This window comes from Rheinheimera sp. UJ51 (assembly GCF_020819615.1).
Lineage (GTDB): Bacteria > Pseudomonadota > Gammaproteobacteria > Enterobacterales > Alteromonadaceae > Alishewanella > Alishewanella maricola.
This window is the reverse complement of record NZ_JAJHOG010000008.1, coordinates 1-57,671: the sequence shown is the minus strand read 5'-3', so window position 1 is coordinate 57,671 and position 57,671 is coordinate 1. Positions and strand designations below refer to the sequence as shown.

At 45.3% G+C, this 57,671-nt stretch carries 51 protein-coding genes (1 of these 51 running past the window's edge); 25 read left to right on the top strand and 26 right to left on the bottom strand.

The window, feature by feature from the left end; all coding sequences use genetic code 11:
- Positions 1-360, bottom strand: partial view of a TonB-dependent receptor gene (locus LMJ53_RS11445; RefSeq protein WP_229586178.1) — the 5' portion only. The gene continues 2,598 nt to the left of window position 1, outside the view; only the first 360 of its 2,958 coding nucleotides appear in the window; its start codon is at positions 358-360; its stop codon lies off the left edge, out of view.
- A gap of 577 nt (positions 361-937) precedes the next feature.
- On the opposite strand from LMJ53_RS11445, the gene LMJ53_RS11440 reads away from it, so the two are divergent.
- The 3 genes from LMJ53_RS11440 to LMJ53_RS11430 are packed head-to-tail and all read left to right on the top strand — an operon-like array spanning position 938 to position 3,458.
- Positions 938-1,750 (top strand): hypothetical protein, encoded by an 813-nt coding sequence (locus LMJ53_RS11440; RefSeq protein WP_229586177.1) that lies wholly within the window; start codon positions 938-940, stop codon positions 1,748-1,750.
- Positions 1,747-2,448, top strand: coding sequence for a phage tail protein (locus LMJ53_RS11435; protein WP_229586176.1), 702 nt, complete (start codon positions 1,747-1,749; stop codon positions 2,446-2,448). The genes LMJ53_RS11440 and LMJ53_RS11435 overlap by 4 nt, the downstream gene beginning before the upstream one ends.
- Before the next feature lie 5 nt (positions 2,449-2,453).
- Positions 2,454-3,458 (top strand): tetratricopeptide repeat protein, encoded by a 1,005-nt coding sequence (locus LMJ53_RS11430; protein ID WP_229586175.1) that lies wholly within the window; start codon positions 2,454-2,456, stop codon positions 3,456-3,458.
- A 444-nt stretch (positions 3,459-3,902) separates the two neighbouring features.
- Here LMJ53_RS11430 and glmS read toward each other — a convergent pair whose 3' ends face one another.
- From glmS to LMJ53_RS11415, 3 genes are all read right to left on the bottom strand, one after another.
- Positions 3,903-5,732, bottom strand: a complete 1,830-nt coding sequence (gene glmS, locus LMJ53_RS11425; RefSeq protein ID WP_229586174.1) for a glutamine--fructose-6-phosphate transaminase (isomerizing) — start codon at positions 5,730-5,732, stop codon at positions 3,903-3,905.
- 46 nt (positions 5,733-5,778) lie between these two features.
- The gene (locus LMJ53_RS11420) at positions 5,779-6,546 is read right to left on the bottom strand and encodes a DeoR/GlpR family DNA-binding transcription regulator (protein ID WP_229586173.1); all 768 of its coding nucleotides are present in this window, start codon (positions 6,544-6,546) and stop codon (positions 5,779-5,781) included.
- Between the two features lie 275 nt (positions 6,547-6,821).
- Positions 6,822-7,388 carry a DUF1439 domain-containing protein gene (locus LMJ53_RS11415; protein ID WP_229586172.1) on the bottom strand — a complete coding sequence of 189 codons (567 nt, stop codon included), beginning with the start codon at positions 7,386-7,388 and terminating at the stop codon, positions 6,822-6,824.
- A gap of 259 nt (positions 7,389-7,647) precedes the next feature.
- Here LMJ53_RS11415 and LMJ53_RS11410 point away from each other — a divergent pair, with 259 nt between their 5' ends.
- The 4 genes from LMJ53_RS11410 to LMJ53_RS11395 all read left to right on the top strand — a co-directional run bounded on the left by LMJ53_RS11410 (position 7,648) and on the right by LMJ53_RS11395 (position 13,555).
- The gene (locus tag LMJ53_RS11410; RefSeq protein WP_229586171.1) at positions 7,648-10,500 is read left to right on the top strand and encodes an EAL domain-containing protein; all 2,853 of its coding nucleotides are present in this window, start codon (positions 7,648-7,650) and stop codon (positions 10,498-10,500) included.
- An 87-nt stretch (positions 10,501-10,587) separates the two neighbouring features.
- Entirely contained in the window at positions 10,588-11,727 is a 1,140-nt protein-coding gene (locus LMJ53_RS11405; protein ID WP_229586170.1) for a dicarboxylate/amino acid:cation symporter, read from the top strand.
- Positions 11,728-11,802: 75 nt separating this feature from the next.
- Positions 11,803-12,051: a DUF1289 domain-containing protein gene (locus LMJ53_RS11400; protein ID WP_229586169.1), complete on the top strand. Its 249-nt coding sequence runs from the start codon at positions 11,803-11,805 to the stop codon at positions 12,049-12,051.
- 136 nt (positions 12,052-12,187) lie between these two features.
- Entirely contained in the window at positions 12,188-13,555 is a 1,368-nt protein-coding gene (locus tag LMJ53_RS11395; protein WP_229586168.1) for a M28 family metallopeptidase, read from the top strand.
- A 117-nt stretch (positions 13,556-13,672) separates the two neighbouring features.
- On the opposite strand, the gene glmU is transcribed toward LMJ53_RS11395, so the two are convergent.
- From glmU to mioC, 17 genes are all read right to left on the bottom strand, one after another.
- Positions 13,673-15,037, bottom strand: coding sequence for a bifunctional UDP-N-acetylglucosamine diphosphorylase/glucosamine-1-phosphate N-acetyltransferase GlmU (glmU, locus tag LMJ53_RS11390; RefSeq protein ID WP_229586167.1), 1,365 nt, complete (start codon positions 15,035-15,037; stop codon positions 13,673-13,675).
- A 299-nt stretch (positions 15,038-15,336) separates the two neighbouring features.
- Complete coding sequence (locus LMJ53_RS11385; RefSeq protein ID WP_229586166.1) at positions 15,337-17,280, bottom strand: alpha/beta hydrolase family protein; 1,944 nt, start codon at positions 17,278-17,280, stop codon at positions 15,337-15,339.
- 140 nt (positions 17,281-17,420) lie between these two features.
- Entirely contained in the window at positions 17,421-19,319 is a 1,899-nt protein-coding gene (locus tag LMJ53_RS17095) for an alpha/beta hydrolase family protein (RefSeq protein ID WP_229586165.1), read from the bottom strand.
- Positions 19,320-19,568: 249 nt separating this feature from the next.
- Positions 19,569-19,985, bottom strand: a complete 417-nt coding sequence (locus LMJ53_RS11375; protein ID WP_226750649.1) for a F0F1 ATP synthase subunit epsilon — start codon at positions 19,983-19,985, stop codon at positions 19,569-19,571.
- A 22-nt stretch (positions 19,986-20,007) separates the two neighbouring features.
- The gene (atpD, locus tag LMJ53_RS11370; protein WP_226750650.1) at positions 20,008-21,393 is read right to left on the bottom strand and encodes a F0F1 ATP synthase subunit beta; all 1,386 of its coding nucleotides are present in this window, start codon (positions 21,391-21,393) and stop codon (positions 20,008-20,010) included.
- Positions 21,394-21,425: 32 nt separating this feature from the next.
- The gene (gene atpG / locus LMJ53_RS11365; protein WP_226750651.1) at positions 21,426-22,289 is read right to left on the bottom strand and encodes a F0F1 ATP synthase subunit gamma; all 864 of its coding nucleotides are present in this window, start codon (positions 22,287-22,289) and stop codon (positions 21,426-21,428) included.
- A gap of 52 nt (positions 22,290-22,341) precedes the next feature.
- On the bottom strand, positions 22,342-23,883 hold the full coding sequence (gene atpA, locus LMJ53_RS11360) for a F0F1 ATP synthase subunit alpha (RefSeq protein ID WP_229586164.1): 1,542 nt from the start codon (positions 23,881-23,883) through the stop codon (positions 22,342-22,344).
- A 13-nt stretch (positions 23,884-23,896) separates the two neighbouring features.
- Positions 23,897-24,430 (bottom strand): F0F1 ATP synthase subunit delta, encoded by a 534-nt coding sequence (gene atpH / locus LMJ53_RS11355; RefSeq protein WP_226750653.1) that lies wholly within the window; start codon positions 24,428-24,430, stop codon positions 23,897-23,899.
- Between the two features lie 11 nt (positions 24,431-24,441).
- Positions 24,442-24,912, bottom strand: a complete 471-nt coding sequence (gene atpF / locus LMJ53_RS11350) for a F0F1 ATP synthase subunit B (protein WP_229586163.1) — start codon at positions 24,910-24,912, stop codon at positions 24,442-24,444.
- Positions 24,913-24,956: 44 nt separating this feature from the next.
- On the bottom strand, positions 24,957-25,190 hold the full coding sequence (gene atpE / locus LMJ53_RS11345) for a F0F1 ATP synthase subunit C (RefSeq protein WP_062483651.1): 234 nt from the start codon (positions 25,188-25,190) through the stop codon (positions 24,957-24,959).
- A gap of 44 nt (positions 25,191-25,234) precedes the next feature.
- Complete coding sequence (gene atpB, locus LMJ53_RS11340; RefSeq protein ID WP_229586162.1) at positions 25,235-26,095, bottom strand: F0F1 ATP synthase subunit A; 861 nt, start codon at positions 26,093-26,095, stop codon at positions 25,235-25,237.
- A 14-nt stretch (positions 26,096-26,109) separates the two neighbouring features.
- Complete coding sequence (locus LMJ53_RS11335; RefSeq protein ID WP_229586161.1) at positions 26,110-26,490, bottom strand: ATP synthase subunit I; 381 nt, start codon at positions 26,488-26,490, stop codon at positions 26,110-26,112.
- 129 nt (positions 26,491-26,619) lie between these two features.
- Complete coding sequence (locus LMJ53_RS11330) at positions 26,620-27,498, bottom strand: ParB/RepB/Spo0J family partition protein (protein ID WP_229586160.1); 879 nt, start codon at positions 27,496-27,498, stop codon at positions 26,620-26,622.
- Between the two features lie 26 nt (positions 27,499-27,524).
- On the bottom strand, positions 27,525-28,322 hold the full coding sequence (locus tag LMJ53_RS11325) for a ParA family protein (protein ID WP_229586159.1): 798 nt from the start codon (positions 28,320-28,322) through the stop codon (positions 27,525-27,527).
- A gap of 19 nt (positions 28,323-28,341) precedes the next feature.
- Complete coding sequence (rsmG, locus tag LMJ53_RS11320) at positions 28,342-28,968, bottom strand: 16S rRNA (guanine(527)-N(7))-methyltransferase RsmG (protein WP_229586158.1); 627 nt, start codon at positions 28,966-28,968, stop codon at positions 28,342-28,344.
- A 9-nt stretch (positions 28,969-28,977) separates the two neighbouring features.
- Positions 28,978-30,867: a tRNA uridine-5-carboxymethylaminomethyl(34) synthesis enzyme MnmG gene (gene mnmG, locus LMJ53_RS11315; protein ID WP_226750660.1), complete on the bottom strand. Its 1,890-nt coding sequence runs from the start codon at positions 30,865-30,867 to the stop codon at positions 28,978-28,980.
- A gap of 462 nt (positions 30,868-31,329) precedes the next feature.
- The gene (mioC, locus tag LMJ53_RS11310; protein ID WP_226750661.1) at positions 31,330-31,782 is read right to left on the bottom strand and encodes an FMN-binding protein MioC; all 453 of its coding nucleotides are present in this window, start codon (positions 31,780-31,782) and stop codon (positions 31,330-31,332) included.
- A gap of 161 nt (positions 31,783-31,943) precedes the next feature.
- Between mioC and LMJ53_RS11305 the strand changes: the two genes are divergently transcribed.
- The 12 genes from LMJ53_RS11305 to LMJ53_RS11250 all read left to right on the top strand — a co-directional run bounded on the left by LMJ53_RS11305 (position 31,944) and on the right by LMJ53_RS11250 (position 44,151).
- Positions 31,944-33,719 carry a DEAD/DEAH box helicase gene (locus LMJ53_RS11305; RefSeq protein WP_229586157.1) on the top strand — a complete coding sequence of 592 codons (1,776 nt, stop codon included), beginning with the start codon at positions 31,944-31,946 and terminating at the stop codon, positions 33,717-33,719.
- Between the two features lie 153 nt (positions 33,720-33,872).
- Complete coding sequence (locus LMJ53_RS11300; protein ID WP_229586156.1) at positions 33,873-36,353, top strand: M1 family metallopeptidase; 2,481 nt, start codon at positions 33,873-33,875, stop codon at positions 36,351-36,353.
- Positions 36,353-36,841 carry a DUF6702 family protein gene (locus LMJ53_RS11295; protein WP_229586155.1) on the top strand — a complete coding sequence of 163 codons (489 nt, stop codon included), beginning with the start codon at positions 36,353-36,355 and terminating at the stop codon, positions 36,839-36,841. Before LMJ53_RS11300 ends, LMJ53_RS11295 begins: the two co-directional genes overlap by 1 nt.
- A 39-nt stretch (positions 36,842-36,880) precedes the next feature.
- Positions 36,881-37,303, top strand: a complete 423-nt coding sequence (gene trxC, locus LMJ53_RS11290) for a thioredoxin TrxC (protein ID WP_229586154.1) — start codon at positions 36,881-36,883, stop codon at positions 37,301-37,303.
- A gap of 41 nt (positions 37,304-37,344) precedes the next feature.
- Positions 37,345-37,839: a YbhB/YbcL family Raf kinase inhibitor-like protein gene (locus LMJ53_RS11285; RefSeq protein ID WP_229586153.1), complete on the top strand. Its 495-nt coding sequence runs from the start codon at positions 37,345-37,347 to the stop codon at positions 37,837-37,839.
- 68 nt (positions 37,840-37,907) lie between these two features.
- Entirely contained in the window at positions 37,908-39,092 is a 1,185-nt protein-coding gene (locus LMJ53_RS11280; protein WP_229586152.1) for a YbfB/YjiJ family MFS transporter, read from the top strand.
- 143 nt (positions 39,093-39,235) lie between these two features.
- Positions 39,236-39,775: a sigma-70 family RNA polymerase sigma factor gene (locus tag LMJ53_RS11275; protein WP_229586151.1), complete on the top strand. Its 540-nt coding sequence runs from the start codon at positions 39,236-39,238 to the stop codon at positions 39,773-39,775.
- Positions 39,772-40,449, top strand: coding sequence for an anti-sigma factor (locus LMJ53_RS11270; RefSeq protein WP_229586150.1), 678 nt, complete (start codon positions 39,772-39,774; stop codon positions 40,447-40,449). Before LMJ53_RS11275 ends, LMJ53_RS11270 begins: the two co-directional genes overlap by 4 nt.
- Before the next feature lie 99 nt (positions 40,450-40,548).
- Positions 40,549-42,126, top strand: a complete 1,578-nt coding sequence (locus LMJ53_RS11265) for a DUF4331 domain-containing protein (protein ID WP_229586149.1) — start codon at positions 40,549-40,551, stop codon at positions 42,124-42,126.
- Positions 42,127-42,138: 12 nt separating this feature from the next.
- On the top strand, positions 42,139-42,663 hold the full coding sequence (locus LMJ53_RS11260; RefSeq protein ID WP_229586148.1) for an Ig-like domain-containing protein: 525 nt from the start codon (positions 42,139-42,141) through the stop codon (positions 42,661-42,663).
- Positions 42,656-43,645 carry a hypothetical protein gene (locus tag LMJ53_RS11255; protein WP_229586147.1) on the top strand — a complete coding sequence of 330 codons (990 nt, stop codon included), beginning with the start codon at positions 42,656-42,658 and terminating at the stop codon, positions 43,643-43,645. Before LMJ53_RS11260 ends, LMJ53_RS11255 begins: the two co-directional genes overlap by 8 nt.
- Positions 43,642-44,151, top strand: a complete 510-nt coding sequence (locus LMJ53_RS11250) for a hypothetical protein (RefSeq protein ID WP_229586146.1) — start codon at positions 43,642-43,644, stop codon at positions 44,149-44,151. Before LMJ53_RS11255 ends, LMJ53_RS11250 begins: the two co-directional genes overlap by 4 nt.
- A gap of 2 nt (positions 44,152-44,153) precedes the next feature.
- Here LMJ53_RS11250 and mnmE read toward each other — a convergent pair whose 3' ends face one another.
- The 5 genes from mnmE to rpmH all read right to left on the bottom strand — a co-directional run bounded on the left by mnmE (position 44,154) and on the right by rpmH (position 48,007).
- Complete coding sequence (gene mnmE, locus LMJ53_RS11245; protein ID WP_229586145.1) at positions 44,154-45,518, bottom strand: tRNA uridine-5-carboxymethylaminomethyl(34) synthesis GTPase MnmE; 1,365 nt, start codon at positions 45,516-45,518, stop codon at positions 44,154-44,156.
- Between the two features lie 89 nt (positions 45,519-45,607).
- Positions 45,608-47,260: a membrane protein insertase YidC gene (gene yidC, locus LMJ53_RS11240; RefSeq protein WP_229586144.1), complete on the bottom strand. Its 1,653-nt coding sequence runs from the start codon at positions 47,258-47,260 to the stop codon at positions 45,608-45,610.
- Between the two features lie 3 nt (positions 47,261-47,263).
- The gene (gene yidD / locus LMJ53_RS11235; protein WP_226750675.1) at positions 47,264-47,527 is read right to left on the bottom strand and encodes a membrane protein insertion efficiency factor YidD; all 264 of its coding nucleotides are present in this window, start codon (positions 47,525-47,527) and stop codon (positions 47,264-47,266) included.
- Positions 47,482-47,850, bottom strand: a complete 369-nt coding sequence (gene rnpA / locus LMJ53_RS11230) for a ribonuclease P protein component (protein ID WP_226750676.1) — start codon at positions 47,848-47,850, stop codon at positions 47,482-47,484. Before rnpA ends, yidD begins: the two co-directional genes overlap by 46 nt.
- Positions 47,851-47,869: 19 nt before the next feature.
- The gene (gene rpmH / locus LMJ53_RS11225; RefSeq protein ID WP_226750677.1) at positions 47,870-48,007 is read right to left on the bottom strand and encodes a 50S ribosomal protein L34; all 138 of its coding nucleotides are present in this window, start codon (positions 48,005-48,007) and stop codon (positions 47,870-47,872) included.
- A gap of 440 nt (positions 48,008-48,447) precedes the next feature.
- Between rpmH and dnaA the strand changes: the two genes are divergently transcribed.
- The 6 genes from dnaA to glyS are packed head-to-tail and all read left to right on the top strand — an operon-like array spanning position 48,448 to position 57,515.
- Positions 48,448-49,815: a chromosomal replication initiator protein DnaA gene (gene dnaA, locus LMJ53_RS11220; protein WP_229586143.1), complete on the top strand. Its 1,368-nt coding sequence runs from the start codon at positions 48,448-48,450 to the stop codon at positions 49,813-49,815.
- Positions 49,816-49,827: 12 nt separating this feature from the next.
- On the top strand, positions 49,828-50,931 hold the full coding sequence (gene dnaN / locus LMJ53_RS11215; protein ID WP_226750679.1) for a DNA polymerase III subunit beta: 1,104 nt from the start codon (positions 49,828-49,830) through the stop codon (positions 50,929-50,931).
- A 19-nt stretch (positions 50,932-50,950) separates the two neighbouring features.
- Positions 50,951-52,051 (top strand): DNA replication/repair protein RecF, encoded by a 1,101-nt coding sequence (recF, locus tag LMJ53_RS11210; RefSeq protein ID WP_229586142.1) that lies wholly within the window; start codon positions 50,951-50,953, stop codon positions 52,049-52,051.
- Between the two features lie 2 nt (positions 52,052-52,053).
- Positions 52,054-54,471, top strand: a complete 2,418-nt coding sequence (gyrB, locus tag LMJ53_RS11205; RefSeq protein WP_229586141.1) for a DNA topoisomerase (ATP-hydrolyzing) subunit B — start codon at positions 52,054-52,056, stop codon at positions 54,469-54,471.
- A 60-nt stretch (positions 54,472-54,531) separates the two neighbouring features.
- Positions 54,532-55,458 carry a glycine--tRNA ligase subunit alpha gene (glyQ, locus tag LMJ53_RS11200; protein WP_229586140.1) on the top strand — a complete coding sequence of 309 codons (927 nt, stop codon included), beginning with the start codon at positions 54,532-54,534 and terminating at the stop codon, positions 55,456-55,458.
- Positions 55,458-57,515, top strand: coding sequence for a glycine--tRNA ligase subunit beta (glyS, locus tag LMJ53_RS11195; protein WP_229586139.1), 2,058 nt, complete (start codon positions 55,458-55,460; stop codon positions 57,513-57,515). The genes glyQ and glyS overlap by 1 nt, the downstream gene beginning before the upstream one ends.
- Positions 57,516-57,671 lie beyond the last annotated feature (156 nt).

The window sequence follows — 57,671 nt, the reverse complement described above, 5'->3', positions numbered from 1 at the left end:
GCCGTTTAACATAACGAGGTTAAAGTCTGGCCCAAAACCGCGCACTGTAACACGGCTACCTTCACCGTTTGAACGGTCAATCGCCACACCGGTGATCCGTTGCAGTGATTCTGCAAGGTTAGTGTCTGGAAATTTACCAATATCTTCTGCAGAGATGGCATCAACCACGCCCACAGAGCTTCGTTTCACATCCATCGACTTAACTAAACTGCCACGAATGCCTGAAACTTGAATTATTTCTATATCACTGTTTTCGTCCGCAGCGGCTTCTTGCGCGAAACCAGGTGCCATCATGCCGGCGCCTGTGATCAGTGACAAACTCATCGCTATGCGCGACAGCTTGAAACGTGTTTGATTCATACCTTTCTCCCGTGTTTCCTGTATTTTTGCCATTTTATTATATGCTTCGCTTACATTTTAATGACATTTGCAGGCACAAAAATGTAAGCGCTTACACAACTTAGTTGATTAATATTTCTACGTCAAGACAGACCAGCAAAAAGATGCACAAAAGTGTGGCAACTAAAGTGCACTTAAGGTGCATTGAAAGGTGAGTATTGGCGTTGCTTTAGCGGAAAGTGGCGTACTTAGGCAGTATTGGTGCGCCATTATTGTGCAGTGTGTTGTTGGGGATCGCTTGGGCTTTAGCAGATCACGGTTAACTTTGCGGCAATGGCTGCATTGCAATAAAAAATTAGGCAATAGCTTTACGTATTTTATGTTTTCTTTGGCGAGATACGTTTTAAAGGCACGTTGAACTTGCTCGGTTTAGGCGTGTATTTAGTGTGTTTGTTGCTTTGATTGCGTCAGCTTTCTTTACAATCACTGATTATTTTTTAAGCGGAATTCTCCTATGCGCCTGATAAAAATACATTTTTATTAGTGGCTTAAAATATGCAAACTTTGTAGTCCTTCCCTCCAATATAAGGCACATCTGATGAATAGGTTACTTTTTATTCTATCTCTGTTTGTTTCTGTATGTTTTATACCTAAACTCACTGCTGCTCCCATCCCGCTAGATCTCTCTGTTACTGCTTCTAATAGCTTTGCCAGTGATTCCATTCCCGGTTTCGGAGCTGTAAATCACAATAGTACTTTATCTATCCTGCTGGGTGGCGTGTTAAGCCAGTCAACGGTTATTGATACTGCAGTTACTGGGGGTAATCCGCTAACAGGCCAGTTAACGACCCTAGATGATGGTATTGCTATCAACACGAATCTTTTAGCTGGGGCAGATAGTTTAGCTGAAGGCTATTTTTTTGATTTTAATTTTGCGTTGCAAAACAATTCACTAACCAATGCTTATTTACTGTCATTCGTGTTGTTGTTCGACAACTTAACCTCAGCGTCAGGTCTTGATGCTTTTGCTGAATCGAAAATCTTATTATTCGATGACAGTAACAATGAGTTTTTCTTCTCTGATCTAGCAACAGATACCCTATTCGGCGATCAAAAAAACGGTACTTTTACCGGCACTTCTGGTGTAACTCAAAGCGACAATGGCAGCTTTGGGTTTGATATCTTGCTGGGCGCCGGGGCAGCTAGCAGTTTTAGAGGAGAGCTACAGTTAGTTGGTCAGGAATTTATTAATTCAGGTAGCTTTGCTGCTAATAGCTTCGCTAACGTTTCACTTTCTGCTGTACGCTCTTTAAATACCCCTCCACAACAACTCCCATTGCCAGCAACAGGCTGGTTGTTTTTACTGGGTTTGTTTTTTCTTGCTCAACGTCAATTAAGGAAACTACCATGAAAATTCAATGTATCGCCTTAGCAGCAACCCTTGCTGTAAGCGCATCAGTAGTATCCACCAAGGCTAATGCTTGCGGTTATGAGCCAATGCTGGGATCAATGTGTGTATTTGCCGGCAACTTTGCCCCACGTGGCTTTGCGTTAGCTCAGGGCCAATTACTGGCTATAAGCCAAAACACAGCATTGTTCTCCCTGTTAGGCACGACATACGGCGGTGATGGACGGACGACTTTTGCTCTGCCAGATACCCGTGGCCGGGCGCTGATAGGGGCCGGCAATGGGCCAGGTTTAAGCAGTATGCAATTGGGGCAAAGAGGTGGACAAGAAACGGTTACTTTAACGCTTGGACATTTGCCGCAGCACAACCACACTGCGAGCACGACGGTGCAGTTGTTGAGTATGGATAGCTCTGCCAGCACCGCAGTATTAAAAGGCTTAGCGGCAACATCAAATTCGAACACGCCTACTGGCAAAGTGTTAGCAAATAGCCCTGGGCGCGATAATATTTATAATGATGGCGCACCCAATGTAGAGCTAAACCCTGAGTCGATTGCGCTTAACATAAACTTGGATATGCTATTTGAAAGTACCACTACAGTGGATGTTGCCGGTGGTAGTCAGCCGTTAAACGTACGCGACCCTTATCTGGCAATTAACTGGATTATCGCACTACAAGGTATATTTCCATCACGCAACTAATACCTATGCTGCTAAAAAACGCTTTACTACTTATATTTTTCACTTCAGTGAGTGTAACTGCAGCAACAGAAAAAGATTGGTCAGCGCCTTTGCATAGCGCGCAGTTATTGCTCGAAGCAGGTGACTACACTTCTGCGCGCCCGCTCTTTACAGAGCAGGCGCAGCGGGGCAATGGCCTAGCACAATTTACCCTTGGTCTATTTTATCAATTGGGTTGGGGCGTTAATGTATCACCAAAACAAAGCTGCGATTGGTTTAGACTGGCGGCCGAAAATCAGATCCCGGTGGCACAGGAGCAATTGGGTTATTGTTATTGGCATGACCATTTTGCCACAGCAGAGCAGCGCTTGGCGTTTCGCTGGTTTGAACAAGCTTATCAAGCAGGCGTTCTCTCTGCTGGCTGTGCAATGGGTAAACTGCTGGTTGAGGGAAAATACGTAGCGCCAGATCTCTATAAAGGCGTGCAGTTATGTCAACAGGCAGCAGTCGCTGGCGCAACAGCGGCTCAGTTGCAACTGGCAAAATGGCTACTTGAAGGCCAAGTGCTACAGCAAGATGCTACCCAGGCTATGTATTGGTTTGACCAAGCGGCAAATAACCACAATGCGGAAGCGGCTTATTATCTGGCACAATTTTATGATACAGGAACAGTTGCCCCGCAAGACACTCAGCAGGCATTGCAGTGGTATCATACTGCTGCCAAAGCCGGAGTAGTTGCAGCCTATCTGCCGACTGCAGCTTTATATTTTGCACAATATCAAACAGCAGCCGAGCAGCAACAAACTGAACAATTGGCCAAGCATAAAGCCACACTGTTGGCCCAAGCTTATGTATGGGCCTTTGCTGCGATACAACAGTTGCCACCTGCCCATCAAAATTATACTCAAGCGAATACCTTACTTAAGCACATCAGCTTATTTATTTCTCCTAGCGGGCAAGAGGTGCTGCAGCTAAAAACGCGAGAACAGTTAAAAAAAGTGCAGCCTATTACCTTGAATCTATCAGAGTAAACTACCTCCTAGCAGCGAGTGTAACCGCCAGACTATTGAAAGCATGCATGATAGGTTTGATAAGAAAGTACTTTGTAGTGGTACACTGAGTTTGGCCACACGATTAGAGATAATTTAATGGGTGCACGAAAAATCGAATGTCTGCAAAGAGGGCTAAGCAGAGTTTCGCTTTTTCGGGAGCCTCTGATCTGAACAGCTGCTATTCGCTCAAAGCATGCTCTGATATTTATTTATGATTTCAGCTTAACGCAGCTAAAAGGCTAGCCCGTTGATCTAATCGTCGTTTCATAAGATGAATACCGCTAATTTGGAGCGGGTTTATCAATAATGCTTAGCTTAAGCATCACATGAACTCATTCGATAATAATTAAAAAGGGGCTCATTGAGCCCCTTTCACTTTCCAACTATGTTTGCATCTGACAAAAAACTATATAAATCAATAATTTATTCAACAGTAACAGACTTTGCGAGGTTACGTGGCTGATCTACGTCGGTGCCTTTAATGATGGCAACGTAGTAACTCAGCAGCTGCAATGGCAGGGTATACACTACCGGCGCTAACCATTCATGTGTGTGTGGTACGTTAATTACTCGCATGGTGGCGTCTGACTTAAACTGCGCATCAGCATCAGCGAACACATACAAGATACCGCCACGGGCGCGCACTTCTTCCACGTTCGATTTCAGCTTTTCTAACAAGTCGTTGTTGGGTGCCACAACAATAATTGGCATATCGGCATCAATTAACGCTAAGGGGCCGTGCTTAAGCTCACCGGCGGCATAAGCTTCAGCATGAATGTAGGATATTTCTTTGAGCTTTAACGCCCCTTCCATCGCAATGGGGTACTGATCACCACGGCCTAAGAATAACGCATGGTGCTTGTCGGCAAACTCTTCGGCTAAAGCTTCAATTTGTGGCGCCAGCGCTAAGGTTTCTTCTAACTTAGCAGGTAAACTTTTCAGGGCATGAGTTAATTCACGCTGCTTTTCAAGGCTTAAGCCGTTGTATTTACCTACCGCCATGGTCAACATGGCTAAACCCACTAACTGCGTGGTAAATGCCTTAGTAGAGGCTACACCAATTTCTGCGCCAGCACGGGTCATAAAAGCTAAGTCAGATTCACGAACCAGTGAAGAACCCGCCACGTTACAAATGGTTAAACTGCCTAAGTAACCGGCTTCTTTCGCTAAGCGCAGCGCGGCCAGGGTATCGGCGGTTTCACCTGATTGCGAGATACTGACTAATAAGCTGTTGGGCTGCACAAAAGATTTGCGATAACGGAATTCTGAAGCGATTTCGACATTACAAGATACGCCGCCTAATGACTCCAACCAATAACGCGCCACCATACCAGAGTGATAACTGGTGCCACAGGCCACAATTTGAATATGCTTAACCTTTTTAAATAGCTCGGCTGCGCCATTACCAAAGGTTTCGTCGAGCACGCTGTCATTGCTTAAACGGCCTTCTAAGGTGTTATTGATGGCTTGTGGCTGCTCGTAAGTTTCTTTGAGCATAAAGTGGCGATACTGGCCTTTATCACCGGCATCGTAACTGACGTTCGACTCATGCACTTCACGCTCTACCGCGTTACCGTCTTTATCGAAAATACTGACACTTTGACGAGTAATTTCTGCTACATCGCCTTCTTCTAAAAACATAAAACGACGGGTTACCGGCAATAAGGCCAGCTGATCAGAGGCAATAAAGTTCTCACCGATACCTAAACCAATTACCAAGGGGCTACCTGAACGGGCCACCACTACACGGCTAGGATCGGTTTTATCTAATAACACGGTACCGTAAGCCCCATGCAGTTGTTTTACCGTTGCTTGCACGGCTGCTAACAGCGAGCTAGCTTGCTTTAATTCTTCTTCTACTAGGTGGGCGATAACTTCGGTATCGGTGTCTGAGGTAAACACATAACCTTTCGCTTTAAGCGCTTCGCGCAGCGGGTTATGATTTTCAATAATACCGTTGTGTACCACGATGATATTGCTAGAAATATGAGGGTGCGCATTGCGTTCACTTGGCTCACCATGCGTTGCCCAGCGCGTATGCGCAATACCAGTACCACCCAGTACCGGCTCTAAGGCCACCGCATCGGCCAGCTCTTTTACTTTACCTAAACGGCGTAAACGCTGTAACTCGCCTTGCTGGTTAACTACCGCCACGCCGGCCGAGTCATAACCGCGATATTCTAAACGGCGCAAACCTTCAACTAAAATATCAACCACATCACGCTGCGCTACTGCGCCAACAATGCCACACATATTCTTACTCCGTTAAATTAACTAAAAGGGTTCGCAAAAATGCTATTTAATACGCTGCGCGGATCACGCTAACGCCTTGCTGTTCTATTTCCGCGGCCTGAGCAGCGGATAAACCGGTGTCGGTCACCAATACTTTGATCATTGACCAGGGTAATTCTAAATTGTGTATTTTTCGCCCCAGCTTGTCTGATTCCAGCATCACGATGACTTCGCGCGAGACCTCAGCCATTACTCGGCTTAAGCTGTATAACTCATTGTAAGTAGTTGTGCCGCGAGCTAAATCGATGCCATCGGCGCCAATAAAAAGTTGGTCGAAGTCGTAATTACGTAACATTTGCTCGGCTAATTGGCCTTGAAATGCTTCAGACTGTGGATCCCAAGTACCACCGGTTAAAAGTAGCGTCGGCTCGTTTTCCAACTCACGCAAGGCATTGGCAATGGCTAATGAATTAGTCATGACCACAAGGCCACGTTTTTGCACTAGCTCTGGCAATAGTGCCGCCGTCGTACGGCCACTGTCGATAATAATTCGGTAATGATCTTTAATCAGCGTCGCAGCCGCTTTAGCAATTGCTAACTTTCGTTCTGAAACTTTCGCTAAGCTACTGTCAGAAATAAAATCTTGTGGTACTGGCACTGCACCACCGTATCGACGTAATAATAAGCCGGCCGCCTCTAGGGCAGTTAAGTCTTTGCGGATGGTCACTTCGGACGTGTTAAATTGCTCCGCCAGCTGCTCAACGGTCACTTCGCCCTGTTTTTGCAATTGGGCGACAATCAAATGCCGACGCTGTTGTGTATTACGTTTATTCATTTCTTTCACTTAGTTTCGAAACGAAAGGTATTCTAGCGATTTCTGCTGCTTTTGCAAGCAATAGTAAAAAACCAAACATATTAATGATAATTATTTGCATTTGCGTTTAGGTTGTTTTATAGTCTGCGCTATCAACGGATGGAGGTGAGCTCTTGCTCTGATATGGATGTTCTGGTCGTTGTTAATGTTGTCCTGCATTTATGGGGAGCTTAGGCTCCCCACTTTTTTACGACCATCTGCCACTTTGTTCTGTCTTAGCCGTGAAACGATGGCTGTTAACGACTTTTCCCCGCCGGTAAAAAGGCAATTCGCCCTTGTTGCACGGTCATATTTATCGGTAGTGCGGTTAATAATTTTACCGTTGGATCGCTGGTATCCAATTTATAAACTGGGTTAGTCGCCAAAAATTGATTCACTATCTGCAATAACTCATTGGTGACCGGCGTAAGGTTACCGCGGTAGCCTGCAGCTTCAATCGAAGAGTCGAGTAATTTTACTGAGCGCACAAATACGACTTTTTGTTCCGCGTCATAATAAGGAACCCCCTCAACCTGCAGTTGCATACTGGCAGGATACGTTAAACCGAACAGGCTTAAGGTCGCCGAAGCAGCTGTGTTAATTTGCACCAGATCGCTATTATCCGGGCCAATTTTAACGGCCATACTGTCGACCGCCAGCTTTAATGGGATACCGGCAACATTAGCTTGTCGCGTTAACTCAGGGATTTGCTGGCTAATCATCTGCTCTAATTGTGTTTCAGAAACAGAGTAAACCGGCATTTGGCCCAATTGACTGCAACCGACCAGCAAAATCGTTAAGATAAACAACCCTATTTTTCGCATTATTTTGTCCTGTTTATTGAGTTAAGTTGCAGCCTCGCTAATAGGCTTTGCTCTAATTAACCTTACCTTAGCTAAACTTAGTATAGGCTGAATATCAGCACCACTTAACTTTAAAGGCCTTTTTCTTTGCGTTAGCGCGGATAATCCACGGTAAACATTCATGATGTTTTAATTTTTTTTGCCTTTTTTCGGAAGTAGATCAAACGTATTTTGTTACCTTATGCTAGCCTTGAAGCTAAGCTATGAGAATTAGGTGGCTATGACTGCATTACTGCAAAAGGTGTTTAATCGCATTTCACATGCCAATATTTTCGCGATCCCCATAATAATCGCGTTGATTATTTTGGTTAGTTCACCTTTTGTCAGTCGGCTGATCCCTGGCATTAGCGACATAAATTACCTACCGCTGCACTCTATTTTAGAAATTATTTCGGTTAGTTTTGCCTTTATGATTTTTGCCGTCAGTGCTGAGCGCATTCTGATCAGCATGAATATCCGCACTGCCATCTTGGCTTGTGCTTTTTTGGCGGTAGTTTGTTTTGATTTATCGCATTTATTATCTTTTACTGGCATGCCTGACTATGTCACTCCCAGCGGCCCACAAAAAACCATTTATTTCTGGCTTGCTGCCCGCTTCACCGCCGCCGTAGCGTTATTCTTAGCGGTACTGCCACTGGCCAATCGGCCCATTAAACAAGCCGTCTTTGTAAGTATGCTGGTCGTAACCTTAGCGATAATTGCGTTAGTGCATATGGTTATTTTTTATTACACCAAAGCGTTACCCACGGTCTATGTGCCACAGCAAGGCCTAACCCTAACCAAAATTGCTGCGGAATATCTGTTTATTAGTTTGAATATTTTGACCATCTTGTGGATGCGCTTTGGCCATGCTCAAAACGCTCACTATCATGCGCCAGCTTTGTATACGGCAATGTGGTGCTTAGTGTGTAGCGGGTTTTACTTCACCTTATATCTTGATATGCACGACGCCTTTAATGCTGTAGGCCATGTTTTTAAAATTGCAGCTTATTTATTTTTGTACCGTGCGCTGCTGCATGAAGTGCTGAGTAAACCTTATTTAACGTTGATAGAACGCGAAGCCGATATCTCTGCCACTTTGGCGGCGATCCCCGATGTGTTATTTGAAGTGGATGATGAAGAGCGCTTTTGTCAGGTTAAAAATACCGATAAAGTCCCCATGTACCTGCCACCTGAGCATTTTTTAGGAAAAACTTTAGCGCAATGTATGCCGAAAGAGGCTTATATTGCGGGTCAAAAGGCTATTGCTCAAGCGCGCCAGTCAGGCCGCTCTGAGCCTTGTAGTTATCCTTTACTGATCGAAGGCAAAGTTTTCTGGTTTCAAGTGATTGCCGCACGCCGCCAAGCAAAGTCAAACAAGCCTCGCTTTGTCTTAGCGGTACGGGATATCACCCAGCAAATGTTAGCGGAAGCCGAACTGAAGGTAAACGCATTGGCGTTTTATACGCGTGAAGGCATTATGATTACCGATGCCAATAATCATATTATTAAAGTCAACCCGGCTTTTTCTTTTATTACCGGCTATGAAGCCCACGAAGTCGTTGGCAAATCACCGTCGATACTAAGCTCTGGGCAACATGATGCCGCCTTTTACAAAAAAATGTGGCTAGCGCTAAGTGAAAACGGTTTATGGCAAGGTGAGATTTACAATAAACGCAAAAACGGTGAGATATTTCCTGAGCAAGTCGTTATCAACGCTTTAACCGATCAGCAAGGCGCTGTTACTCATTATATCGCCAGCTTTAATGACATTAGTAAAGCAAAAGCGGATCAGCAATATATTCATCAATTGGCGTTTTATGACCCGCTGACCAAATTACCCAATCGTCGCCTCTTGATCGAGCGCACTGCGCAAGCACAAATGCATAGTGATTGCAGCGGTCATTACGCTGCCTTGTTTTTTATTGATCTCGACCACTTTAAACAACTGAATGATAGCCTTGGCCATTCATATGGTGATGAACTATTGCGGCAACTCAGCGAGCGTTTACAGCAGGCCATTCGGGAGCAAGATACCTTAGCGAGACCAGGCGGCGATGAGTTTATTTTGTTAGCGCAATTCACCAGCAATGAACTAACCAAAGCCACGGAAGATGCCCACCAGTTGGGCCATAAGTTATTAGACATTATCAACAAACCTTTTGAGTTGAAACAGCATCACTATCAAATTTCAGCCAGTATTGGGATAGCGTTGTTTAACGATAATAAGAAAAATATTGATGATTTAATGTCTTCAGCTGATCTTGCGATGTATCACTCGAAAGAAATGGGGCGCAATCAACTGTACTTTTTCGAACCGGGAATGCACAAAACGCTACGAAAAAAACAACTGATAGAACAATCATTAAAACAAGCGATCAGCAAACAACAACTAAAATTGTTTTATCAACCCAAGGTTAATAGTCAAGGTCAGATCGTCAGCTACGAAGCACTGATCCGCTGGTTTCATCCAGAATTTGGTTTGATTTCACCTAACGACTTTATCCCCTTAGCGGAAAACTCATATCTTATTAATGAAATAGGCGAATGGGTGTTAACAACGGCTTGTCAGCAAATACGCGTATTCCAACAACAAGGTACTCCTTTACCCATTGCCGTTAATGTCAGCGAGCGACAATTAGTGCAGAAAAACTTTGTTGAGATTGTCAGCAGTATTGTGCAAAACAGTGGTATTGATCCCCACCTTTTAGAGCTCGAAATTACCGAAAGCATGCTTAATGAAGATTTGGAAAACACACGTATAAAACTACTGGCGTTAAGCAAACTGGGTATCACTTTTTCGCTTGATGATTTTGGTACTGGTTATTCCTCGCTGATTTATTTAAAAAATCTACCGATCACCGTTCTTAAAATTGACCGATCTTTTGTGCATGAGTTTTTAACGCAAGAAACCGATTTAGCCATTGTTAAAACCATTATCGCCATGGCGAAGTCGTTGTCATTGCACGTGGTTGCAGAAGGCGTTGAGCAACAAGCACAATATGAAATGTTAATGAGCTTAGGTTGCGATTTGTTTCAAGGCTACTTATTTGGTAAACCCGAGCCACTTGTACCGCCAGAGCCGATAGAATAAGTCTGGTCGGCTCGCGAGCACATATTAAGTTATGTTATGCTCAGATCGCTACTCCAAGGGATACCTCATAACTAGAACGAGAATACTATGGCACTAATACTAAAACTGATTGCCGGCATTGTGCTGGGCATGTTGTGTGGTCTGTTTGCACCGCACTGGCTAACGCAACTGCTGCTAACCTTTAAAGGCCTATTTGGCCAACTGTTATTTTTCACCATCCCATTATTAATCTTATTTTTTATTACCAGTGGTATTGCTGCTCTACCTCGCAATTCAGGAAAGTTACTAGGCCGCACGCTGGGTATTGCCTATTTGTCGACGATTTGCGCAGGTACTTTAGCCTTTATCGTTGCGGCGTTAGTTGTGCCGATGCTGGCGCCTGCAGCTGCCGATTTAGCCAGTATTGATGGCGTTAATTTAACACCTTATATCGAGATGAATATTCCACCGGTGTTTAATGTAATGACTGCTCTCGCACTCGCCTTTGTATTTGGTTTAGGTATTGCTAGTACGCAAGCCACTTCGTTAAAGCAATTATCTGATCAAGGCCGCGATATTATTCAGCTGTTATTGAGCAAAATTATCATTCCTTTTTTACCGCTTTATATCGCAGGTGTTTTTGCACAAATGGCGGCGGCAGGTACGGTGTTTGTTACCTTAAAAACCTTTGGCATTGTGTTGGTTTTAGCCTTGGTTCTCCATTGGTTATGGATTGTATTGCTATTTACTGCTGCAGGTTTAAAAGCGGGTAAATCACCACTGAGCCTAATCAAAACCATGTTGCCCGCCTACTTTACTGCGTTGGGCACTATGTCGAGTGCGGCCACGATCCCGGTATCACTGCAGGCCACCAAAAATAATGGCGTGAAAGAAGACGTTGCCAATTTTGCAGTACCCTTATGTGCCACGGTGCATTTATCGGGCTCGACCATTACTATCGTCAGCTGCGCTGTGGCAGTGATCATGATGAAGAGTAATCTAGAGATCCCATCTTTATTTACCATGCTGCCATTTATCCTTACTTTAGGTGTGGTGATGTTGGCAGCGCCTGGTGTTCCTGGTGGCGCAGTGATGTCGGCCGTGGGCTTACTTGGTTCAATGCTCGGTTTTGGCGAAGGCGCTATTGCCCTGATGATTGCCCTGTATATGGCACAAGATAGCTTTGGTACCGCCTGTAATGTCACCGGCGACGGTGCTATTGCCGTGTTAGTAGACCAAGCCGACTAACCGTAAACCGGTATATCGCCAAGCGATGTGCCGGTATCAAACACACCCTAATATTTTTCAGTAAAAGAGCTGTTCATGACCATTTCTTCGCCCTGTGTGGCATGCTGCAAATTAGATGAGCACAAAGTGTGCGTTGGCTGTTACCGACATATCAATGAAATTGTCGACTGGAATCGGCAAAGTGAAGCCGACCTAGTATTAATTATGCAAAAAGTCGCCTTACGCCGCGAACACTATCAGCAACAAGATGCCAACAGCATCGCCACCTCACCGATCACCCAAGCTGAATGGCAAGCGGCAAAAGCGCAGCGTAAACAAGCGTAAAACACCGTGTTGTGTTGCCATCCGTGCAACCGCAAAAAAACCATCACAGATATACTGCAACTGACCGCAAGCATCACAACCAAGTATTGAGCTAAGCTGTATAGTAAACCTGAGTTGACTCAAACTAGGATCGATTATGTTTACTGCCCGTACTTATCTGGCTGCCTTGATACTCGCAGCCTTACCCGCACAAGCTCAACAAAATGATAATAAACAACAAATGTTGCATGCGATTGCCGAAGCCCCTTCTGCCGACAATATTAAACGCGATATTGAGAAGCTAGTGAGTTTTGGTACTCGCCATACTTTGTCTGAAACCGAATCGGATACGCGTGGTATTGGCGCAGCACGACGCTGGATCAAAGCTGAATTTGAAAAAATCTCCGCTGAATGTGGAGGCTGTTTAGAAGTATCTTATTCTACAGGGGTGATCAGCGGTGAAGCACGCATCCCCAATGCCACGGAAGTGGTCAGTGTTATTGCCATCCAACGCGGTAAAACCGACCCTAATCGTTTCGTCATTATGTCAGGTGATATTGATTCTCGGGTATCAGATGTGATGGATTTTACCAGTGATGCGCCAGGTGCGAATGATAACGCTTCGGGTGTTGCCGGCACGTTAGAAGCCGCCCGCGTATTAAGCCAATATCAATTTAACGGTAGCATTGTTTATGCGGCTTTAGCCGGTGAAGAACAAGGCTTATTTGGCGGCAAAATCTTAGCACAACAAGCCAAAGACGCAGGCTGGCGCATTAAAGCGGTATTAAATAACGATATGATTGGCAATACCGCAGGAATTAACGGTGTGATCGACAACACCACGGCGCGCGTGTTTGCTGAAGGCACTCGGGCCAACGAAACCGAAGCCGAAGCGCGCAGTCGCCGCTTTACTGGCGGTGAAAACGACTCACCGACGCGTAACCTTGCCCGTTATATTGATTTGATCGCAGATAACTACATGACTAACTTAGATGTGATGCCAGTCTATCGGTTAGATCGTTTTGCCCGTGGTGGTCATCATCGGCCTTTTAACGATTTAGGCTACCCAGCCGTACGTATTATGGAAACCAATGAGCACTATGATCGCCAGCATCAAGATTTACGTACCGAAAATGGCATCGTTTATGGCGACACCCTTGATGGCGTTGATTTTGCGTATGCCGCAAAACTAACGGCCCTGAATGCCGTTAGCTTAGCCAGTTTATCTTGGGCTCCCAATCCACCTGCCGACGTAACGATTAAAGGCGCAGTGAGCGCCAATACCACTTTGTCATGGGCCGCTCCCTTGCCACAAGAAGAGACGCTGGTAAAAGGTTATAAGATTTACTGGCGTTATACCGACGCTTCAGCTTGGCAATTTAGCCGTGAAGTGGGCAAGGTAACCGAATTTACCTTGGAAAACGTTGTTATTGATAACTACTTTTTTGGTGTAGCCAGTGTTAGCCAAGATGGCATTGAAAGCCCTGTGGTCTTTCCAGGTGCAGCGGGTTCCTTTGGTAATTAAACATCAATGAGCCTAAGCATTTACGGTAAGCTTTTACAGTAAGTAACCCAGGCTAAACTAAAACAAAAAAGCCGGTCTTTTCATGACCGGCTTTTTATTAGCGCTTAAGACGCGCGTTTATTTTTTAATTTTAACAGGGCGCTGCCAGTCAGTAATATGTCGCTGTTTAGCACGAGCGACGACTAACTCACCCGCCTCGGCATCACGGGTTAATACGGTTCCGGCACCCACAGTCGCATTTTTACCTACGGTTACCGGTGCAACCAGCGCACTATTTGAACCAATAAAGGCACCATCTTCGATCGTTGTGACAAACTTATTGGCACCATCGTAGTTACAGGTAATGGTTCCGGCGCCAACATTCACTTTGTCACCAATCACCGCATCACCTAAATATGTTAGGTGATTTGCCTTAGAGCCTTGACCTAAGGTGGTTTTTTTCATTTCAACAAAGTTACCAACATGGCTGTCATCTAGCATAACAGTGTCTGGTCGTAAACGAGCGAAAGGGCCAACCGAGCAATCACTGCCTACGCGGGCTTTTTCAATCATCGAGTTCGCTTTTATCTCGGTGTTATCGCCAATGCTGCAGTCTTTTAAAATACAGTTAGCGCCAATGGTTACACCTTTACCCAGTACCACCTTGCCTTCAAAAATAACGTTGATATCAATCATTACGTCATTGCCTACTTCAACACTGCCGCGCACATCAATACGTGCAGGATCCCGCAGGTTAGCGCCAGCCAGCATCAGTTCTTCTGCTTTACGCTGCTGATAGGCCCGCTCTAATGCCGCTAATTGCACGCGGTTATTAGCCCCTTCTACTTCCATCGGATTTTGCGGTTGTGCCGTCGTAATGGCGACACCCTCGCTGTGCGCCATGGCAATAATGTCGGTGAGGTAATATTCGCCTTGCGCATTGCTGTTGGATAAGCGGCCTAACCAGCCTTTAAGCTGTTTGCCTGGCAGTGCCATAATGCCGCTGTTCACTTCAGTGATCTTAAGCTGCTCGGCCGTGGCATCTTTTTGTTCAACAATACCAACCACTTTGCCATTTTCGCGCACGATACGACCATAACCGGTTGGGTTAACTAAGTTCACCGTTAAGATAGCCAAACCGTCAGCGGGTTTAACGGCTAACAATTGCTGCAAGGTTTCAATACGGGTTAACGGCACATCGCCGTATAACACCAGTACCGTATCGTCATCGGCGATATTGGGGATGGCTTGCGCCACCGCATGGCCAGTACCCAACTGTTCGGCTTGTAATACCCAATGCAGTGGCTGTTCACCCATGGCCGCTTTTAATGCGTCAGCACCATAGCCATAAACCAGTTGCGGTTTAGCTGCACCAAGCGCACGCGCAGTATCAATAACGTGTTGTACCATTGGCCGCTCAGCCACCTTGTGCAATACCTTAGGTAAGTCTGATTTCATACGGGTGCCTTTACCGGCAGCCAAGATCACTACATTTAATGCCATAACCAATTATCCTTAACGTTTTAATGCGGCTATTCTACCTGAAAATACCATGGCTTGTGGACGTTTGCGGTTTAGATTTTGTTCATCTGGCGCTGCTTAATAAGCAGACACAGTTAAGTACGCCTTTTGCGATGGGTAAATCGTAATAAATAGCCATGGCAGCAGCTGTGGCCTGTGCTCAGTGCTTAGCTATAGCGATGTCGACTACCAAGTCTACAGAGCAGTAACCGGGCTATTAACAAATAAAAAGGGCTAACACCAACGGTGCTAACCCTTTTAGTTGCTCATTAAAAAGCGATTTAATTCGCAGCTTGTTTATCACCAATATATTTATCAAAGAAGGCTAAAATTTTTTGCCAGCGCTCAACGTTATTCTCTGGTTTATAAAAGCCATGGCCTTCTTTTTCTTTCACTAACCACTCATAAGGATGATTACGTTTATCCAGTTCTTCCCGTAAGCGGTGCGCGTGAATAATCGGCACGCGTCTATCCTCTTCACCATGAATGATAAATACCGGTGCTTTTAATTTATCCAAATGTTTAATCGGTGATTGCGCATCCAGTTGCTCTTGGTTACGGCCAATTGCCATTTCTAAATAATTAATACCGCTTTTACGTTCTTGAATATCACCATCGGTATACATTAAGTTTAAGTCAAAAACGCCGACAAAACCGACGGTACATTTATACAAATCGGGTTCGCGCACTGCACTCATTAAGGCGGCATAGCCACCATAAGAACCACCGTAAGCGCACACCCGATCTTGATTAACAATACCCTGCTCAACCAAGTGCATGACACCATCTGTCATGTCATTAATCATTGTTGTGCCCCAATTCTGGTAACCGGCTTGTAAAAAGCTCCGGCCAAAACCGCCTGAGCCGCGAAAGTTTGGCTGTAACACCGCATAACCGTGTTGTGCTAACACTTTGGCATCTGGATTAATTTCTAAAAAATCCCGTGGACCATGCGGGCCACCGTGCGGATTCATAATTAAGGGTAAATTTTTCGCTTCAACGCCACGAGGTAAGGTTAGGATGGCATGAATGTCTAAACCGTCTCGACTTTTATAAATAATTGCCTTAGTTTCAGCCAATAATTCTGACTTCATCCAAGGACGGCCATTTAACAAAAAGCTTAACTGATTGTTTTTGGTGTCAAACAGATAAAACTCTGGCGGATGGTTAGCCGAACGCGTGGTAAGGACCAAAATACTGTTGTCTCGAGTTGCTGAGTTAAGAGCAATTTTCTTTCCTGGAAAGGCCGCTTTTAAGCTTTGTAAGTAACCACTGAAGGTTTTATCTTTAACGTCAGCAAAAAACACATCCTCATGCGTGTCATATTCATAAGAAGCGCCTATCACTTCTTTTAAAAACCCGTCTTCGATACTGAAACTCGGTGTAACATCTACTTTCGGGTGATGAGCTAGTATTTCTTCTTTACCCGTTTCTGGATCCATAACACTTAGCGCTTTGGTATCCGTTTGAGTATCACTTAACCCCACTACTCTTTTGTTATCCGCTAAAAACGCGATGGGTAAAAAACTACCATCACGCTGGCCATAACGGCGTAAAGTAACCCAATCTGATTTTTCATCCTTGCGGTACATCATGACCATTTCGTTGTCATTATCTTGGTCTTCACCCACTGCCATCCGAGCCACACCGTTATTGTCAGTAATCATGCCTGAAGAGCGCATTGGTGCTCTGGCCACCTGCCTAGTACGACCATTTTCAATATTTAACCGCTTAACTAAACTAAATGACCCTTTACGGTTTGGTGTGCTGGTTGTAATCAGCACATACTTGTCATCATCTGGTAAATAGTTAATCACTTGTGCGGGATCTTTTTCTGTTTCAGAACGATAACCCGTTAGCATACGGGCATTAGAGCCATCCGCATTTACCGCAAAGATTTCACCGGTGCCAACCGGTTGCTCTAAAGCACCGATATCACGCACTAAGGTGATCAATAAACGCTCATTATTAGCCCAGTCGATAGAGCCGATAGAATCACGGCCAGTAAAGTGACGAACGCTGATAATTTTGTTTGATTTAATCTCAATAACGTTGAGGTAAACGTTGCCTTCTTCACTGCGGCTAGTCGCCGCTAAGTATTTACCCGATGGGGATATTTCAATTTCAAGAAACTGGGAAGGGCGTGCAAAATCTTCCAAGGTTAACTCTGCTGCCTGCACAGAAACTACCGCAAAAAATAAGCAACTTAATAGTAGTGCTCTCATTTTATTTACCTCAATTTTCGTTAAAGCGTAAGGCTAAATCGCTTTATTATTATTTTTTTGCAAAAATGCGTTAAGTATCGAAATTAAGAAAAGGGCTGGTATTTAGATATCAGCCCATTTAAACAACGTTATTTGTTTGGCTAATGGGCTGCTTGCTTATCGCCAATATACTTATCAAAAAAAGCTAACATTTTTTGCCAGCGCTCAACGTTATTCTCTGGTTTATAAAAACCATGGCCTTCTTTTTCTTTCACTAACCACTCATAAGGGTGATTGCGCTTTTTCAGTTCATCACGCAGTACTTCGGCTTGGATCAGCGGCACGCGTTGATCTTCAGTGCCATGAATAATAAAGATAGGGGCTTTTAGCTTATCAAGATTTTTGATGGCCGATTGTGCATCTAAGCGCGCTTTATCACGGCCGATATACATTTCTAACGTATTTAAGCCGCCTTTTGATTCTGTGGTATCACCATGTTCATACATTAAATTCAAATCTGACATACCGACAAAGCTCACCGCACACTTATATAAATCAGGTTCACGCACCACGCTCATTAATGAAGCATAACCACCGTAAGACGCACCGTAAACACAAACGCGATTAGCATCAACCATGCCTTTATCAATCAAATGTTTCACGCCATCGGTCATATCATCGATCATAGTGGTGCCCCAGTTTAAATAACCCTGCTGCAAGAAGGAACGACCAAAACCACCAGATCCGCGAAAGTTAGGCTGTAACACTGCATAACCGTGCTGTGCTAACACTTTGGCATCAGTATCAATTTCTAAATAATCCCGAATACCATGCGGGCCACCATGCGGTAATAAAATTAATGGTAAATTTTTAGCGGCTTTGTCTTTAGGCAAGGTCAATACACCATGAATATCTAAGCCATCACGCGAGGTGTAAAATATCGACGATGTTTGTGCCAACTGTTCAGCTTTCATCCAAGGCTGGCCGTTCAATAGATAACTTAATTGCATATTGCGCGTGTCAAACAGATAAAACTCGCGCGGGTGATTGGCCGAACGAACGGTTAACACAGCCAAGCTGTTATCTCTAGTAATTGAGGTAAAGTTAACTTTTTTATCAGCAAAAGCGGCACGTAAACCTTGTAAATAACCACTAAACGTTTTGTCTTGAATATCTTCAAAGTAAACTTCTTCGTAAATGTCATGCTCATATGAAGCACCGATGACTTCATTTATAAAGCCGTTTTTAATACTGTAGATTGCCGAAACATCCACTTTAGGATGATGGGCAATAATTTCCTCTTTGCCTGTTTCAGGATTAAGAATACTAATGGCTTGCGTATCGGTTTGCGTATCGCTAACGCCAAGCACATGTAAATTATCAGGCATAAACGACAATGGCGTGAAAGAGCCATCACGTTGACCATAACGACGCAAAGTCTCCCAATCCGCTTTTTCATTTTTGCGGTACATCATGATCATTTCGTTGTCATTTTCTTGATCGATACCAATAGCGATCCGTGCAACACCAGTGCGATCGGTCATCATGCCGGAAGAGCGCATCGGCGCGCGCGCCACTTGCCGAGCGCGGCCATTTTCGATGTTAAGACGTTTAATTAAACTAAAAGACCCTTTGCGGTTGGGTGTTGATGTGACGATTAACACGTAATTTTCATCTTCGGGTAAATAGTTAATGACGGAAGCGGGCGTTTTTTCATTATCCGCACGGTAGCCCGTTAACATACGTGCATTTGAGCCATCGGCATTTACGGCAAAAATTTCACCTGTGCCCACCGGAGATTCTAAAGCACCAATATCACGCACTAAGGTAATTAAGATCCGCTCAGCATTAGCCCAATTGATTGAACCAATCGAATCTCGCCCCGTAAAATGGCGTACACTAATAATTTGATTGGTTTTTATGTCAATAATTTGCAGATAGATATTACCTTCTTCACTGCGTGAGGTTGCAGCAAGGTATTTTCCGGTAGGTGATATTTTAATATCCAAAAACTGTGCAGGGCGAGCATAGTCTTCTAAAGTAAGATTTTGAGCCTGCACAACGATAAGGCATGATGCTATCAATAGTAGAAAACTATACAACGAGCGCATAAAACGATGTCCTGTTATTTTTTATTTTTGCCAACAATTTAATATAAATACCTTTCAGAATTGAAACAAGTTTTAAACGAATTTATCTGAGCTGTTAGTCTGCCAATTTAGGTTTATCACGCTATTTTTAGTCTTGGCACAAATTGTAGGCAAAAAAAACCACCCTAAGGTGGTTTTTAATCATTTATCAATGGAAACTTATTTCTTACGCAGTTTTTGTATCACGCGCAGCTGAGCAATGGCTTCGGCCAATTGCGCGGCTGCTTCGGCGTAATTAAAGTCAGCGCTGGCATGCTGCATTGCTTCTTCTGCACGTTTCTGTGCGTCTAAAGCCGCTTGCTCATCTAAGTCTTCACCGCGTACCGCTATGTCTGCGAGCACCGTGATCATATCGGGTTGTACTTCAAGTACGCCACCAGCAACATAAATCAGGTGTTCTTCGCCAAACTGCTTTACGATACGGACCATGCCAGGTTTCAGGGTGGTCAGTAACGGGGCGTGGAAAGGTAACACACCTAACTCGCCCTCACTGCCTGTGACCTGCACGGATTCGACAAGGCCTGAGAAAATCTTTTCTTCGGCACTTACTACATCCAGTTGCACTGTCATCGCCATCTCGCTCTCCTAAAGCCTGAACTTATAGTTTCTTCGCTTTTTCGATCGCTTCGTCGATTGAACCAACCATGTAAAACGCCTGTTCTGGCATATGGTCGTATTCACCGGCCAGGATACCTTTAAAGCCACGGATAGTTTCTTTCAGCGGAACGTATTTACCTGGCGAACCAGTGAATACTTCAGCAACGAAGAATGGCTGAGACAAGAAGCGTTGGATTTTACGCGCACGGTATACCGTCGTACGGTCTTCATCAGACAGTTCGTCCATACCTAAGATGGCAATAATATCTTTTAGCTCTTTGTAACGTTGCAATACCGTTTGTACGCCACGCGCCACTTCATAGTGCTCTTTACCGATAACCAGTGGATCTAACTGACGAGAAGTTGAATCCAATGGGTCGATAGCTGGGTAAATACCCAGTGAAGCGATGTTACGGCTTAATACTACCGTTGCATCTAAGTGCGAGAACGTTGTCGCTGGTGATGGGTCAGTTAAGTCATCCGCAGGCACGTAAACGGCTTGAATAGACGTGATAGAACCCGTCTTCGTTGAGGTGATACGCTCTTGTAACACACCCATCTCTTCCGCTAGCGTTGGCTGGTAACCTACTGCTGAAGGCATACGACCTAACAACGCAGATACTTCAGTACCCGCTAGGGTATAACGATAGATGTTATCGACGAAAAACAGTACGTCACGGCCTTCATCACGGAACTTCTCAGCCATGGTTAAGCCGGTTAACGCAACGCGTAAACGGTTACCTGGTGGCTCGTTCATCTGACCGTATACCAACGATACTTTATCTAGTACGTTAGAGTCTTTCATTTCGTGATAGAAGTCGTTACCTTCCCGTGTACGCTCACCTACACCGGCGAATACTGAGTAACCGCTGTGCTCGATGGCGATGTTACGGATCAGTTCCATCATGTTTACGGTTTTACCTACACCGGCACCACCGAACAGACCTACTTTACCACCTTTAGCGAACGGACAAACCAAGTCGATAACCTTGATACCGGTTTCCAACAAGGCATTTGACGCCGCTTGATCTTCATATGAAGGCGCAGCGCGGTGAATTGACCAACGCTCTTCTTCACCGATTGGGCCCGCTTCATCGATCGGCTCACCCAATACGTTCATAATACGGCCCAGAGTCGCTGTGCCGACTGGAACCTGAATTGCTTTACCGGTATTACTTACCGCTGAACCGCGACGTAAACCGTCTGTAGTACCCAGCGCGATAGTCCGTACCGTACCGCCACCCAGCTGCTGCTGAACTTCCAGCACTAAACCAGCTAGATCACCGTCGGTAACGTTTAACGCGTCATAGATACCAGGTACCGCATCTTGTGGAAAGTCGATATCCACAACGGCGCCAATGATTTGGACGACCTTACCTTGACTCATGATGTTTCCTCAAATTTGCAAAACTCTTAACCTTAGCCTACAGCTGCCGCACCTGCGACGATCTCGCTGAGCTCTTGGGTAATCGCGGCCTGACGTGCTTTGTTGTACACGAGTTTCAGGTCGTCCATCAGGTTACCGGCGTTGTCGGTTGCGGCTTTCATTGCCACCATCCGCGCTGCATGTTCACTGGCAGCGTTTTCAACAACACCTTGATAAACCTGAGATTCAATGTAACGAGACAACAACATATCCAAAATAGGTTTTGGATCTGGCTCGTATAGATAGTCCCAATTATGCTCTTTTTGTGCGATGTCTGCTTTTGGCAGAGGTAACAGTTGATCGATCACTGGCTCTTGCTTCATGGTATTAACAAACTTGTTGTATACCAGGAATAAGCGGTCGATCCGGCCTTCGTTAAATGCTTGCAGCATTACTTGCACCGAACCAATCACATCAGCCAAACGTGGTACGTCACCTGAACCCGATTGTGCAGCGACCACTTTACCACCGAAGCGCTTGAAGAAGGCGGCGGCTTTATTACCGATTACGGCAAATTGAGCATCAACACCTTGCTGTTTCCAGTTCTTCAGTTCGATAGCGACTCGTTTAAACTCGTTGGTATTCAGGCCACCGCAAAGACCACGGTCAGTAGCAATGACGATGTAACCCACTCGTTTCACGTCACGATCCGCTAAATACGGATGACGATATTCGAGCGAACCATTCGCCACATTACCAATCACTTTGCGCATACCTTCAGCGTATGGGCGAGTTGCAGCCACGCGGTCTTGCGCTTTGCGCATTTTGCTGACCGCAACTTTTTCCATAGCACTGGTGATCTTGCGAGTATTATTAATACTCCCAATCTTACTTTTTATCTCTTTACCACCGGCCATGACTGTATCTCCGTTTTTTCAACGAATGGGGTGGCTAAGCCACCCACATTGCTTACCAGGTCTGCGTCGCTTTGAATTTATCAATAGCGGCTTTGAACGTAGACTCGATTTGGTCGTTGTAGTTACCGGTTTTATCGATTTCAGCCATCAGCTCAGCGTGTTCAGCTTTCATAAAGGCGATTAATCCTGCTTCAAAATCAAGGATTTTGGCAACATCAACATCTTTCATAAAGCCTTTTTCGATAGCGAAAATAGACACACCCATCTCAGCAACTGACATCGGGCTGTACTGTAACTGTTTCATCAGCTCAGTCACCTTTTGACCATGCTCTAACTGAGCACGGGTTGCATCATCTAGGTCAGAAGCAAACTGCGCGAACGCGGCTAATTCTGAATACTGAGCTAAGGCTAAACGGATACCGCCACCCAGCTTTTTGATGATTTTAGTTTGCGCTGCACCACCTACCCGCGATACTGAAATACCGGCGTTAACGGCAGGGCGAATACCCGCGTTAAATAAGTCAGTTTCTAAGAAGATCTGACCATCGGTAATTGAGATTACGTTAGTGGGTACGAAAGCAGAAACGTCACCCGCTTGTGTTTCAATGATAGGTAAGGCGGTTAATGAACCGGTTTTACCTGTCACTGCGCCTTTAGTGTATTTTTCAACATAATCGGCATTAACACGCGATGCACGCTCAAGTAGACGAGAGTGTAAATAGAATACGTCACCTGGGTAAGCTTCACGACCTGGTGGACGACGTAACAGTAATGAGATTTGACGGTAAGCAACTGCTTGCTTAGATAAATCATCATATACGATTAGCGCATCTTCACCATTGTCACGGAAGTATTCGCCCATAGTACAGCCAGAGTATGGTGCTAAGTATTGTAACGCAGCAGCTTCAGAAGCAGAGGCCACAACCACGATAGTGTGAGCTAAAGCACCGTGCTCTTCTAATTTACGAACTACGTTTGCAATAGTAGAAGCTTTTTGACCAATCGCCACATAGACACATTTAACGCCAGTGGCTTTTTGGTTGATGATAGCATCGATTGCCAGGGCCGTTTTACCGGTCTGACGGTCACCGATCAGCAATTCACGCTGACCACGACCGATCGGGATCATCGCATCCACCGATTTGTAACCGGTTTGCATTGGCTGATCAACTGATTGACGCTCGATAACGCCAGGTGCAATTTTTTCTACTGGCTCAAAACCTGCAGCTTCAATTGGACCTTTACCATCAATTGGCGCACCGAGTGTATTGACTACACGACCTAATAGGCCTGGGCCTACAGGTACTTCTAAGATACGGCCAGTACTTTTAACTTTTGTGCCTTCCGTTAAGTCCGCATACGGACCCATGACTACCGCACCTACTGAATTACGTTCTAAGTTCAGTGCGATTGCATAACGGCTGCCAGGAAGCTCTATCATCTCACCTTGCATACAGTCTGCAAGGCCATTGATACGGATAATACCGTCAGTTACCTGAACGATAGTACCTTCGTTACGAGCTTCACTGACCACGTCGAACTGAGCAATACGACTCTTGATCAGTTCAGATATTTCTGTGGAATTCAGTTGCATTCTCTGTTCCCCATTAAGACTGCAGCGCAGTTGCTAAACGATCCAGCTTACCGCGGACCGAGCCATCAATTACCATGTCACCTGCTTTAATCAGCATTCCGCCGACTACGTCAGGATTGACGCTACAGTGCAATTTAACCTTGCGTGCCAAACGTTGCGATAATGCAGCTATTAGCTTGTCTTGTTGTGCAGTATTCAGCGTGGTGGCAGAAGTTACTTCAACAGTAATTTCTTTTTCATACGCTGCTTTATGCTCAATAAAAGTTGCTAATACTTCAGGCAACGCCAACAAGCGGTGATTTTCAGCCATAACTTTAATAAAGTTGCGACCTTGCTCATTGAGTTGCTCACCACATACCTGGATAAACAGGTCGGCCTGCGTTTCGGCAGTGCCGTTAGTACGCAATATGGCAGCAACCTGTTCGTGTTTTGCTACTTCCGCAGCGAACACCAGCATTTCTAACCATGCGTCCAATGCTTTTTGCTCAACAGCAAAGTCAAAGGCCGCTTTTGCGTAAGGACGAGCAATATTCGTCAAATCAGACATAGCTCACCCTCTTACAGTTCTTGTACCAGTTTTTCCAGGATGTCAGCGTGAGCCGCTTCGTCAATAGAGCGTTGCAGAATTTTCTCTGCGCCGGCTACCGCTAAGGCTGCTACCTGCTTGCGTAAATCTTCACGTAAACGATTGCGTTCAGCTTCAATTTCAGTCTTGGCTTGTGCCAGGATATTGTCGCGCTCAGCAGAAGCTTTCGCTACCGCTTCGTCCAGCATTTTCGCTTCACGCTTTTTCGCTTGATCGATGATTTCAGCTGCTTGTGCTTTGGCATCTTTTAACTGATCTTTTGCTTTGTCCTGGGCTAAAGCCAAGTCTTTTTCAGCACGATCAGAAGCCGTCAGTCCGTCTGCGATTTTCTTCTGGCGCGCTTCAATTGCATTACTCAGCGGTGGCCAGACGAACTTCATACAAAACAGTACAAAGACGACAAAAGCGATTAATTCTCCGATAAGAGTGGCGTTTAAATTCACGTCCGCTCCTCCTTATTTAGTTGTTCGAGTTTAAAAACCTTAAATTACATTGCGAACAACATGTACATGGCGATACCTACACCGATCATAGCTACGGCGTCGATAAGACCAGCAAGGATGAACATTTTAACCTGTAGTGAAGGGGCCAGTTCTGGTTGACGAGCACAAGCTTCTAAGAACTTACCGCCCATGTTACCGAAACCTAGCGCAGTGCCGATAGCACCGAAACCGATTAACAGCGCAACTGCGATTAATTTGATAGCTACTGCAATTTCCATTTTTATCTCCGATATTTCAAGTTTAAGTTAAAGTTTAAAAAAAATTAATGATTGTCCGAACTGGCCATGCTCAGGTAAACAATGGTCAGCATCATAAACACGAACGCCTGCAATACAATTACCAGGATGTGGAATACCGCCCAAACAAAGTGCAGTGGTAACTGCAACAAGCCAATGGCACCAATCAGGATAAAGATCATTTCGCCCGCATACAGGTTACCGAATAAACGTAGTGCCAGCGAGAATGGCTTAGCTACTAAGGCAATCAGTTCGAGTAATAGGTTAAATGGGATCAGTACAATTTGCAGCGGTACGTTTTTGGTGCTGAAAGGATGCAGCGTTAACTCTTTAATGAAGCCAACAACACCTTTAATACGAATTGAATAACCGATCATCAATAAGAATACGCCCAATGCTAAAGCGGCGGTCATGTTGATATCCGTTGTGGGTACGATCTTCATGTAAACATCATGCGAGTCCATACCAAAGAAGGTGGTTCCAACCCAACCAGCAAAGGCAGGCAAGAAGTCAACAGGTACTAAGTCCATCAAGTTCATTAGGAAAATCCAAACGAAGATGGTCAGTGCCAGCGGGGCAATAAGCTTGCTTTTACCGTGGTAGGTATCTTTAACGTTGGCAGCAACGAATTCGATAACCATTTCCACAAAGCATTGAAATTTACCCGGTACGCCGGTTGTCGCTTTTTTAGCGGCGCTACGGAACAATAATATAAATAAGAGGCCTAAGCCAATAGACCAAGCGAGCGTATCAATGTGCCATGTCCAGAACCCGGCCTCGCTACACGCTTTGTTAAATGCGACACTACCGTCAACGGTACACATTTTGGCGTTAGTAAGGTGGTGCTGAATATGACTGGATAGCGTTAACTCTTCACCTGCAGCCATGTTTCATCCCAATGTTAATGTTTAAAGAAAAAAGGTGCTGTCCATTGCGTGAGCAGGGTAAGCAAAAATCCGGTAAGAAAAGGTCCCGCTACCGTTTGCTCTTGTTGAAAAACCACTGCACACAACACTACTGTTAACAATACTTTCATTGATTGGCCGCGCATCATTGAAGCCGCCACCAATTCTGCTTTATCTGCGCCGCTGTGACGAAACGCAAAAAAAGCGAATGCAAAATTCGCTATTACTGCCACTAAACCGCCTTTAAAAGCAGATTTAGCCGCTGCGGCATCTGCCGCAATCAGAAAGAATAACGCCACCAAGGTTGCAAACACTGCTTGAAACAAAACTAACAAATATGCAGCTTTACGACTTTGCTGGCTATTTGGCTCAGCCACTGTAATTCCCTCTGAAAACGCCCGAGAAGGGGTTACAAAAAACATGCGAAAGTATACTTATTTGCCCCTGATTTGCAACTAAAAGCGGCTTAGACCTTAGTCATGTAGCGATCTTGGAGAAAATTTTAGCTATTCTGATTGTTCTTGGCCTAACTTACCTAAAATGCCATCTAATTCATCTAAACTATTATAGGCAATCATTAAACTGCCTTTGCCTTTTTTGTTGTACTGAATTTGCACAGGTGCCGCAAAGCGATCGCTTAAGCGTTGTTCAAGTGCAATCACATCGGGATCTTTTACTTTTGGCTCGGGTACAGGTGCGGGTTCAAGTATTTTCCGCACTAAATTTTCAGTATCACGTACCGTCATTTGTTTAGCCGCCACCAAACGGGCAGCATCAGACTGGTCTGCATCTGATAAAGCTAATAAAGCCCGGGCATGGCCCATTTCAATATCGCCATGCTCTAACAGCAATTTCACATCATCGTTTAATTGATTTAAGCGTAAGAGATTGGTGACAGTGGTGCGTGATTTTCCGACCGCATCAGCCACTTGTTGATGGGTTAATTCAAATTCAGATAACAAGCGTTGCAGTGCTATGGCTTCTTCCATAGCATTAAGATCTTCGCGTTGAATATTTTCAATCAGCGCGATAGCCACGGCAGCTTCGTCAGGCACATTTTTGATAAGACAAGGTACCTCGGCAAGTTGTGCCAATTGCGCCGCTCGCCAACGGCGTTCACCCGCGATAATTTCATAGCTGTTTTCGGCTAAGGTACGAACAACGATGGGTTGAATAACTCCTTGCGCCTTGATTGAACTGGCCAGATCGTCTAACGCTTCTTGTGACATGTCTTTACGCGGTTGATATTTACCAGGGCGTAGAAACTCTACTGGAATAGTTTGCAGTTCCGATTTAATCGGTGCGACATCTACTGTGTTAGTAGGTTTACTTGCTGTGAGTAATGCATCAAGCCCTCGGCCTAAACCGCGTTTTTTTAAAGACATGCGAAGTGTAATTCCTTTAGAGGCTGTTAGCTGGTTAGGTTAGCTGCTGTGCTACTTTTCTTTTCAGATCGCCGTAATATTTCACCTGCTAAAGCGAGATAAGCTTTAGCGCCTGTCGAGCTTTTATCGTAATACATTACAGGTGTACCAAAACTTGGGGCTTCGGCAAGCCGAACATTACGCGGGATCACCGCACGATACACTTTATCACCAAAATGTTGTTTTAATTGCTCAGACACATCGTTGGCTAAACGATTACGGGGATCATACATGGTCCGTAATATGCCTTCGATTTTCAGATCGCCATTGATTACCGCGGCTAATTTATTAATAGTTTCAACTAAAGCGGTTAAACCTTCTAGCGCAAAATATTCACACTGCATCGGCACTAATACGCTGTCAGCTGCGGCCATTGCGTTAACCGTCAACATATTCAAAGAAGGTGGGCAATCGATAAAAATAAAATCGTAACTGCTTTTGTAAGCTTTCAATGCGTTCTTCAAACGAAGTTCACGAGCAAAAACATCCATCAGGCGTACTTCGGCCGCCGTCACATCAGAATTGGCACCGATCAGATGATAACCACCGGTCGTTTCTTTTACGACCACTTCTGATAAGGGTTTTTCATCGACTAATAATTCGTAGGCACTGGCGGTTAATTCATATTTATCGACGCCGCTCCCCATAGTGGCATTACCTTGAGGATCAAGGTCAATGAGCAGAACTTTACGTTTTGTTGCGGCCATAGAGGCAGCCAAATTCACCGCTGTGGTTGTTTTACCCACGCCGCCTTTTTGGTTAGCTATTGCGATGATCTTGCCCACAAGGATCCCTCTTTGACGATTAGACTTTTTTTAGAATAACCAAATGACGCTGCGCATCCAGCTCTGGTACTTGTAAGTTTTGAATAGCTGTTACTTTAACAAAATCCGGCAAAGCTGCAATTTCTTCTTGCACTGCAGCGCCCTTCATGGCGAAAAACTGGCCGTTTAGCCCAGGTAAATGCTGACACCAGTTCAGCATATCATTAAGTGAAGCAAATGCGCGGCTTATTACACCATCATAACCGGGTTGGGGTTGATGATCTTCAACTCGGCTTTGCAGTGGGAAAATATTGTTTAAGCCTAACTGTAATTTCACCTGATTTAAAAAACGGATACGTTTTCCTAAGCTGTCTAACAAGAAAAATTGCTTCTGTGGATAGTAAATGGCCAATAACACGCCAGGTAAACCAGGACCGGTGCCAACATCAATAAAACGTTCGCCGGTTAAATAGGGTGCAACAACCAGGCTATCCAATACGTGCTTGATGAGCATTTCTTGTGGATCACGGACTGAAGTGAGGTTGTAAGCGCTGTTCCATTTATCCAATAACCGAACATAATCGACGCATTGTTGTAATTGTTGTTCAGTTAATTGCAGATCGGTTTGTGCAACTAGCCTGCGTAAAGGGCTTAATAAATCAGTCATGCTTTTCCTTTAAGCGCTTTTACGCAGTAAACCTTGTTTTTTTAAGTAAACCAACAGTAAAGAAATCGCTGCGGGCGTAATGCCTGAAATACGTGATGCTTGGCCAACCGTTTCTGGTTGGGTTTGGTTTAGTTTAACGATAACTTCGTTAGATAAACCTTTAACCGAGGCATAGTCGAAGCCAGCAGGCAATTTTGTTGCTTCGTTGCGTTGCTGCTTAGTAATTTCTTCTTGTTGACGGTTAATATAGCCTTCGTATTTGATCTGAATTTCAACTTGTTCAGCTGCTATCGGATCAGCTAAACAGGGGCCTAATTCAGCAATGCTAATTAATTGCTGATAAGTGACTTCAGGACGGCGGATCAATTCTTCTAAGCTGGCTTCGCGGGTTAAAGGCGTTTTAAGCAATTGATTAACTTCGTTTAAAGCTGGGTGTTGTTGATGGATCCAGCCTTGACGTAAACGTTGCCGTTCAAGTTCAATTTGCTCCATTTTTTCATTAAAGGCAGCCCAACGGATATCGTTGACTAAGCCTAGCTCACGGCCTTTACTGGTTAAGCGAGCATCGGCATTATCTTCACGTAACATCAGCCGGTATTCAGCTCGGCTGGTAAACATGCGGTAAGGTTCTTTAGTACCCAGTGTTGTGAGATCATCCACCAGTACACCTAAATACGCCTGATTACGGCTTGGTGACCAGCCGTCTTTTTCTTGGGCATACAATGCGGCATTGATCCCGGCTAGTAAGCCTTGTGCACCGGCTTCTTCATAACCGGTGGTACCGTTAATTTGGCCGGCAAAAAATAAGCCTTTGATAAATTTTGTTTCTAATGTGGCTTTAAGATCGCGTGGATCGAAGAAGTCATATTCAATGGCATAGCCTGGCCTTGTGATATAGGCGTTTTCCATGCCTTTGATCGATCTTACAATACTGAGTTGCACATCAAACGGTAAACTGGTTGAAATGCCGTTAGGGTATAGTTCATGCGTAGTTAAACCTTCTGGTTCAATAAAGATCTGATGTTGATCTTTATCAGCAAAACGCATCACTTTGTCTTCAATTGATGGGCAATAACGTGGGCCAATACCTTCGATCACGCCGGTATACATCGGTGAACGATCTAAGTTGTTACGTATTACATCGTGTGTTTTTTCATTGGTATAGGTGATGTAACACGGGATTTGCGGTGGTTGATCGCTATGTTTGCCCAAGAATGAAAATACTGGCGTAGGATTATCGCCTGGCTGTGCTTGCATGACCGAAAAATCCACGGTGCGAGCATCAATACGCGGTGGTGTGCCGGTTTTCAAACGATCCACTCTAAAAGGTAAATTGCGTAAGCGTTTAGCCAAGGCGATAGACGGTGGATCGCCTGCTCGACCACCAGAAAATTGCTCTAGGCCAATATGGATTTGACCACCCAAAAAGGTGCCTACTGTCAGCACCACGGTTTTACTATGAAATTTTAAACCCATTTGCGTAACAACGCCTTTGACTTGATCTTGTTCAACGATCAGATCATCACAGGCTTGTTGGAAGATTTTAAGATTTGGTTGGTTTTCTAATATGCTGCGAATGGCGGCACGATAGAGCTGCCGATCAGCTTGAGCACGAGTAGCACGAACGGCTGGGCCTTTTGAACTGTTTAAAGTTCTAAATTGAATACCACCTCTGTCTGCTGCCATAGCCATGGCGCCACCCAGTGCATCGATTTCTTTAACCAGATGGCCTTTGCCAATACCACCAATAGCTGGGTTACAGGACATTTGACCGAGGGTTTCGATGTTATGCGTTAGCAATAAAGTATTTTGACCAGCACGAGCTGCAGCTAAGGCGGCTTCAGTACCTGCATGTCCACCACCTACAACGATAACGTCAAAACTTTCTTGAAACAGCATACTTGCCTCGATCACATACAGATTAAAAACAGGGTGCATATTGTAGCCTGATCTTGGGTTGAGTGAAATGGGCAAAATAGGATCAGGATCGTGCTTAATATATATAAGATCTTTTTAGATCTTTTTTATTATTACTTCTATTAAGCAAGCCATTTGCAGTGGATAAGCCTTTTTATATATGAAGGATCAATAGATTAGATAAGATCAGATCCTGTGATCAAGCTTGGATCTACATCAGGTGAAGCCGTGTGTAAGATCGTTACTTATCCACACTGGGCGCAGAAAATAATTTTATTATTGGGATAAATACAGCTTAATAACCGCATAAAAGACTAGTTATCAACATTAGGTATATTAGAAGTGTCAATATGTGTATAAGGTGTGGGGAAGCGGATCATAAGATCGTGGCGGCCATAGTATTGTTAGCATTCAGGGATCCCTTGTTTGGATCCCGCTGCAAAGTTATCCCAGATCAGATCCGGATAAGCTGTGGATAAACAAAGGTAGCCAAGCTTGGGCAATATCCTCTGGCAAGGCGTCTGTTTGTGCGTCAATATCTAAACCGTCGATAAGGCGTTTTGCACCGCGATTTTCTAATAAAGTGGCAATTTTTTGCCCTGCTAAGCAAAAAGTATCATAACTGGAGTCACCTAAAGTGATCACGGCGTAAGAAAGTGTGTTAAGATCACTGCGATCTTGTGCTAATTGATCCGCAAAGGGTTGAATATTATCAGGCAGATCTCCTGCGCCATAGGTGGATGTGATCACTAACCAGATGTGAGTCGGGTTTAGCTGATCCAAATCGGGTTGAAGATGAAGTTTAGTTTCATATCCCGCTTGTACCAGTGTTTCAGCAACTTGTTCTGCCACATATTCCGCTGCGCCCATTTGGCTGCCAACGAGGATTTCTATCATGGATCTCTTCCTGGTGGTAAATGACTGGCTATACTAATGGAATAAAATCGAGAAAAGCTACGGTTTTTGCTCGTTTTCGTGTTTTTACTGCATTGCAGGCCAAGTAAAAACAACAATAGCACTCCAACAAGCCTGCGTGTGATTTGAGGTTATAACAACGTATGTCTGAAACATTGTCTTTTTCCCAGCTAATGCTGCCGGAACCGCTTGTTCGTGCGGTTACTGAACTTGGTTATGAAACGCCTTCGCCTATCCAGGCAGCGGCTATTCCAAAATTATTGGCTGGCGAAGACGTATTAGGTCAGGCGCAAACGGGTACTGGTAAAACCGGTGCTTTCGCTCTGCCTTTATTGGCACGGCTAGATCCTGCGCAAAATGATCCACAAATTCTGGTATTAGCACCCACTCGCGAATTAGCGATCCAGGTTGCTGAAGCCTTTCAAGCTTATGCTCGCTACATGCCGGCATTTCATGTCTTGCCTTTATACGGCGGTCAAAGCTATACCAATCAACTTAAATCACTGAAGCGTGGTTCACAAGTTATTGTCGGTACGCCGGGTCGTATCTTAGATCACTTAGATCGCGGTACGTTGAAACTCGACAAACTGCGCGCTATCGTGCTGGATGAAGCCGATGAAATGTTACGGATGGGTTTTATCGATGATGTACAAACCATCATGGATGCAACCCCCGCCGGTCGTCAGGTGGCGATGTTCTCTGCTACCATGCCCGCGCAAATTCGCGCTATTGCGCAAAAGCACTTAAAAAATGCTGAAGAAATTAAAATTGCGTCGAAAACCAGTACCGTTGAGCGCATTACTCAGCGTTATGTGATGTTAGATTCTAATCAAAAGTTAGATGCGTTAACCCGTTTATTAGAAGGCGAAGAGTACGATGCCAGCATTGTGTTCGTGCGTACGAAAAGTGCTACCGAAGAAATTGCTGAGAAATTGGGTGCCCGTGGTTATGCCGTTGCCTGTTTAAATGGTGACATGAACCAAGCACACCGTGAGCAAACGATTCGTCGGATGAAAGCCAGTCAGCTGGATATCATTGTGGCAACTGACGTAGCTGCGCGTGGTTTAGACGTTGAGCGTATTAGCTTAGTAGTTAACTACGATATTCCTTACGATAGTGAAGCCTATGTGCACCGGATTGGTCGTACGGGCCGCGCTGGTCGTGAAGGTAAAGCGATTTTATTCGTATCACCTCGTGAACGCCGTTTGCTGCGCACGATTGAACATGCAACTAAGCAGCCGATTGAGCAAATGAGCTTACCAACCGGTCAAGTGATTGAGCAGCGTCGTATCGAGTCTTTCCGTGAGCAATTAGCACAAACGATTGAAACGCAAAATCTGAGCTTCTTCCAAGAGTTAGTGACAGATTGGCGTGAAAAGTTAGAAACGACCGATGTTGATTTAGCGGCAGCCTTATTGTACTTAGCGCAAAAAGATCAGCCACTAAACGTAGCGAAGCAATTTCCTGAATTACGCCAGCCGCATGCTCGTGGTGAACGTGAAGAGCGGCCACGTCGTGAGCGTAGCGATCGCCCAGCGGGTGATCGTCCAGAACGCGGTCCACGTGTGCGTCGTGAAATGAAAGGCGACTACAACACGTACCGCATTGAAGTGGGTAAAGAACACGGTGTTAGAGCCGGTGATATCGTTGGCGCTATCGCTAATGAAGCGAACATTGATAGCCAATTCATTGGTAATATCAAATTGTTTGACCATTTTAGTACGGTAGAATTACCGGCTACGATCCCAAATGAGATCTTCCAACACCTGAAAAAGGTTTATGTGCGTAAGCAGAAACTGAATATCAGTGTGGATACGGGTGCTGCGGCTTCTGGCGGTGAGCGTCGTCCAAGCACTAGCACAGGCCCTGGTCCGCGTCCTGGTGCGGCACCACGTGCACCACGCAAGCCAAGAGATTAATCTTTATTTGACTAAATTGCCTCGCTTTTGCGGGGCTTTTTTTTGGAGACAGAACCCCGGCTTTTCGTGATAGATAGGCCTTGTTTGTTCAGGTAAATTTACCTAGAGTAGATACTTGCCATTTTACTAATAAATAACCAGAGAGACCTGCTGATGTCTGCCATTTTGTCCCGTATTTCAGTCATAAGCCTGGTCACTGTATTGTTGTGTAGCCAATTTGCTACTGCCAGTGCTGTGCGCCAGACAAAAGGTGATTTTGAAGATAAATTTCGTCAATTAGACGAAGTGCTTCCAACACCGAATATCTATCGTAATGCTGCCGGTGAGCCAGGCCAGCAATATTGGCAACAACAAGTCAATTATCAGATGGATGTAACCTTAGACGAAGCCAAGCGCCGTTTAAGTGCCAAACAACAAATTCAATACAAAAACAATTCACCTTATACGTTGAAATATTTATGGCTGCATTTAGACCAAAATATTTTCAAAAACGATTCAATGGCTGAAATGAGCACCGATTTTGGTGGTGTTGGCCGTCGCGGTCCTGCTACTTCGATAGGTGAAGGTGACATTACTGCTCGTTTGAGCCTAGAAGAGTTACGTCGCCAACAATTTATGGCCGATAACGAGCTGGGTTTTCAAATTAATAATGTGAAAAACAGCAAGGGTAAAACCTTAGCCGCCACGGTAGTGGGTACCTTAATGCGCATCGATTTAGACACGCCATTAAAACCCGGCCAGTCGATGGAGTTTAGTTTAGATTTTGCTTTTAACATCGTAGAAGAAGATGCGGTGTCAGCCCGTTCAGGTTATGAGCATTTTCCGGATGATGCGAATGAAGGTGGCAATGATATTTTCTTATTAGCTCAGTGGTTCCCGCGGTTAGTCGCTTACACCGATTACGAAGCGTGGACCAATAAAGAATTTTTAGGTCGCGGCGAATTCACCTTAGAGTTTGGTGATTATGATGTGAAATTAACGGTACCAGCCGATCACATAGTGTCAGCGACTGGTGAGTTACAAAACAGCAGTAAAGTGCTGACTAAACAGCAAATTGCACGGTTAGAGCAAGCGAAAACAGCGAAGCGGCCGGTGTTTGTTGTTACTGAAGAAGAAGCCTTAGAAAACGAAAAAGCCGGTACTAATGACAGCAAAACCTGGCATTTTAAAGCCAATAATGTGCGTGATTTTGCTTGGGCGTCATCACGTAAATTTATGTGGGATGCTAAAGGTTATCAACAAGGTGGCAAAGAGCAGCCGTTAGTCATGGCGATGTCGTTTTATCCTAAAGAAGGCGGCGATCTGTGGAAAAAGTATTCTACGGAATCTGTGGTGCATACCATGGAAGTGTATTCACGTTTTTCGTTTGATTATCCGTACCCAGTGGCACAGTCGGTTAACGGCCCTGTTGGTGGTATGGAATACCCGATGATCACATTTAACGGCCCTCGCACTAAGTTACAAGACGATGGCAGCCGTACCTATTCTCAAGCCGAAAAACGCTTCTTAATTGGCGTGGTGATCCATGAGATTGGTCATATTTATTTCCCGATGATTGTTAATTCGGACGAGCGTCAATGGACTTGGATGGATGAAGGCTTAAACAGCTTTTTAGACGGCGTTGCCGGTCGCGAGTGGGACCCTACTATTCCTTGGGGCGTTGAGCCTCGTGATATTGTCGATTACATGAAATCGGATGTTCAAGTGCCGATTATGACGCAATCCGACAGCGTATTACGTTTAGGCCCGAATGCTTACACCAAACCCGCTGCAGCATTAAATATTCTGCGTGAAGTGATCCTAGGTCGTGAGTTATTCGATTTCGCTTTTAAAGAATATGCCCAGCGCTGGAAATTTAAACGCCCAACGCCATCTGATTTTTTCCGTACCATGGAAGAAGCCAGCGGTGTTGATTTAGATTGGTTCTGGCGTGGCTGGTTTTACAGCACTGATCATGTGGATATTTCGTTAGACCGGGTCTATCAGTTACGCATGGATACCAAAGATCCTGATATTGATTTTGCACGTGAGCGCCAGCAAGAGTTAGACAAACCCACCTCATTGTTTGTTGAGCGCAACAAAGCGGCAGGTAAAGTACTGTGGATTGATAAAAACAAAGATATCACCGACTTTTATGATGAAAACGACCGTTTTACCGTAACCAATAAAGAACGTAATGCCTATAACAAGTTTTTAGCCGATTTAGAGCCGTGGGAGCGCACCGCGTTTGAACGTGCAGTAAAAGAAGATAAAAACTACTACGTACTGCAATTCAGTAATTTAGGTGGGTTAGTAATGCCCATCTTACTGCAACTGCATTACACCGATGGCAGCGTAGAAGATCAGATGATCCCTGCTGAGATTTGGCGTCGTAGCCCGAAAGCGGTGAATAAGATGATTGTGACGGCAAAAGACAAAGTGTTAAAAGAAGTGATTGTCGATCCTAAATGGGAAACCGCCGATGTCGATATTGAAAACAACTATTACCCACGTCGTATTATTCCGTCACGCGTAGAGGCTTACAAATCTGATAAGAGTAAAGCCAAAGTAAGCCGCGATATTATGCAAGACAGTAAAACTAAGCTAAAAGATCCGGCTGAAAAAACCGATGAAAAGCTTAAGGAAGGTAATTAATGCGTTATCTGCTTAGCCTGCTGTTACTGGCAGGCTTAGTTAGCCCAGGTTTTGCACATGAAATGAACGCGGCGGTCAGTACGGTATTGTTTAACGCGCGAAGCGGTAATATTGAAGTGATGCACCGTTTTTATGTGCATGATGCTGAACATGCGGTAAAACAATTGTTTGATAAACAAGCTGACTTGTTAAATAACGAACAAACCCAGCAAACATTCAGTCAGTATGTGACAAAGCAATTTGCTTTAACGCATTTAAACGGTGAACCGATAGCGTTAACCCTGATTGGCGGCCAGCTAGACGGTCGCTTCTTTTGGGTATACCAAGAGGCTGTAATGCCAGATGACTTGCCAGGGTTGCGGGTACATCACCGCTCTTTACAAGAGATTTGGCCAAAGCAGATTAACACCGTTAATATTGAAAGCATGAATGGCGTTAAAACCCTCAGTTTTGATAAAAACATGGATTGGCTAGACGTTAAATTTTGATATTAAAGCGATGTTAAAGTAGCAAAGTTGGAGTGACACATGATTATAGCTTGCCCATTTTGTCATGGTTTAAACCGTGTGCCGGCGGACAAAGCGGCCAACACTGCCCGTTGTGGTAAATGTAAGCAAGCTTTATTCACTGGCCAGCCATTAACCTTAACAAGTGCCAACTTTGCCGCCCATGCTGAAAAATCGGAATTACCTTTAGTTATTGATTTTTGGGCCAGTTGGTGTGGCCCTTGTCAAAGTTTTGCGCCCATATTCAGCCAAGCCGCTGCTGAGTTAGAACCTCAATTTCGTTTTGGTAAAATTGATACAGAACAGCAGCAAACCTTAGCAGCACGCTTTGCTATTCGTTCTATTCCCACTATTTTAGTGATACGCCAAGGTCAAACATTGGCGCAGCAAGCCGGTGCTTTACCGAAAAGCGCCTTTTATCAATTGCTACAGAAACTCAGTTAACCTTAGTTTGATCATAAAGTTGCCTTTGTTAGGAGTGAAGCATGAGTAAAAACACCTTTACCTTAAGCAGCCCAGATATTGCCGAAGGGCATTTTATGGCCAAGCAGCATGAATTTGATGGCTTTGGTTGTAACGGCCAAAATATTTCACCTGAATTACATTGGCATAATGCGCCAGCAGAGACCAAAAGTTTTGCATTGACGGTGTTTGATCCTGATGCGCCGACCGGCTCAGGTTTTTGGCATTGGATTGTCACCGATATTCCTGTGGCCGCAACCTGTTTAGCCAAAGGAGCAGGGACGGGCAGTTTACCGCCGGGTTGTCGTAGTTTTACCAATGATTATGGTATGAAAACCTTTGGTGGTGCTTGTCCACCAGAAGGCCATGGCATGCATCGTTATCAATTTACGATCTGGGCTTTACCAGAAGAAGCATTGCCTGCACCAGAGGGCGCCAGCGCCGCAGTAGTGGGGTTTATGCTAAATGCGATGGCATTAGCAAAGGCTACGTTAACGGCAACTTACGCGCGCGATTAGGCGAGTTACTACTATAGCCGCATAGCAGCGGCGATTTATTTCTCCTAAGCCTACAGGAACGCAGCTTTATGATGTTACCCCTGCGGATTAAAGTGTTGCTAGCTGGCTTTTTTAGCCAGCTGCTTTGCTTAGGTATTGCTCGTTTTGCTTACACGCCTTTATTACCATTAATGCAGCAACATACCGCTTTAGATGATGCCAGTGGTGGATATCTAGCTGCGGTGAATTACCTAGGGTATATGACAGGTGCGTTACTTGCGGCCCGTTTATCTAATTTGACCTTAAAAGATCGCTTATACCGAGCCGGTTTATTGATAGCCGTGCTAAGTACGGTAGGCATGGCGTTCACGGAAAACCTGTATCTGTGGTCATTTTGGCGGTTTCTCGCTGGGCTCAGCAGTGCCGGTTCCATGTTAATCGCTTCAGCGCTGATTATGCATTGGTTAATTAGCCATCAGCATCGTGCCGAGCTGGGAGTGCATTTTGCTGGTTTGGGTTTAGGTATCGCCCTGGCCGCTTTTTTAGTGGAAAGCATGGCCCGGTTACAGCTGGATTGGCAGCTACAATGGCAATTATTTGCGCTATTAGGGCTATTGCTGGCGATCCCTGCATGGCGATGGCTGCCGAAACCCGTGTTTAGCCCTGTCAGCCGTACCTCAGCCAGTGCGGATCGGCCACCGACTAAACGATTTTTACACTTGTTGTTGCTGAGTTATTTTTGTGCAGGTTACGGCTATGTGATTAGTGCGACCTTTATTGTGACTATTGTTGAGCGGATGCCAGGGCTTGCCGGTAGTGGCAACATCAGTTTTATCATCTTAGGCTTGGCGGGTGCGCCCGCCGTATTACTTTGGGATCGGGTCGCCCGTAAAACGGGCTATTTAACGGCGATTATTTTCGCGTTATGGCTGCAAGCTCTCGCCATTTTACTACCATTGTGGTTTAACAACTTGGCAGTGGTATTAGCCAGTGCGGCTTTATTTGGGGCGACCTTTGTTGCGGTGGTCAGTTTGGTATTAACCATGGCAGGGCGCTTATACCCGAGTAAACCGGCAAAATTGATGGGGAAAATGACTTTAGCTTATGGCAGTGCGCAAGTGATTGCACCGGCGCTAACCGGTTATTTAGCCCAGTTGACCGGCCACTTTTCGATCGGTTTATATTTAGCCGCGGGTTTTGTCGCTTTTGGTGCTTTGCTGATTACGCTACTCAAGTTTACGGATCGTACGGCACAACAACTTGATAATACTTAAATAAGTGCTATACCCACTACAGTGAATTAGCGTTGCCCAGAATGTTCAGTTTGCCTGCTGGCGATAATAATTAAAATAATTGCATCCAAAAACTCGGCTTATTCGGATTTTAGTATGCTAATAGGCCATAAGGAGTTTTTGTTATGTCTACCCCCCAACTGCTCGAACGCGATTTGCAACAAATTGCTTTGGGCGATACCGCGGCATTTCGTCGTTTATACGAAGCCACCTCTGCTAAGCTGTTTTCGGTCAGTTACACCATGCTGCGCCGTTCAGATTGGGCAGAAGAAGCACTGCAAGATACCTTTATTAAAGTATGGCATCGTGCCGCAGATTATTCGGTTTCAAAAGGCTCGGTAATGAGTTGGTTGATCAGTATTGTGCGTTATCGCTCCATTGATTTACTGCGTAATCGCGCTAATCAAGAATTGTCAGCCGATGATTTTGATGAGTTACCTGCTGCCGATATGCTTGAGTCGACTATCGAGTCGTTAGGTCAGGCGAAGAACCTGCGGATGTGCATGGACGAATTACAACCTACTACGCGCCAGTGTATTCAATTAGCGTTTGTGTGTGGGTTAAGTCATCAAGAAGTCAGTGAGCATATTAGTGAGGCATTAGGTTCGGTGAAAAGCTGGATCCGCCGCGGCCTAGATAGCTTAAAAAGGTGCTTACAACGATGAAATATCAGTCGACAGAACTACAACATCAATTGGCCGCCCGCTACGTGCTTGGCAGTATGCGTGGTTTAGCACGGCGACGTTTTCAGCGGCTACTGATGGATATTCCGGCTTTACGTGACGAAGTGGCGTTTTGGGAAGAGCATCTGCACGAGTTAACAGATGTGATCCCTTTGCGGCAACCCCCAGCTCAGGTATGGCAACGCATTCAAGAACGTTTAGGCTGGGTGCAAGCGCGCCCGGTGAGTCGTTTTAATTGGTCTTGGCTGCTAGGCGCAATGGCCAGTATCGTTTTATTGGTGAATGTGTTCATGCTAGTAAGCCCCGATCCGAGCATCATGCCTAGCCCACAACGTATCGCCGTGATTCAAAACGCAGATGCTCGAACGCTGTGGTTAATTGAGCAGCGCGATCAGCAACTTAAAGTTGCGGCTGTCGGCGCGATTGCACCATTGGCTAATGAAGATTATCAGTTATGGATGTTACCGGCTGATGGTACGGCGCCGGTGTCATTAGGGTTATTGCCGCAACAGGGTGAAGTGTTATTAGCATTAACCGATAAAATTGATTTGGCTTTAGTGGGCGCATTGGCGGTCAGTCGTGAACCTTTAGGCGGTTCACCTGAGCCATTCCCAACTGGTCCGGTATTATTTACGACGGATTTATTAATTATTTAAAAATAGTTGCATCTAATACGTCCACTCAATCGTTGCTTGAGCAGACCTGACAAAAATTGTTGGGTGTCATAATCAAAAAACGATTGAGAGGACAACAAGATGAATAGGAAAACCGTTATTGCTACTGCACTATTAGCTGCCTTGGCAACCACCACTACTGCTTTTGCTTCTAGCCACCGTGAAGCGCCCAACGTGACGCGCTTACCCACGATTGATTCCACCGATTTTTATATTTTTAATAGTTATGAATCGGGTCGCAGTGATTATGTCACCATTATTGCCAATTATATTCCGTTGCAAGATAGCTACGGTGGCCCGAATTATTTCGCGATGGATCCAGCAGCAGTGTATGCCTTGCATATCGATGCTAATGGCGATGCGATGGAAGATTTTACTTTTGAATTTCGCTTTAATAATAAACTACCCAATGGCGGTATTAAGTTACCGGTTGGCCCAAATGGTGTGATGGTCAGTGTACCGTTGAAACATGTTGGCCCAATCAGCGCCGGTAATAACGGTGCCTTGAATTACAGCGAAACATACAGCATGAGCTTAGTGACGGGCTCGCAAAGAACCGGCGCTCGTAGTGCGATTACAGGCGCTAATGGTCAAACTGAATTTGTGAAACCTTATGCTTATGTGGGTGAAAAAACCTTTGGTAACACAGCGGAATATTCTGCGTATGCCGATCAGTATATTTATGATGTCTCTATTCCAAATTGTAATGCAATGGGCCGGGTGTTTGTTGGTCAGCGTAAAGATCCCTTCACCGTTAACTTAGGCGAAACCTTTGATTTAGTAAATTATGTTCCCGTGGAAGGTGACAGTGCGCCCGGTGCGGGTGATGGCAATGGTTTCCCCGGCGGTATTACCCAATCAACCGCTAATGATGATTTAAACGATAAAAACGTTAATACCATTGCTTTAGAAGTGCCTAAGTCGTGTATTACGGGTTCGGGTAACGGTGTGATCGGGGCATGGACGACGGCCAGCTTATCGCAAGCACGTATTTTAAACCCGAATGCCACCTTGGAAAAACCGGAAGTAAACGGTGGTGCTTTAGTCCAAGTGTCACGTTTAGGCTCACCACTGGTGAATGAATTAGTCATTGGTATTGACGATAAAGATCGTTTTTCAAGCGCTCATCCGTCTGCTGATGGCCAATTTGCGACCTATGTAACCAATCCAACCTTACCGATTATTCTGGATTTATTGTTTAAAGATGCCGTTAACGCCACTTTAGGTACGTCATTTGACACTATCGCGCCAACACATTACCCACGTACTGACTTGGTTGCTGCCTTCTTAACGGGTTTTGCTGGTGTTAATCAGCAATCGATGGTGACAGCGTCAGAAATGTTGCGCTTAAACACGATGATCCCAGCTACCCCTGCTGAACAGCAATCTAATTTTGGTGTGGCGGGTAATGATTTAGCCGGTTTCCCAAATGGCCGTCGTCCTGGTGATGATGTGGTAGATATTGCACTGCGCGTGGTGATGGGGGCGTTATGTCATGATATTCCGGTAGCCGGTACACCGACCAATCTGGGCTTATGTCAGCCAGAAGATGCCAATGTGGGTACTGCGCCCTTTACTGATGGTGCACCAATAGATGCCAGCTTTATGAACACGAGTTTTCCGTATTTGATCGCGCCATTAGCCGGTTCACCACAATAAGGAGTCCGCAGCATGTTAAGCAAAAAATCTAAGCTGTGTCTGGCCTTAAGCACAGTATTGTTGGTGAGCGCCTGTAATGACTCCGCTGATAAAGCGGTGACACCCCAGGTTAATACGGCGCCACAAGCGGCCGCATCGTCGATAACCACTCGGACAGATACCGCGGTTACAGCGCGGTTAACTGCGGTAGATGCCGAAGGGGATAATCTTCGTTATAGCAGTAATACTGAACCAGCAAATGGTCAGGTGTTGATTGCCATCGATGGTGTCTTTACTTACACACCCAATGCTGAGTTTGTCGGTAGCGACAGTTTCAAATTTACGGTGTCGGATGGCAAGTTGAGCACAACGGCAACCGTTAGTGTGCAAGTCACGACCTTGCAAGTGTCGTTAAGAAGCGCAGTGCGTGATGCGTATGCGCAAGATGCGCAAAGTAAGCCGTTGTCAGTCAATGGCCGCGCTTTTAACCAAGACGTGTTAGATACCGCAGAGTTTGCCGATCTGGTGGCTGCGGGCGTGGTGGCGAACAATGAGTAAAAGCACCTACTGGCGTTTTGCCATAGGCGTGATGTTTAGCGTGGTGTGCGGCTCTGCCGCCGCCACGGCTGTTAAAGCTGAGCATTATGCTGAGTTAGTAATTCAGGGCAAGCAAGCTGCGCAGCATCAGTTGCATGAAGATGCCGAAATACTATGGCAGTTGGTGGCGCCGCGGTTAGCTTCATTGCCGGCAATAGAGCAAGCACAGTGGTGGTTGGCACAAGCGGATTTATTACAGTTCGAACATCGTTTTGCTGAAGCGTTAATGGCTTTAGAGCAGGTATTGGCGTTGCAGCAGTTACACGAGCCAGTGTATTTGATGCAAGCGCGTATTGCGTTAACGCGTGATGATTTAGCGCGAGCAACACAGGCTTGTCGTGCTTTAACCGGCTATAGCCAAATTGATGTAGTGGCAACCTGTTTACTCGAAGTAAAGGGTAGAGCCGGGCAATTAGAAAGCAGTTATACCCGTTTACAACAGCTGCATTGGCGTAATAGCAATTCAACTGAGGCATTACAGCAATGGCGACTACAAATCTTAGCTGAGCAAGCGCATTTGTTAGGGCGTTATAGCGAAGCGTTAGAGTGGCTGGATTACCCAAACTATTTTCAGCAACCGGAAGTGATGCAGCGGCAAATGCTGGATATTTTGCTACAAACCGGTCGAGCTGCAGAAGTGTTAGCGCTCTCTGGCGTTTGCCCAAAAGTGGATGCCTTACCCTCTGATAGCCTGTTAGTGCGGGTAGCCTATGCCGAAGCTCAACTTGGTGAGCAGCAATGCTGGCGCGAGGTGACTGCGCAGCGTATGCATTTGCGAGAGTTACGCGCCGATGCCTTACATACCGCAGATATTGCCTATTACTTTAGTTATGTTGCGCCAGATGGCGAAAAGGCTCGGTATTGGGCTAAACAAAATATGGCTGTGGCACAAGAGCCATTCGATAAACAATTACTTGCAGCAGCACAGGAGCTTGCACTATGAAACAGGCCTTACTTTATTCTGGTTTAATCATTAGCCTTTTGTTTGCTTGGCCCTCGCAGGCACACAAATTTAGCACCAGTTGGGTGCAAATGAGCAGTGGTGCCGATCACCCCGCAGAGTTTGATTGGAGTTGGTTGCTGGCCGAACATGACTTGGCCGTATTAGCGCCTTTTATGATGGATAATACTGGGCGCTTACTCGATGCGGATGCGTTGTTAGCCCAGCAAGTTCCCTTTAACAATGTGATTAATGACATGCTGCAATTTAATGTTGATTGCCCATTAGAAGTGTTACCGGTAGTGCATGTAGTACGCGAGGTGTATGCCGGCCAGCAGTCGGTGCGTATTTATGGTCATGCAGGTTGTCCCTTAGCATCATTACAGCAGGTTAGGGTGGCGCAGTTGTTTGATAAGTTAAAAGATCACAAAGTGATTGTCGAGCTAACTGACACGGCAGAGCGTAGCGTATTAAGCCAGAGCAAAACACAGTGGCAGTTAGCGGAATAAGCTTATTTACCGATACAAAATGAGCTAAAAATGCGTCCGAGTAAGTCATCACTACTAAATTCACCAGTGATTTCATTCAGATGTTGTTGAGTTAGCCTTAATTCTTCGGCCAGGATTTCACCTGCAATATAACTGTGCAGTTGTTCTTGGCCAGTACTCAGATGCTCCGCCGCGCGATCCAGTGCATCTAAATGGCGACGTCGAGCCAGAAAGCTGCCCTCAGTGCTGGCATCAAAGCCAATGCATTGTTTTAAATGTTCGCGCAGTGCATCAATACCATCACCGGTTTTAGCCGATAAACGATAAACCGGAGCTGCTGCTTGTTGGTCCGGTGTCATGGGCTCACCGGTAAGATCGGCTTTGTTGCGGATCACCGTTACGCCTAAATTAGCGGGTAGGCGATCGATAAAATCTGGCCAGATCTCGCGAGGGTCAGTGGCATCTGTGGTGGTGCCGTCTACCATAAACAGTACTCTGTCGGCTTGGGCGATTTCATTCCATGCTCGCTCAATACCAATTTGTTCCACTTGGTCGTTGGCTTCGCGCAGGCCGGCAGTATCGATAATATGCAGCGGCATGCCGTCGATATGAATATGTTCGCGTAAAACATCTCGGGTCGTACCGGCAATGTCGGTGACAATTGCCGCTTCACGCCCGGCTAAGGCATTTAATAAGCTGGATTTTCCGGCATTTGGGCGGCCAGCAATCACCACTTTCATGCCTTCACGAAGAATACTGCCTTGTGCCGCTTGTTTCTTCACGGTGGCTAAAAAGTCGATAATGTCGGCTAAGTCTGTGGCGACTTTGCCGTCTGATAGAAAATCAATTTCTTCATCTGGAAAGTCGATAGCCGCTTCAACATACATCCGCAGATAAATCACTTTTTCAACTAATTCATGAATACGCCGTGAAAACTCACCCTGTAAGGATTGCATGGCGCAGCGAGCGGCTTGTTCACTACTGGCATCAATTAAATCAGCAATGGCTTCGGCTTGAGCCAAGTCGAGTTTATCGTTTAAAAACGCGCGCTCTGAAAATTCGCCAGGGCGAGCAATGCGTACATTGGGTAATTGCAGCACTTGTTTAAGTAACATGTCCAGTAGTACTGGCCCGCCATGCCCTTGTAATTCCAGCACATCTTCGCCGGTAAACGAGTTTGGGCCTGGGAAGAACAACGCTATACCTTGATCCAGTAATTGCTGGTCTTTAGCATAAAAGCCTAAATATTCGGCGGCACGGGGTTTAGGGATTTTATGCAGTATGGCTTGGGCCACCGCTTTGCTGTCGGGGCCAGAAATACGAATAATGCCTACTCCGGCTCGACCTGGGGCAGTGGCTAAAGCGGCAATAGTATCAGTGCTAAACATAACATCCTCTGGGATAAAAAAAGCCTGCTGCATAATGCTAACAGGCTTAGTGTAGAACATCTTATCCGCAAGGGATAAGTTGCGCGGTATTAGGTTTTGCGGGTATGCAGACCTTTTTTCTCCATGCCGCGATAAATATACAGCATCTGGCCAAGTGAGATTAAGTTACTGACTAACCAGTATAATACTAAGCCACTTGGGAACCAGAAGAAGAATACGGAGAACGCGACAGGCATCCACATCATCAGCTTCTGTTGTAAAGGATCGGTGACCTGCATTGGCGTGAGTTTCTGCATCATAAACATACTCAAACCAAACAACACCGGTAACACATAGTATGGGTCTTTCGTTGATAAGTCGGTGATCCACAGCATAAATGGCGCATGGCGTAGTTCAATACTTTCAACAAATACCCAGTACAGTGCTAAGAAAATAGGCATTTGGATGAGCATGGGTAAACAGCCACCCATCGGGTTTACTTTCTCTTTGCGATATAATTCCATCATCGCTGGGCCCATTTTCTGCTTATCGTCTTTATAACGTGCTTGAAGTTCTTCAATTTTCGGCTTCAAGTTACGCATTTTCGCCATCGACTCATATTGGATCTTCGTCAGCGGGAACATTGCGCCTTTCACAATTAACGTAATACAGATAATCGCTAAACCCCAGTTGCTAACAAATAACTGAATTTTAGTCAGTAGCCAGAACAGTAATTGTGAGATAAACCACAGGAAACCGTAATCAACGGTAAGGTCTAGGCCATTGGCTAATTTGGCTAATTCGTCTTGGACTTTAGGGCCAGCATAAAACGTGGCTGTGATGCTGGCGCTTTGGCCCGGATCAATATCAATGGCAGTACCCAGCGCGCCAATAACGCCTTTGTTCGTGCCGTGGATGCGGCTGTATAACTGGTTAGTGCCTGCTGAGTCTGGGATCCAGGCAGCAACAAAGTAATGCTCTAACATGGCAACCCAACCTGCTTGAGTGCTGACGCTCAGGTTAGTTTTCTGCATGTCTTCAAAGTCATACTTTTTATAGCGTTCTTCGCCGCTACCAAAAGCGGCGCCACGGTATATCGGCATAAACATGCTGGCGCTTTCGCCACTATCAATGTTTTGTAATAAATGCTGATAAGGCTGAACCGTTTTGATTTCATCGCTGTTGTTGACGATAAAATATTCTACCCGGACATCATATTGTCCTGGCGTAAAGGTAAAGCGTTTTTCGATTTGCATGCCATTGTGCGTTAAGCGCAGTGGCACCACTAAGGGTTCAGTACCCTGAGCTTGATATTGGGCTTTTTCAACTTGATACAATGGCCGTTCAGTGCGGTCTGGGCCGTCACGGGCAATCAAACCAGATTGCGCAACATATTCAAAACCAGGAAGCTGACGCATCAATACATAAGGGGTGTTGCTGTCTTTGGTTAAGTTATGTTCAGGCAATTTAACACTAACAATATCACCACCGCGGCTATCAATCTCAAGTTCAAACACATCAGTGCTAACTTTAATGCGACGGTTTTGATCAATGTTGGGCGTGCTGTTGGCTACCGCCGGCGTGTCAGGGCTATCCATTAACATTGATGCCGAGCTGCCATTGTTAGCACTGCCACTTACCGTGCTGCTGACCTGTTGAGGGGCCACCGCCGGTTGCGGACCATAATCTTTTTGCCATTCCTGCCAGAGGAAAAAACTGACGATTGCCAGGGCAATTACTAGAAAACTGCGTTGTGAATCCATGGGTTAGCTTTTCTCATTATGCTTATCAGGAACGGGATCTTCACCACCTTGGTGAAACGGATGACATTTTAATATGCGTTTGCTGGCTAACCAAGCCCCTTTTGCTGCACCAAAGCGACCAATGGCCTCAATAGCATAATTTGAGCAAGTTGGGTGGAATCGGCAGCGAGGCCCCAATAGCGGGCTTATCAATAATTGATAACCTCGGACTAGGCCGAGCATCAACCAAACGATAAAGCGGTGTATTGGCGAGCGATCTTCTGCCATAGCCGTTCCAGTTGTTTCAGTAATTCATCATTAGGGGTGTTGCTAATATCCCCTTTTACCATGAGTACCAGATCCACACCGGGAAGCTGATGCTGATGCAAACGAAAGCTGTCGCGCACACATCGTTTAATACGATTGCGGTGCACGGCTAATTTAACACGTTTTTTGGCGATAGTAAGGCCAATTCGTGGATGAGCTAACTGATTGGGCTTTGCTAGAATGGTAAATAGGGGAGATGCGACCCGAAACGGGTTTTGAAAAACATTGTCAAACTGACTGGGAGTTAACAGACGTAACTCCCGGCCGAATCTGAAGCTGGGCACGCAGCGTTTAACGACCAGTTTAGGCTGTTAAACGTTTACGGCCTTTAGCACGACGACGTGCTAACACCTCACGACCATTTTTAGTGGCCATGCGGGCGCGGAAACCGTGGTTACGCTTGCGCTTTAATACGCTTGGTTGAAAGGTTCTTTTACTCATAATTTCATCCGTCCGGTCGAAATATTTACTAAGGTTATCTGTGTTTTAGCAAATACACCAAAACGCAGCTGACAAAAATGAGCGCGAATTTTAAGTACTCTGCGCCCTAAAGTCAATGCGATCCTTGCTTTAATTACGATCCTAGCCAGTCGCGATCCCTGTTTTACTAAAGTTTTCCACAGCCTAGGCGATCTTTTGCGAATAAAGTGTGAGTTATTTATTGTTTAAGCCAGATTTAACCCAGTTTTAGCTTGAGTATTCTTAAATAGAATAACGGTATAATAATTAATTAATACAAAGGTTTATCGTGTTACTGAGGGTGTTGTTAGGCTTTTTTAAAAAGTCAATCTTGAAGTTGTGGATAAGATCATACGATAATGCCGTTTGGCATTTCTACACCAGCCTTATCGATCATTATAATTCAGGCTTCAGGAGATCAGGTGTATCAGTCCGTTTGGCAAAATTGTCTGCAAGCTTTGCAAGCAGAACTCCCCGCGCAACACTTTAGTATGTGGATCCGTCCTTTACAGGCTGACAGCTCGGCTGACGCGTTGACGTTGTATGCTCCGAATCGTTTTGTATTGGATTGGGTGCGTGAAAAATACCTAAACCGGATCCTTGAACTGATCCGCGATTACTGTGGTGACAACGCACCGCGTTTACGCTTTGATGTGGGTACTAGCCAAAATAACGTCAAAGCTGCGCCCGCGCCACAACCGCATCTGATGCCGTCTGAAGTGGCTGTCGCTTCGCGAGAAATTGCAGAACCGGTTCCTAAAACCATAGTGCGCTCCAATATGCGCGCGAATTACACCTTTACTAACTTTGTTGAGGGTAAGTCGAACCAATTGGCTCGTGCGGCAGCCTCACAGGTGGCTGACAACCCTGGCACGGCTTATAACCCATTATTTATCTATGGCGGCACAGGTTTAGGTAAGACGCATTTATTACATGCGGTTGGTAATGGCATTTTAGCGAAGAAACCGGATGCAAAAGTGATCTACATGCATTCAGAGCGCTTTGTGCAGGATATGGTAAAAGCCTTACAAAACAATGCCATAGAAGAGTTTAAGCGCTATTACCGTTCGGTTGATGCGTTACTTATTGATGATATTCAATTTTTTGCCAACAAAGAACGTTCCCAAGAAGAATTCTTTCATACCTTTAATGCCTTGTTAGAAGGCAATCAACAGATCATTTTAACCAGCGATCGTTACCCCAAAGAAATTGATGGTGTCGAAGATCGCTTAAAATCACGCTTTGGTTGGGGTTTGACTATCGCGATCGAGCCACCTGAGCTTGAAACTCGGGTAGCGATCTTAATGCGTAAAGCGCAAGAAAATCAGATCCGCCTACCGGAAGAAGTGGCTTTTTTCGTGGCCAAGCGTTTGCGCTCAAATGTTCGCGAACTCGAAGGCGCCTTGAATCGGGTGATTGCTAATGCTAATTTCACCGGTCGGCCCATTACCATTGATTTTGTGCGGGAAGCCTTACGCGATTTATTAGCCCTACAAGATAAGCTGGTGACGATCGAAAATATTCAAAAGACCGTAGCCGAATATTACAAAATCCGTATCGCGGATTTACTGTCTAAACGGCGTTCCCGTTCGGTAGCGCGACCGCGGCAAATGGCGATGGCGTTAGCGAAAGAGCTCACCAACCATAGTTTGCCAGAAATTGGGGATGCTTTTGGTGGTCGCGATCATACAACTGTGCTTCATGCCTGTCGTAAGATTGAATCGCTGAAAGAAGAAACACATGAAATTAAAGAAGATTTCCAAAATCTTATTCGAACATTATCGTCTTAACAGGGTTTTGTTATGCAATTTGTGATTAACCGTGACGCCTTACTGAAGCCGCTACAAATGGTCTCGGGTGCTATTGAGCGCCGCCATAATTTGCCAATTTTATCGAATGTGTTATTGGATGTTAGCGCCGATACACTGTCACTGACCGGTACCGATTTAGAAGTAGAGTTGGTTGCTAGCACGGTACAATTGCAAGTACACAGTGCGGGGCGGATTACTGTGCCGGCAAAAAAGCTGTTAGATATTTGCCGCAGCTTACCGGAAAACAGCGATATCGCAGTGCAGGTGCAAGGTGAAAATTGTATTTTAAGCAGTGGCAAAACCAAATTTACGTTATCCACGCTCAATGCTGCTGAATACCCCAATTTAGAAACCTGGCAAGGCGAGGTTGAGTTATCACTGACCCGCCAACAGTTGCGCAAGTTATTAGATGATACGGCCTTTTCAATGGCCAATCAGGATGTACGCTATTACTTAAATGGTTTGTTGTTTGAAGTGGATAACGGCAACTTATCTGCCGTGGCAACTGATGGCCATCGTTTAGCCATGAGTACCTTAGCGTTGCCGTCTTATGCTGGCCAACAAAAGCAGATTATTATTCCACGCAAAGGTGTTTTAGAAATTATGCGCTTGCTGGCGAATGATGAGCAGTTGGTCACCTTGAGCCTTGGCCAAAATCATATTCGTTTAAGTGACAGCAGTTTTAGTTTTAGCAGTAAATTAATTGATGGCCGTTTCCCCGATTACCGCCGTGTGTTGCCGCGCAACAGTACCAAGCAAGTGACCGCGCATCGTACCGTATTAAAAGATGCCTGTACTCGCGCCTCTATTTTATCGAATGAAAAATACCGCGGTGTGCGTTTTACCCTAAGTTCTTCTGAACTGCAGATTGTGGCGAACAACCCTGAACACGAGCAAGCAGAAGAAGTGATCGAAGTGGAGTACGAAGGGGATAACCTCGAAATTGGTTTTAATGTCGGTTATTTACTGGATGTATTAAATAGCTTGAATACCGATCTGGTGATCCTGAATTTAAATGATTCCAATTCTAGTGCCTTAATAGAAGGTGTGGGTAACGTTGGTGCTGCCTACGTTGTCATGCCGATGCGCTTATAATTCTGTTGTTGTCTAAAGCATGTCGTTAATCTCGCTGCAGCTTAAGCAGTTCCGTAATTTTTCGGAACTGCAGTTTAACGCGCATGCGCAGTGCAATCTGATTTGCGGTGAGAATGGCAGCGGCAAAACCAGCTTATTAGAAGCAATTTACTATCTGGCGCATGGGCGTTCCTTCAGAAGTAGTCGGCATCAACGTTTAATTCAATACGAGCAAGAGCACTTTGTACTGCATGCCAAGGTTGCTGATGCTGAGCAAACCTTTAGCTTAGGCTTGCAACGCGACAAGCAAGCCGAATTGCTATTGCGGTTAAATGCGGCCAGTAACTGTAAGTTAGCCGATTTTGCGGCCTTGTTGCCGGTGCAATTAATTACGCCTGACAGTTTTAAATTATTTTTTGGTGGCCCGAAAGAGCGTCGTCAATATTTTGATATGGGTGTGTTCCACGTGGAACACACCTTCTATACCGTTTGGTTGCAGTTTAGTCGGGTTCTGAAACAACGTAATGCCTTGTTAAAGCAAAGCCGTGCTTATGATCAACAATTTGATTATTGGGACCAGCAATTAGTTAGTTTGGCTTGGCAGTTACAATCGTTGCGAGAGCATTATATCGGACTGCTGCAACATGAATATTTGAAGCTAGTAGAGGGTAATTCACTGTTAGCTGAAGTGAGTTTGCAATTACAAGCGGGTTGGCCAGAGCGGGTGCAAAGCCCAGCCGATTTGAAACAACTGTTAGAACAAAATTTTCAGCAAGATATGCGGCAGGGTTTTACTCAATATGGCCCACAAAAAGCGGATTTAAAACTTCGAAGAAAGCAGCTGGTGGTTGAAGAAGTATTATCCCGTGGGCAGCTAAAAGTGTTATTATTTGCGCTTAAAATCGCACAAAACAATGTGATAGGTAGCAGCGGCAAGAAACAGCCCTTGTTATTGATTGATGATTTAGCATCCGAGTTGGATGCCAGTTCCACCCAAACGGTTTTTAATTATTTAAACAATATTAATTCGCAGGTTTTTATAACAGCAATTAATGCTGATCAGGTTTCACCTTTTATACCGGCTTCGCGCCGGCAAATGTTTCACGTGGAACACGGTCAGATAACAAGCACGGACAGATAGAGATGGCCGAAGAGCATAATTACGATTCCTCAAGTATTAAAGTATTAAAAGGTCTGGATGCAGTACGTAAAAGACCCGGTATGTATATCGGTGATACCGATGACGGTACGGGTTTACACCATATGGTATTCGAGGTGGTCGACAATTCCATCGATGAAACCTTAGCAGGCTACTGTACTGACATCTGGGTCACCATTCACAGTGATGGTTCGGTCTCTGTTCGTGATAACGGTCGTGGCGTACCTACTGATATGCACGAAGAAGGCGTTTCAGCCGCTGAAGTTATCATGACCGTGCTGCATGCCGGCGGTAAATTTGACGATAACTCTTATAAAGTGTCGGGTGGTTTGCACGGTGTGGGCGTATCCGTTGTTAATGCCTTATCTGACAAATTAGAACTGACCATTCGCCGTAAAGGCAAAGTGCATAACCAAATTTATCATCTGGGTGTACCACAAGCACCTTTAGCGGTAATCGGTGAAACAGAAGGTTCAGGTACGGCCATTCGTTTTTGGCCAAGCCCAACTATTTTCTCTGACATCAATTATCACTACGATATTTTAGCGAAACGTTTACGCGAACTGTCGTTCTTAAACTCGGGCGTAAGTATTATCTTAACCGACGAGCGTAACGATAAAAGCGACCATTTTAAGTATGAAGGTGGTATCGAAGCCTTTGTACAGTATTTGAATCGTAGTAAAACCAGCGTGCATCCAAAAGCGTTCTATTTTTCTGATCAGCGCGAAGACGGTATTTCAGTTGAAGTGGCGATGCAGTGGAACGACAGCTATCAAGAAAACGTATTTTGTTTTACTAACAACATTCCGCAACGCGATGGTGGTACTCACTTAGCGGGCTTCCGTGGTGCCTTAACCCGCGTGCTAAATACCTACATTGAGCATGAAGGTTATGCGAAAAAAATGAAGGTACAAGCTTCTGGTGATGATGCCCGTGAAGGTTTGACGGCGGTGATCAGTGTTAAAGTGCCTGATCCAAAATTCAGTTCGCAAACTAAAGACAAATTGGTTTCTTCAGAAGTACGCTCTGCTGTTGAAAGCGTTATGGGCGAAAAGCTCAACGAATATTTGTTAGAAAACCCAGGTGATGCCAAAATTATCGTCGGTAAGATTGTTGATGCAGCACGTGCGCGTGATGCCGCGCGTAAAGCGCGTGAAATGACACGCCGTAAAGGGGCGCTGGATATTGCCGGTTTACCGGGTAAATTAGCCGACTGCCAAGAAAAAGATCCTGCGTTATCTGAACTGTACATTGTAGAGGGTGACTCTGCGGGTGGTTCAGCCAAGCAAGGCCGTAACCGTAAAAACCAAGCTATTCTGCCGTTAAAAGGTAAAATCTTAAACGTTGAAAAAGCGCGTTTTGATAAGATGTTATCTTCACAAGAAGTGGGCACCTTAATCACGGCTTTAGGTTGTGGTATCGGTCGCGAAGAATATAACCCCGACAAAACGCGTTATCACAGCATCGTATTAATGACGGATGCTGACGTCGACGGTTCGCATATTCGTACCTTATTACTGACGTTCTTCTATCGGCAAATGCCTGAGTTGATCGAACGTGGTTACATCTATATTGCTCAGCCACCGCTGTTTAAAGTGAAAAAAGGCAAGCAAGAGCAATACATTAAAGATGAGCCCTCATTAGTTGAGTACTTAACGACGCTGGCTTTAGATGAAGCCTATTTGCATGTTAATGAAAATGCCCCTGGCATTGGTGGTGAAGTACTGGAAAAACTGGTGCGTCAATATCATAAAGCTACCAGCATTATTCAACGTTTAAGCCGTAAGATCCCACAGAACTTACTAACCGAACTGATTTACATTGCCGGTTTAACCACTGAGACCATGAAAAATCAAACGGCGGTAGAAGAATGGGTAAAAACCTTAGCGAAGCGTTTAGATGAGAAAGAAGGTGACGGCTCAATTTATAAATACGATGTGGTAGAAGATCGCGAGCGGCAGTTATTCCAGCCAAAAGTGATTATTCGTCAGCATGGCATCGATAACGAATACTTGTTACATCACGATTTTATTACCTCTCGTGACTATTTAAGCCTAGCAGCCTTAGGTGATGAGATCCGTGACTTAATCGAAGAAGGCGGTTATATCCGTCGTGGCGAGAAAGTGAAACCAGTAGCCACATTCCGTGAAGCCTTAGACTGGTTAATGTCTGAGTCGAAGCGCGGTTTGTATATTCAGCGTTATAAAGGGCTAGGGGAAATGAACCCCGATCAGCTTTGGGAAACCACCATGGACCCACAAAATCGCCGGATGCTGCAGGTAAGGATCGAGGACGCTATCGGTGCTGATCAACTGTTTTCAACCCTGATGGGGGATCACGTTGAACCACGGCGAGCCTTTATAGAAGAGAATGCTTTATACGTCGCAAACTTAGACGTGTAACCGCACAATACCAAGTAGGGGCTTTTCAGCCCCTCAGTTATTTTAGTGAGTTAGTAGCGCATGCATAAATACGATACGAAAACCTTTCAGGGGCTAATCTTAGCCTTGCAGGATTACTGGGCGCGTCAAGGCTGCGTTATTGTTCAGCCGTTAGACTTAGAAGTGGGCGCAGGTACTTTTCATCCTATGACCTTCCTGCGTTCGTTAGGCCCCGAGCCAACCAACGTTGCTTATGTGCAACCTTGTCGTCGGCCTACGGATGGTCGTTATGGCGAAAATCCAAACCGTTTACAACATTACTATCAGTTCCAAGTTATCCTGAAACCCTCACCTGATAATATTCAGGAGTTGTACTTAGGCTCTTTAGAAGAGTTAGGTTTAGATACCTTGGTACATGATATTCGCTTTGTCGAAGACAACTGGGAATCGCCTACGTTAGGTGCTTGGGGTTTAGGATGGGAAGTGTGGTTAAACGGCATGGAAGTCACACAGTTCACTTATTTCCAGCAAGTCGGTGGCTTAGAGTGTCGTCCGGTGACCGGTGAGATTACCTACGGCCTAGAGCGTCTGGCCATGTATATCCAAGGTGTTGATTCCATCTATGATCTCGTTTGGGCTGATGGCCCCTTAGGCCGTGTGACTTATGGAGACGTATTCCATCAGAATGAAGTTGAACAATCAACTTACAACTTTGAACATGCCGATGTACCTGCCTTGTTTAGCTACTTTGACCAGTGTGAAAAAGAAAGCCAATATCTGATTGAAAAAGGCTTGGCATTACCAGCCTACGAAAAAGTCATGAAAGCGTCGCATGCTTTTAACTTATTAGATGCCCGACACGCCATTTCAGTAACTGAGCGTCAGCGTTATATCTTACGAGTGCGGGCTTTAGCGAAAGCCTGTGCTGAAGCTTATTTTGCTACGCGAGAAAAATTAGGTTTTCCGCTTTGCAAAACGCAGCCTGCAGTTCAAAAGGAGGCCAAATAATGAGCGCTCAGGATTTTCTGGTTGAGATTGGTACTGAAGAGTTACCACCAAAAGCACTGACAACCTTAGCCACGGCTTTTGCAGACAACATTACGGCGGAATTAGCCAAATTAGAATTACAACATGGCACGGTGCAATGGTACGCTGCACCGCGTCGCTTAGCTGTGCGCGTTAATCAATTAGCGGCACAACAAGCTGATAAAGTAGTAGAAAAGCGTGGCCCTGCTATTGCAGCCGCTTTTGATAAAGCAGGTGAGCCCACCAAGGCTGCTCAAGGCTGGGCCGCAGGTTGTGGCATTAGCGTGGCCGAAGCCGAGCGCTTAGAGACCGATAAAGGCGCTTGGTTGTTGTGTAAACAATTACAAAAAGGCCAAAGTACCACCGCGTTATTAGCCGAGGTGATTACTAGCGCTTTAGCCAAACTGCCCATCGCCAAACCGATGCGCTGGGGCAGTTCCGATGCTGAATTTATTCGACCTGTGCATACCATTATTATGCTGTACGGTGCTGCTGTTGTTCCTGCAACCATCTTAGGTCGACAAAGCGGTAATCAAACGCACGGCCATCGTTTCCATGCGCCGGCTAAAGTTACCGTAAAAGATGCTGATGCTTACTTAGCCGTGTTAGAACAAGCTTATGTCATTGCTGACTTTAGTCGTCGTAAAGCCTTTATTGCTGAGCACGTTACTGCTGCAGCTAAACAGCTCGATGCACAAGTGCAATGGGATGATGCCCTGCTCGAAGAAGTGACCGCCTTAGTAGAATGGCCGGTTGTTTTAGTGGGAAGCTTTGAAGAAAGTTTCTTGCAAGTGCCAGCTGAGCCACTTATTTCAACCATGAAAGACAACCAAAAATACTTTCCATTGCGTGATCAGCAAGGCAAGTTATTAAACAAATTTGTGTTTGTCGCGAACATCGCCAGTAAAGATCCGCAGCAAATTATCTCGGGTAACGAGAAAGTGGTGCGGCCGCGTCTATCAGATGCACAGTTCTTCTTTAATACAGATCGCAAAACTAAGTTAGTGGATCGCTTAGAAAGCTTAAGCACCGTGTTATTCCAACAGCAATTAGGTACCTTAGCGGAAAAATCGGAGCGGATCAGTCAGGTTGCTGCCTATATTGCTAAGCAAATTGGTGCTGATGAAACGGCGGCAGCACGCGCCGGTTTATTATCTAAAACCGATTTAATGACCAATATGGTCGGTGAGTTCCCAGAGGTACAAGGTATTATGGGAATGCACTATGCACGCTTAGATGGTGAAGCGGAAACCGTAGCATTAGCGCTCAATGAGCAATATATGCCGCGTTTTGCCGGTGATCAATTACCGAGTCGTTTAGAAGGTGCCGCAGTAGCTATTGCCGATAAATTAGATACTTTAGTCGGTATTTTCGGCATTGGCCAAGTGCCGAAAGGGGATAAAGATCCTTTTGCACTGCGTCGTGCAGCCATTGGTGCTTTGCGTATTATGGTCGAAAAGCAACTGCCATTAGACTTAGTCGACTTAATTCGCTTTAGCCAGCAGACTTTTGGCAGTAAATTGACGCATTCAGAGGTGGCTAATGACGTCGTCGACTTTATGCTAGGCCGCTTCCGTGCTTGGTATCAAGACGAAGGTTACAGCATTGATGTGATCCAAGCCGTACTTGCGCGCCGTCCAACCAACCCTGCAGACTTTGACCGTCGGGTGAAGGCGGTAGCCGCGTTCCGTAAGCTTGAGGCCGCCTTAGCGTTGGCAGCAGCGAATAAACGCGTTGCAAATATTCTTGCTAAGGTAGACACCGCCATAGCGGATACTGTGCAAGAAAACTTACTGCAGGAAAGCGCGGAACAAGCGTTGTTTAGTGCAATAAAGGCAGAGCAAGTGTATCAGGCGAGTGTTAGTGATTACACCAGCGCGTTAAGCCATCTTGCCGCCTTACGTGAGGTAATTGATCATTTCTTTGATCAAGTGATGGTCAATGCAGATGATGCCGCCGTCAGGGCGAATCGTTTAGCGTTATTAAAACAGTTACGCGAATTATTTTTGCAGGTTGCTGATATCTCAGTATTGCAATAAACCATAAAACGTTAAAAAAGCCAGCATGTTGCTTAATGCCGGTCAGTTAAGCTGGCCGGCATTTTTCTTTCGGACAGGGTATTTCTGCTTACTCGACTTTAGGCAGCGAGGATAACATCGCTCTCGGCGTCCAGGTAGTAAGAAGTAGGACGCCAT

Excerpts from the sequence above, each read along its gene's own strand:
- LMJ53_RS11440 (WP_229586177.1), top strand. The coding sequence starts at position 938 with ATGAATAGGTTACTTTTTATTCTATCTCTGTTTGTTTCTGTATGTTTT.
- LMJ53_RS11435 (WP_229586176.1), top strand. The coding sequence starts at position 1,747 with ATGAAAATTCAATGTATCGCCTTAGCAGCAACCCTTGCTGTAAGCGCA.
- LMJ53_RS11430 (WP_229586175.1), top strand. The coding sequence starts at position 2,454 with ATGCTGCTAAAAAACGCTTTACTACTTATATTTTTCACTTCAGTGAGT.
- glmS (WP_229586174.1), bottom strand. The coding sequence starts at position 5,732 with ATGTGTGGCATTGTTGGCGCAGTAGCGCAGCGTGATGTGGTTGATATT.
- LMJ53_RS11420 (WP_229586173.1), bottom strand. The coding sequence starts at position 6,546 with ATGAATAAACGTAATACACAACAGCGTCGGCATTTGATTGTCGCCCAA.
- LMJ53_RS11415 (WP_229586172.1), bottom strand. The coding sequence starts at position 7,388 with ATGCGAAAAATAGGGTTGTTTATCTTAACGATTTTGCTGGTCGGTTGC.
- LMJ53_RS11410 (WP_229586171.1), top strand. The coding sequence starts at position 7,648 with ATGACTGCATTACTGCAAAAGGTGTTTAATCGCATTTCACATGCCAAT.
- LMJ53_RS11405 (WP_229586170.1), top strand. The coding sequence starts at position 10,588 with ATGGCACTAATACTAAAACTGATTGCCGGCATTGTGCTGGGCATGTTG.
- LMJ53_RS11400 (WP_229586169.1), top strand. The coding sequence starts at position 11,803 with ATGACCATTTCTTCGCCCTGTGTGGCATGCTGCAAATTAGATGAGCAC.
- LMJ53_RS11395 (WP_229586168.1), top strand. The coding sequence starts at position 12,188 with ATGTTTACTGCCCGTACTTATCTGGCTGCCTTGATACTCGCAGCCTTA.
- glmU (WP_229586167.1), bottom strand. The coding sequence starts at position 15,037 with ATGGCATTAAATGTAGTGATCTTGGCTGCCGGTAAAGGCACCCGTATG.
- LMJ53_RS11385 (WP_229586166.1), bottom strand. The coding sequence starts at position 17,280 with ATGAGAGCACTACTATTAAGTTGCTTATTTTTTGCGGTAGTTTCTGTG.
- LMJ53_RS11375 (WP_226750649.1), bottom strand. The coding sequence starts at position 19,985 with ATGGCGATGACAGTGCAACTGGATGTAGTAAGTGCCGAAGAAAAGATT.
- atpD (WP_226750650.1), bottom strand. The coding sequence starts at position 21,393 with ATGAGTCAAGGTAAGGTCGTCCAAATCATTGGCGCCGTTGTGGATATC.
- atpG (WP_226750651.1), bottom strand. The coding sequence starts at position 22,289 with ATGGCCGGTGGTAAAGAGATAAAAAGTAAGATTGGGAGTATTAATAAT.
- atpA (WP_229586164.1), bottom strand. The coding sequence starts at position 23,883 with ATGCAACTGAATTCCACAGAAATATCTGAACTGATCAAGAGTCGTATT.
- atpH (WP_226750653.1), bottom strand. The coding sequence starts at position 24,430 with ATGTCTGATTTGACGAATATTGCTCGTCCTTACGCAAAAGCGGCCTTT.
- atpE (WP_062483651.1), bottom strand. The coding sequence starts at position 25,190 with ATGGAAATTGCAGTAGCTATCAAATTAATCGCAGTTGCGCTGTTAATC.
- atpB (WP_229586162.1), bottom strand. The coding sequence starts at position 26,095 with ATGGCTGCAGGTGAAGAGTTAACGCTATCCAGTCATATTCAGCACCAC.
- LMJ53_RS11330 (WP_229586160.1), bottom strand. The coding sequence starts at position 27,498 with ATGTCTTTAAAAAAACGCGGTTTAGGCCGAGGGCTTGATGCATTACTC.
- rsmG (WP_229586158.1), bottom strand. The coding sequence starts at position 28,968 with ATGACTGATTTATTAAGCCCTTTACGCAGGCTAGTTGCACAAACCGAT.
- mnmG (WP_226750660.1), bottom strand. The coding sequence starts at position 30,867 with ATGCTGTTTCAAGAAAGTTTTGACGTTATCGTTGTAGGTGGTGGACAT.
- mioC (WP_226750661.1), bottom strand. The coding sequence starts at position 31,782 with ATGATAGAAATCCTCGTTGGCAGCCAAATGGGCGCAGCGGAATATGTG.
- LMJ53_RS11305 (WP_229586157.1), top strand. The coding sequence starts at position 31,944 with ATGTCTGAAACATTGTCTTTTTCCCAGCTAATGCTGCCGGAACCGCTT.
- LMJ53_RS11300 (WP_229586156.1), top strand. The coding sequence starts at position 33,873 with ATGTCTGCCATTTTGTCCCGTATTTCAGTCATAAGCCTGGTCACTGTA.
- LMJ53_RS11295 (WP_229586155.1), top strand. The coding sequence starts at position 36,353 with ATGCGTTATCTGCTTAGCCTGCTGTTACTGGCAGGCTTAGTTAGCCCA.
- trxC (WP_229586154.1), top strand. The coding sequence starts at position 36,881 with ATGATTATAGCTTGCCCATTTTGTCATGGTTTAAACCGTGTGCCGGCG.
- LMJ53_RS11285 (WP_229586153.1), top strand. The coding sequence starts at position 37,345 with ATGAGTAAAAACACCTTTACCTTAAGCAGCCCAGATATTGCCGAAGGG.
- LMJ53_RS11280 (WP_229586152.1), top strand. The coding sequence starts at position 37,908 with ATGATGTTACCCCTGCGGATTAAAGTGTTGCTAGCTGGCTTTTTTAGC.
- LMJ53_RS11275 (WP_229586151.1), top strand. The coding sequence starts at position 39,236 with ATGTCTACCCCCCAACTGCTCGAACGCGATTTGCAACAAATTGCTTTG.
- LMJ53_RS11270 (WP_229586150.1), top strand. The coding sequence starts at position 39,772 with ATGAAATATCAGTCGACAGAACTACAACATCAATTGGCCGCCCGCTAC.
- LMJ53_RS11265 (WP_229586149.1), top strand. The coding sequence starts at position 40,549 with ATGAATAGGAAAACCGTTATTGCTACTGCACTATTAGCTGCCTTGGCA.
- LMJ53_RS11260 (WP_229586148.1), top strand. The coding sequence starts at position 42,139 with ATGTTAAGCAAAAAATCTAAGCTGTGTCTGGCCTTAAGCACAGTATTG.
- LMJ53_RS11255 (WP_229586147.1), top strand. The coding sequence starts at position 42,656 with ATGAGTAAAAGCACCTACTGGCGTTTTGCCATAGGCGTGATGTTTAGC.
- LMJ53_RS11250 (WP_229586146.1), top strand. The coding sequence starts at position 43,642 with ATGAAACAGGCCTTACTTTATTCTGGTTTAATCATTAGCCTTTTGTTT.
- mnmE (WP_229586145.1), bottom strand. The coding sequence starts at position 45,518 with ATGTTTAGCACTGATACTATTGCCGCTTTAGCCACTGCCCCAGGTCGA.
- yidC (WP_229586144.1), bottom strand. The coding sequence starts at position 47,260 with ATGGATTCACAACGCAGTTTTCTAGTAATTGCCCTGGCAATCGTCAGT.
- yidD (WP_226750675.1), bottom strand. The coding sequence starts at position 47,527 with ATGGCAGAAGATCGCTCGCCAATACACCGCTTTATCGTTTGGTTGATG.
- rpmH (WP_226750677.1), bottom strand. The coding sequence starts at position 48,007 with ATGAGTAAAAGAACCTTTCAACCAAGCGTATTAAAGCGCAAGCGTAAC.
- dnaN (WP_226750679.1), top strand. The coding sequence starts at position 49,828 with ATGCAATTTGTGATTAACCGTGACGCCTTACTGAAGCCGCTACAAATG.
- recF (WP_229586142.1), top strand. The coding sequence starts at position 50,951 with ATGTCGTTAATCTCGCTGCAGCTTAAGCAGTTCCGTAATTTTTCGGAA.
- gyrB (WP_229586141.1), top strand. The coding sequence starts at position 52,054 with ATGGCCGAAGAGCATAATTACGATTCCTCAAGTATTAAAGTATTAAAA.
- glyQ (WP_229586140.1), top strand. The coding sequence starts at position 54,532 with ATGCATAAATACGATACGAAAACCTTTCAGGGGCTAATCTTAGCCTTG.
- glyS (WP_229586139.1), top strand. The coding sequence starts at position 55,458 with ATGAGCGCTCAGGATTTTCTGGTTGAGATTGGTACTGAAGAGTTACCA.